Genomic DNA, 41,915 nt, shown 5'->3' on the forward strand with positions numbered 1-41,915 from the left:
GTTAACAGCTCTGGGTATACAACGTAACGGTAAGCTGATTAACGTGAGCCTGAGAGAGCCTCCAACCTGAGGGCTGTCGGGTTATTGCGCCTTATGTCCATTTTACAGAAAGGCTGTCAGGGGCCTGTCAGTAAAACCGCATCCATTATCTTGCACAGAGAATACCACATGATATGGTTCGCTGTCCTCTACAAAAGATCGTAACACTATTGTCTTATCTTTTCCATGACCGTCATCAAAAGATTCATAACTATTTTTTATAAGGTTTACGAAAATCTGTACAAGATGCGCTTCCTCAAATTGCACCAATGGAAGATCCTGAAAATGTATCTCCACGTTGATATCCCGCTGCCGCAGGGAATCCTGTAACATATTCAAGGCATCACGGGCCACCCGGTTTATATCAATATGCTGGTATTCCTTCACAGGAATACGGGCATACTGTCGTTGCAAGCGGATAATATCTTCTATATGGCTGTGTTTGTCACAGATCTGCTCCAGAATTGTTTCCACCTGTATATACTCTTCTGCAATGGATTCCGGGATGAGCTGGATAATCTGTTGCATTCTCCTGGCCTGCTCATCAGGAACAGCGGTTGCAGGGAGGGTTTCCAATATGTTACCGAGCGTTTGCAAAACCTTATTCAGATTATTGCGAAGCGGACTTGTCTTGAGCCGGGTAATTAAGGTGGCTGCACTGATCTTTGCCGGAGTAATGGCATTACCGATATTATGGAGCACCCCGACAGCCATTTCTGCCATTCCAGCTTCATGAGCCTGCTTGATCATGATATCCTGGGCTTCCTTGAGTTCCAGAGTCCGTTCGTCAACCTTTTGTTCAAGGGCTTTATTGTAATCTGCCAACTCTTTACGACTAGCTCTGAGCCCCATGGTCATCCTGTTAAATGAACCTGCCAGATCAGCAAACTCATTACAGACTAAGTTCTTGCTGATCTCATGCTTCAGATCTCCGTCACGAACCCGATGCACCCCTCGTCTCAAAATATCAAGGGCACGGAGCAAGGGCCTGGTAAACAGCACAGCAACAAAAACAGCAATTGAGAAAAAAACCGCCATGATCGTTATAAAATATACTTTCTTGGCCCGTAGTTGTTTATCCCAACGAAGATGTTCCTTAATTATTTTACTGTTCAGGTAATGCATGGTGTACCCACAGCGCAAAACGCCCCAGAGCTTATCGCCGTTATACACAGGAAGCACCGCCTCCAACAGAACTGTATTGCCAAGAACATCCTTTTCTTTCAAAAAAAAGACTTCCACCGCTTGGCCATGAGAGAATTTCTTAGGGAAAATCGGCCAGAGTTGTTTTGTGTTTCTCAGAGCCATTGCATCTTCCAGCCGGATTCCCAGCTTATTTTTATCTGGATGAGCCAAAACTCGTCGTTCTTGATCCATAACCAGGCAATAGACCATCTCAGGGTCACTTTTCACCACCTCAGCCATCAAATCAGAAAGAAAGGTGGCATCATAACCAGCAGCAGCCTGACCAACACTCAACCCTATACTTTTTACCAAAGCCGCACTCCGCTGTTCCATAGCCTCGTTCATGCTTTGAATATTATCCCGCAAATTCTCATCCCGAAAATCTGTGGTCTTATCAAGAAAAATAATAGTAAGTAAAGGATAGAGCAGAACAAGCAGAACTGAGTTCATAAGAACCAGATAGAGTCGAAGAGAGATTCTGGACAACTTCATGCTGGATATTGTGTCAATATACGTTCCAGACCTGACTCATTCATTGATCTCTCGATCCACCGGCCTGGGTGTTTTTGGAAATAAGAAATGCCCCAAGAGCTGCCATGACCACCCCTTGAAAGGGAATTAGCCAGAGGTAAGAAAGTTGTAAAAACTCCAGCTGGGAAAGAGGTACAAACGGACTGAAAAGGATGGTCAAACTGACCGTGCTTAAGTAGCTCATGGAAAGAAAATCAGAAAGACGAAAAAAAAAGCGATCAACTGTTATGACGGCATCAGCTTCTGCCGGAGAACTTGCCTCAGCAATTAAGGCTCCAAGAAGAAGAAAAAGGGTTGGTGTAAAGGTCAGCAAAATCAAAATCCAGGCCTGCCTTGCTTCACTGCCGTATTTACCCAAAATTGTCTGCAACACAAGCAGGGTAAAAAGAAAAACTGACCCGCTGAACCAGATGCTTGTCAGGCGTTTCTGAGTATCAGCAACAGGAATACGCATAATGCCCTCCCCAAGGCCTCAAAGAGTACTGCGCTCACAAGCAAAACTCTCCTTCCGGGAGCGCAAAAATACTTTCTATCAATCCGAGTTCTTTTGCCGTTTCTTCAGTTCTGCCTGCTGATCAAGCCGTTTAAAAAGAATAATCAGGCTTCGCTTCAACAGATTTGTTGCATGATAGAGATGATCAAGTTCATCGTTGGATTCAGACGGATTGGTGTAGACAAGCTCAGTTTCCAATTTTCCAGCAGCAATAGCCTCTGCACTTCTGGTTAAACGAACCAAACGAACCACCACCGATTGAATAAAAAGAAGATTTATAACAAAAATAACAAAGATAAAGAATACTGTCCAGGGGGTTATCAATGACTGAAGAACCTCCTGAATCCCCATAGCAGGCAGGGTGACACTGACAATGCCACGAACCTCCCCGACTTTATAGCCAAAAGCCTTTTGAGAACCGTATTTTTCAATCACAGCAGGTGGCGCATCCTCGGGATCACCATGACATTTCAGGCATTCCTTTTGCACTAAGATAGGGCGGGCGTATCGGTATGTTCCATTCTCATGCTGTTCAACAAATTCAAGCAGGTGATTTTCTTTAAAGGCTCTCACGGCAGAAAGCTCAAAATCATCAGGAATATTGTCCTCATGGCGGTAATCATCGCTGGTTACCCGAAAAAAAGCACGGGTTGCCTCCTTGTTCGCTATCATTGACAATTCTCTGGTGGCTAAGGCAGGATTTTTTCCATAAAATACTCCGCCATCAACAGCATTTTCCTGATCAAGAAAATCATGATAACCTGATACCAGCTTACGCACCCATACCATCCCAGTCTGGGCAACCCAGGTGCGGAAGGCAATAACCTGATCTGCCACAGCACCAGCCTCATGGCGGGCAGTATAGGTTTGCAGAGCTGATAAACTGGCAATAAAGGCCCCGGCAATCAACAACATTGTCAGAGTAAAAACAGCAAAAAACTTGAGCGGAATACTCCATTTTTTGTTCATACAGTGACCTCCGGTTTTTTTTACTCACCCTGATTAGGCTTCTTGTTCACTTACCCTGAAAACATTCTCTTATTATTCCAGAATTTTTTCCAATACAATAATTCCATCTGGGGTAAAAGTCTCTGACGCACTGAACGCAAGCGCAGTGCGCGGATGCATAAAACGCCCTTCTTCGACTTCTTCTGCCTGCAGAGTAAAAGGTCCTTCATGCACACAGGAAAAGATACGGCCCCAGACTCGATTTTTCTGATCCTCATAATACTGGTCAAAAAGAAAATTGAGAGGGATGGGTCCTATCCCTAACTCTTCCTGCAATTCCCGTTTTGCTGATTGCTCATAAGTCTCTCCGGCCTGGACAACCCCGCCAGCTGCAACGTCCCAATATCCAGGATAGACATCCTTTGTTCTTGTACGTTTCTGGATAAAAATTTCTCCCGCAGCATTAAAGACCAGGATGTAAGTCGCCCGATGAATAAGGCGCTGCTCCCGCATCAAACGGCGCGGCAATTCACCCAGCTCTTGGTTGTGCTCATCCACAATGGAGACAATTTCCTCTCCTGGAGTATACATCATTCTTCCTCGTATTCTTCCATGTATTCTTCCACACTATTCATCCCTGTTTTTCATCTCCGCTCTGGTGCTGTAATTGCCAGCAGCGATGCATACCTTTTCCCTGAAAATCATCAGGAAGAGTCTGATCTGTTATTTCCTTGATGACAAATTCCTTTTCCAACTCCATATCCAGCTGGAATTTTCTATAATTTGTGGAGAAAATCAGTACGCCGTCCCGTGTGAGCAGGTTCATGGCAAGCCGAAGCAGTGCTGAATGGTCCTGCTGCACATCAAAAACAATCTTTTTGTGGCGAGAATTGGAAAAGGTTGGTGGATCAACAAAAATTACTCCATAACGATGAGAGCGATCCTGACAGGATTTGAGCCATTGCAGACAGTCTGCCTCAGTGAACTGATGCAAGGCCCCACCAAATCCGTTTAAGGAGAGGTTGGCCTGTGCCCGAACAAGATATTTTTCCGAGAGATCCACTGTCTGTGTAGAGACAGCACCACCCTTGGCAGCATACACGGTTGCTGAACCTGTATAAGCAAAGAGATTAAGAAAGGTTTTATCTTCAGCAAGTTCTGCCAATTTAGCTCTGGTTTTGCGATGATCAAGAAACAAGCCAGTATCCAGGTAATCGGTAAAATTCACCAGAAAATGACAACCTCCTTCACATACCTCATAAAGCTTTCCAGCCTTGCCGGTTTTCCCGGTTGCTCCAGAACGTTTCTGATACTGTTCCTTGCCCTGCTGTTTTCGCCGTTTTTTGATAAAAAGCTGGGAATGGGGAACATTGAGCAGGTGACGAATTACCTGTAAGGCCTGGTTAAAACGTTCCTCTGCTTTTTCTGATCCTATTGTTGCTGGTGGTTCATACTCCTGCACATGCACCCATTGTTCGTACACATCAATGGCCAGGTTATAATCAGGAAGATCTGCATCATAGAGGCGGAAGCAGCTAATATTCTTTTCTCCTGCCCAGGGAAAAAGCCGCTGGCAATTCTTGCGCAAACGGTTGGCAAAATCTTCTGCGGGTAAAGCAGGGTCATTGTCCTGAAGAGTAAAGGGGAATCCTGTCGTTCTTTTCGCACTTTCCTCTGCAGGACCAGGAGCGGCTGCTGTCAACAAACGACATTTCAAAGGACCGTTATACAAACGATGACGCTCCTGCCAACGCACTCCAACCATATCAGCTAAATCAGGATTTGTTGTAAAAAAGCCCAGTTGCCAGCCAGGAAATTCCTGACGAAAAATCCGTCCCAAAGCACGGTACAGGTATTTTACAGCTTCTTTTTCTGACAAACGTTCACCGTACGGCGGGTTGGTCAGTAACAGGCCCTTGGCAGTTGGCGGCTGTACATGAGCAAGCTGCCGCTGCTTAATCGTGATCCTGTCGGCCAGTCCTGCATTCGTGATATTTTTTCGGGCAACCGCAACAACCTGTGGATCAGCATCATAGCCGATCAGCATGGGCCAGGGACTGTCAATATACTGATCTTCCCTTTGCACGGCATGATCAACCAAGGTCTCCCACATTTTTTCATTATGACCTAACCAGTGGTGAAAGCCAAAATTGTCCCGTAATAAGCCTGGTGCAGAATCACCAATGATCAAGGCTGCCTCAATAAGCAGGGTTCCAGAACCACAGAGAGGATCCATGATACAGATATCAGGGGACATACCAACCCGGATACCTGCTAGATGGGCAATAGCTGCTGCCAGGGTTTCTTTCAAAGGGGCCTGACCGGCACCCGTTCGATATCCCCGTCGATGGAGGCTATCCCCGGATAAATCCAGAGACAGGGTTGCTGCGGTCTCTTCCACATGCAGGTTAATCCGTACCTCTGGGGTACGGACATCCACATCAGGCCGCTCGCCGGTCCGTTTGCGGAACTGGTCCACAATAGCATCTTTAATTTTCAGAGATGCATAATGACTATGATTCAGTTCAGGTGTAGACCTGACCAAAGTGGAATGAAGAGCAAAACTTGTATCACCGTTAAAATGTTTACTCCAGTTGATTTTGCTCGCCTCGTCATAGAGTGCTTCCGGTGTCAAGGCCTCAAACTGGCTCAAACGGAGCAAAATCCGCGAACTGCATCGAGACCAGAGACAGGCAAGATAAGCAGTTTTCAGAGAGATGGCCTGCCAGGTTACTGCACCTGGGGCTGTTGTTACATTCTTTCCTCCTAATGCAACAATCTCCTTCTGAACGATGTTTTCAAGTCCTGCGGCGCAGGTGGCGACAAAATAATAGGGTTCCTTTGTATTCCGCCTTCTTTTTGATCGAACCGAGCGTTCGAAACTTTGATGAGCATGCATGAACTAATATAAAAACCTCATAAACAAATCTGGAAAAAAAGCACGTTACCATGCCCTTCAGGTATTTTAAAATATAATAATACGTTCCGTATGTTTCAGGTTTCATTTCCCCTGAAATCCAAGTGAAACGATCCTCACTCCCTCTCATTCTCGACCAAATCCCTTTCCGCAGGCAAGGTGATAACCATACTGGTTCCCTGGCCCACCTCTCCTTGAATATTCACTGTACAATTCATGGAAGTAAGCATCTTTTTTACGATCGTAAGCCCCAAGCCTGTTCCTTTGGCCTTGGTCGTGAAGAATGGTTTAAACAATTGCTGCTTGACCTGCTCTGGAACACCACAGCCATTATCCTGAAAAATTATCTGAATAACCTGAGCATCTTTTTTTAGGAGATAAAGAGAAATACATGGGTCTGGAGTATTTCGCAGAGCATTGACTGAATTCGTCAAGAGATTCAGGAAAACCTGATGCAAGACCCGTTCATCCACCATGCTCCAAACCCTGTCTTTTACATGCAGGCTCATCTTGACCCCATTACCTAATAAGTCTTTTTCATGAACTCGTTTAAAATTTTCCAGAAAAGCAGCAAGGTCTGTAAGAACTATCTCCTGCTCTTCCAACACGTTGAAATTTTTTAATGAATAGAGCAGGTATTCCATTCGTTTAATTTCTCCTATGGAACGATCAAGAAATTCTTTAATTTTCTCCGGGGAAAGTTCATCCAATTGCCTGATCAGAACACTGATGGCCATCTTTAACGAATTCAGTGGATTGCCCAATTCATGCCTGATACCCGAAAAAACAAACCCTACGTTATCCATAAGGTTTGCTGCTTCAGCAATGGATTCCAGACGTTTTTTCTCTGTCTGATCGCGCTTGATAACACAAAAACTATTCACCTTGTTTGCTTGTCCTTTGACTGGGATAATGGCAACAGACTCATCATACATTGTTCCATCTTTATGGCGATTTTTTATCTCTCCATGCCATTCTGCACCTGCTGCTGCTGCGTTTAATACAGCACGGCATTCAAACTGACCATGTTCATCAAACTGAACCTGCCCTAACTTCAGCCCAACCAGTTCTTCTGGTAAATAGCCGGTAACCTGGGTGCTTGCCGGATTAGCATAAAATATGGTCCCGGCTTTATCTGTCATCAAAACACAGTCTGCAAATTCATTGATTGCTGCTGCCAGCCGGGTCCGCTCTCTGGATTCAAAGGTACGCTGCACTGCTGTTCCTATGATCTCAGAAGAGGTTATCATCGCCTCCACCAAAGGTTTATCCCAGGACCTTTTGGAAAGGCTGCAATCAAATCCTATACAGCCCCACAACTGTTTATAGACATAAACAGGAAGAATCAGGTAGGTACGAATATTATTATTTTCAAATTCCCCCCAAAGAAAAGAAGGGATATTTTCATCAGGCCCGGTTATCGCACCTTCTGACAAGAGTTCAATAGGGGCCTTCCACATGGCCAGGAGATCAATACTTGAACACGTAATCGTGTTATTGGGTTTATACCAGGTATAATGATGTCGCTGGGCAATCTGGGGTTCAAAGGTTTTCAGGTATACATGCTCAATATCAATATTTTCAGCAAGATATTTGAGCACCTTTTTGATGATCTCGTCCCAGTTCTCTGTTTTCAGAAAAGACTTTGCCACATAATTCACTGAACTCAGAATATGGTCCCGCTGCAACAGATTACGGCTGGTTTTCTGTTGAACAGTAAGTGATTCTTTAAGCAGCGAATTCGTACGCTCCAGATCAAGGGCCTGCTGTTCCAGCTTCTGTCGGGCAGCTTGCATCTCCAGGGCATTATTCACTCTGGCACAAAGCTGGGCCTTATTCACTGGCTTGCGCAAAAAATCTACAGCCCCTTCTGCAAAGCCGCGATGTTCATCTGCCTCTACACCTGTAGCAGTAAGAAAAATAATAGGTATCCCTTTGGTTTTTTCCTGCTGCTTCAGCTGATTACAAACACTGAATCCACTGATATCAGGGAGATTAATATCAAGAAGAATCAAGTCAGGTTGTTCTTCTTGGGCAAGTTGCAAACCGCCTTGACCATTTTGCGCATTCAGGACTTTATAATGTTCATTTTCCAGAATATAATGTAAAATATTCAGGACTAGTGAATCATCATCAACCAGCAGGATACAAGCCTTTTCATTTTTCATGTTTTGTTCTCTCAGGCCGGATTGATAATATAGACATTTTTTGTTTACTTCAGACACTATTATTGCTAATTATTTCATACACTGTTATTGCTCTAACATGTAACGTTGTGAGAAACAAGATTTATTGTTACCACACCTCATACGTGAAGGCGTTTTGCAGTAATATGAAAGCGTTACAACCTTATCATACATATGCATGACATATTGTATATTATGCGCAAGTTACATACCAGACAAATAAACAAAGAATGGCGTTATGAAAAATGTATTAATTGTTGATGATGAACTCAATCTGCTCCTTACCATCCAGGCTGCGTTTGAAAAGAATGATCGTTTTCATTTGCTGACCGCCGGAAATGGCATAGAAGCCCTTGATATTCTTGAGGACAATACTATAGATCTCCTTGTGACTGATCTCAAAATGCCTAAAATGGATGGGATAGAACTCCTTGCTGCCGTGAGTCAATCCTTTCCAGAGATTCCCAGCCTTGTTATGACAGCCTTTGGGACATCCAGCTTAGAACAGCAGCTGCGAAAAGCCGGAGCACTGAATATCCTGGAAAAACCACTGGACATTGAAACCCTTGAGCAGTCTATTTACGATGCTTTGGATTTTTACCAGGATAGTGAAGGAGGCCCGGAACTGGACATTTTTCTTCAACTTATGGCACTGGAGAAAAAAACTGCTCATTTAAAAGTTTTTGCCTCTGATGGTCAGCAGGGCAGTTTCTTTTTTCGTAAAGGCTATTTGATTGATGCCGAGCAGGGAAGCCTGACCGGTGATCAGGCTGTTCTGGAAATGCTTGAATGGGAAAAGATCAAATTAAGCATGAAGGAATTCTGCCCCTCCACTATTATATCAGATGCATCTGATACACAATCTCAACTCATGCCTCTCCTTTTTGATATGCCCTATCACATAGAACAGGAGGGTGCTGTAGACCCTTTGGATAAGGCTCGCCAGGAATTTACCCGAATCCAAAAAAAGAAATGAGCAGGTGCGAGTCCAGAAACCTGGAACGAAGAGCAGCACGGAATAATCTATGAGAAACAACAGGTACTCATAGATTATTCAGATGCATGCCTCTTCCAGGTTCTTTAACAGAGTAATTCTAATTCTTGATCCTCACCCTCTTCAACGCCCACAACCACAATACCCGCTTTATTCGCAGCAGCAATCATAGCCTCACGATCAAAAAGTAGAGACTGAGCCGCTTCAACAGCCAAGACAGCACCCTTGACTGAGGAAAGAGTCTCAATGGTCCTGGTCCCGGTAGCTGGTAAATCAAAACGAAAATCCTGGCCAGGCTTCTTCACCTTCACAACCACAGCCCCAGAACCAGCCAGCTCCCCACCCCGCTGAATAGCAGCATCTGTTCCTTCTATGGCCTCAACTGCCAAGACAGCACCTTCGCGGACCACAACACATTGTCCGATATCCAGCCGCCCTATATCACGAGCAATTCTCCAGCCAAAACAAATATCAGCCCATTGTTCCTTACTGGGTTTTTTCTCTCCTAAAATGCCTTTTGGAAAAAAGAGGTGATCCAGGTAACAGGTTGAGGCCAGCACCTTAATCCCCTCGCCTTCCAGTGCTCCGGCAACGGCCCGCAGAATTGCATCGTCCAGACGCTTATCAATTTTATTCCACAGGCTTAATCCCTTTAAATCAGGAAGAACATCCCAAAACATACGAGTTTTGGTGATGGTACCACAAAATACAGTCTCACGGACTCCCTGTTCATGAAAAAAACGGATAATCCTGCCCAGCTGCCCCAGCTTTACCCAGCAGGAAACATCAGTCACCTGCTCAAGCTCAGCTGCGGTTTCATTCTGATGGCAAATTGCAACGACTTGGCGGCCTTGCTTTTGGGCTGCCTCAGTAAAAAGAAGAGGAAATTGTCCGCCTCCGGCAATAAGTCCGATAGGTGTTGATGGTATTGACATAGGCAAGAGGTTTAATTGTCTTCAGTACGCTTCACCACACCACGCTTACTTTCCCGGAAAAAATCCACCATAACCTGTACTTCTTTGGAATCCGCCAACTCATGGGTTGCCTGGACCAAGGCCTCTTTCAACAATACCTGGGGCGAGGAACGAAAAATTATTCGAAAAGCACGATCAATATCACTGATCGCCTCCCGTGGCATGCCATTGCGACGCATACCAATCTTATTCACCCCGGCAATACGCATTCTGTTCCTGGTTCCGGTGAGAATAACATAGGGAGGAACATCCATAGAAACCCCGGACATGCCACCAATATAGGTATAAGAGCCTATACGGCAAAACTGGTGGACAGCCACTAAACCGCCAAGATTGGCATAACTGCCCACCTCAACATGCCCCCCCAAGGTAGCCACATTGGACATAATAACATGGTCATAGAGCACACAATCATGGGCCACATGGCAATAGGCCATGAGCATATTATTATTTCCAATAACTGTTTTTCCTTTGCCAGCAGGGGTTCCCCGATGGATTGAAACATATTCTCGTATGGTATTCTTGTCACCGATAACCAGTTCGGTTGGCTCCCCCTGATAATGGGTATCCTGCGGCGGCGTACCCAGAGAAGAAAAAGAACCAATATGATTACCAGCCCCGATACGAGTATGGCCGGAAATCACAGCATGTGCGTCAATAACCGTGTCCGGGCCAATAGAAACGTTGGGCCCAATAACGCTGTATGCACCAACGGAAGCAGTTGCATGAACTTCCGCCTGTGGGTCAACCACGGCAGTAGCATGTATAGTCATGTACGTCATCCTTTGTCGACATGATCAGGCCGACAATCAATCTCAAAGCAGCAGACGCTGCATATTTGCTTTTTGCTTCGTAACAAAAAATCAGGAAAAGGCGGCCAGCTGCTCAGCCTCAGTTACCAGCACATCATCCACATACGCCCGACATTGCACCTTGATAAGTTTCCTTTTTTTGCGAACCATTTCCACCTTATAAATCAGCTGGTCTCCAGGGCGTACCACCTTCCGAAACCGAACCTTATCCATTCCGGCAAAATAGACCAGCTTTCCAGTAATATCTTCTGTGGAAAGATAGGCTAACACGGCTCCGGCCTGGGCCATTCCTTCAAGAATTAAAACTCCTGGCATAACTGGCTCACCAGGAAAATGTCCCTGAAAAAAGGGCTCACCCATAGAAACATTTTTTAAGGCGGTTATCATTGTATCCGGTTCAAACTCCAGAACCCGGTCCAACATAATAAAAGGATATCGGTGCGGCAAAAAATCAAGAATCTCCTTAATCCCCAGAGGCAACTGCACCTTTGTGTCCTCGCTCATTCAACTCTTCTCCTTTTTTCTTATCATTGCATTCTCTTCAAGGCTTTAGTGCTCCTTGAGCAGGCAAAAGTCTGCTTTTGCTTTTCCCAAAGCACACCTGAGCATAGCCCATTTATCCCTCAGGGTAAAGAAAAACAGAGCAGGTCAGCAGAGAACACAATAGAGATGTTTCTCATCTACAAAACCGACCACGGCTTAGGCATGAAAATATGGCGATACAGACCCAAGGCATAACGATCCGTCATGCCAGCGATAAAATCGCAGACCTGGCGATGCCGTTGTTTCTGCTCCTCTGTACTCTGAACCGGCGAACGCATGACAAAGGGAGGTTCTTGGTTATCAGAAAATTCATACTCCAGGAAAAAGCCGTAGAGCTGCTTGATAATATTCTGGGCCTTTTCAAATTCTGTATGCACCCGCTCATTGCGGTACACAGTATTATAAAGAAAACTACGCAGATCCGTAATCACCTCCTGCATCATCGGGCTGAGATGCAGGCGGCTGTCATTTTTTTGCAAGGTTTCACGAATCAGGTCGCGGACCATAGTATCAATCCGCATGGAAGGTCTGTTACCAACCACCTCACGTAAATGCTTGGGAAGATCAGCCTCCTGAATCATACCGGCCCGTAAGGCATCATCCATATCATGATTCAGATAGGCAATAATATCTGCCACCCTGACCGCTTGTCCTTCCAGGGTGGCAGGCAGATCCTTGCTATTGTCAGGCAGAATGTCCCGATACCCTTTTGAATGTTTAATAATTCCGTTCCGTACTTCCCAGCTCAGATTCAGTCCTTTCCCATCCGCCTCAAGGAAATCAACCACTCGCAGGCTCTGAATATAATGCCTGAATCCTCCGGGATGCAATTGATTAAGACTGTGCTCACCAGCATGACCAAAGGGTGTATGACCTAGATCATGGCCCAAAGCAATGGCTTCGGTTAAATACTCATTTAGACGAAGACAGGTTGCAATGGTTCGGGCGATTTGGGAGACCTCTAACACATGGGTAAGACGGGTACGGTAATGATCACCGGTCGGAGCAAGAAAAACCTGGGTTTTATGCTTGAGGCGACGAAAGGATTTGGAGTGAATAATACGGTCCCTGTCCCTTTGAAAGACCGTACGCAGGTCACAATCCGGCTCTGAACGGAAACGTCCCCGTGTTTGGTTACTCAAAAAAGCAGAGGGTGAGAGAATTTTTTTCTCGTGTTCTTCCTGTTGACAGCGGATATTCACAGCAGACCTTGAACCAGGGGATGACTTTTTCTCCAAAACGTGCCAAAGTTGTAACAACACCTTTGTACGAGGACAAGTGTTTTTTCTCATCAGAAAGTTCATTTTCCACCAACAGGTTGACGTTCCCCATTCCCTGTGGTAATGACTTTTATTTTATTTCTTGCTGTATTGATACACTGAGCGGTCATCGTCCCCTTATACAGGAGAAACTTGATCACCCAATACTTATTATTTGATTTTCCGGCTCAGCCGGTAAAAGGAGCCCTCAATGCGAACGGATATTCTGCATATTGGTGCAGGTGAACTAACCTATGAAATTCGCAATATAGTCAATGTAGGCAATCAGTTACAAGAACTTGGGCTGAATGTTAACTGGGAAAACATCGGCGATCCAGTGGCCAAGGGAGAACAGATTCCGGCCTGGATGAAGGATATTGTTGCGGCAGCAGTGCAGCAGGATGGGACCTACGGCTATTCACCGACCAAGGGGATGCTGGCAACCCGCCAATTTATCGCAAAAGAGACCAATGCACTGGGTGGTGTTCAGATAAGCCCGGAAGATATTATCTTTTTTAACGGGCTCGGAGATGCTATTTCAAAAATATTTGGTTTTCTTCGGCGAACCGCCAGAGTACTGGTGCCAACGCCCAGCTACACCACCCACTCCTCTGCTGAAGCCGCCCATGCCGGAGACCGGCCCCTGACCTACATGCTGGACCCAAATAATAATTGGTATCCTGACCTAATGGATATAGAAAACCATATTCGCTATAATCCGGCAGTGGCAGGCATCCTGATCATCAACCCGGACAATCCCACTGGAGCAGTCTATCCTGAAGTCATTCTGCGGGATATTGTTGCCTTGGCAGAAAAATACGACCTCTTTATTGTCTGCGACGAGGTCTATCAAAACATGGTCTATAACGGGACTGAGGCGGTGCCCTTAGCCACCCTGATCGGCGACAAGGTTCCTGCTGTCTGCATGCGTGGTGTGTCCAAGGAAATGCCTTGGCCTGGCGGGCGTTGCGGCTGGATTGAGGTTTATAATGGGCATCAAGACCCCATGTTTGAAAAATATATCAATTCCATCCTGAACGCAAAGATGATGGAAGTCTGCTCCACGACCCTGCCCCAAGTGGTGTTGCCCCAGGTAATGAAACACCCTGAATACCAAACCTATCTGGACGAACGGGTACAACGCTATGAAAAATACTCCAATATTGCCTATGAGATCCTGAAAGAGGTTGACGGCATTATGGTCAACAGAACCAATGGGGCTTTTTATATGAGTGTTGCCTTTGTAGAAGATGTACTCAATGATCAACAAGCTCTGCCTATAGAAAATGAGCAGGTTCGAAGCACAGTGGAGAAAATAGTCAGCGGGCCTGATGTTTCGCTGGATAAACGTTTTGTCTATTACCTGCTAGGCTCTTCAGGGGTTTGCGTGGTGCCGTTGTCTTCCTTTGCAACCAGTATGCAAGGTTTTCGGATCACCTTGCTGGAACGGGACGAAGAGGTGTTTACCCAGATTTTTCAAACCATTGCTGGGGCGATTAAGGAGTATCTGGCTTCTGCGTGATTCTTCTCGGGCCGTTACAGAGGTGAGAAAGATTTTCTTTTGATAATTTTTAACATAAACTACTTGACAGTTTTATGTCGGACGTTATATAAAAAAGTAGAGTCACATTGAAATATATCTTTATGGCATGTTCTTTGAGGTAATGCGCTTTCTGGATAAAATGAAACCAGAAAGTTGACAAGACCACAGCCGTTGTGAAGCGGTGTCGGAAAGCCACGGGTCTCTTGCAAAGAGATAGCCGGGTTACCTACTTTCAAACTCAATAATTCCAGGAGGAATGTTATGCAAAAATCAACTACTCTCAAGAGAAGTCTCTTCATAGCTGCATTATTACTTGCCGCAATACCTTTTTCTCTTCTTTCTGTATCCTCTGTTTCTGCTGCTGATAACGATTGTTTCAAAGCGTATGGAAATACTGCTGACAAGGCCTTCCATGCAGCTGTAACTCTTCTTAACAGTAAAGACAGAGAAATGGGAGAGGGATGGATGAAAGATAATATGCAGATCCGTCTCTTACCGAAAAAAATTAACGGTCAGTTTGTAGCTCTTATCTACTCTACTGTGCATCATGCGGATGCATGCGACCTGGATAAGGTACAAAGAATCGCAGATGAGCCCCGTCCAAACTGTGATAAAACAAGATGCACGATTTAAAGGGAAAATGATGTCAGCCGGGTACGTGCTTTGCACGCAACCCGGTTTTTTTTGCCCTTGTCTCAGCGGTGGAACCGACGTTATAAACAAAGCACCTCAGCTACCTGCGCAGCGATCTGCTCATAATCATCCCGAGCAAACCAATTCAGATCCTGATGCTTCCTGAACCAGGTCATCTGCCGCTTGGCATATCGCCTCGTATCCCGAACAAGGTATTCCAACATTTCAGCCTGATTCCAATCCCCTGCAAGCAGGTTATTCACATGCTTATAGCCAATAGATTGCATGGACGGCAGTTCTGACGAATACCCCAGAGCACGCAACCGTTCCACCTCTTCAATCAGCCCCTGTTCCAGCATGATATGACTGCGTTGTTCTATCCGTTCATAGAGCTTTACCCGCTCACAATCCAAGGCCACCTGGAAAACCCGGCTGAAACGATTTTTCTGCTCGTTCTTCTGTACCTGCTGTTCAGTAATCAGCTCAGTCCAGGTTCTACCCGAGCTGTGATAGATCTCCAACCCGCGTAATAAGCGCTGGGTATCATTGGCATGAATCCGTGCTCCAGTGGCCGGATCAATCTGACAGAGTTCTGCATGGAGTGCCTCTTTGCCTTCGTGCTCCAGCCGCTCACGGAGCTGTGCCCGGATTCCTTTATCCATGGGCAAAACATTAAATAATCCTTCAAACAGGCTCTTAAGATAGAGTCCGGTTCCCCCGGTCAACAGGACCGTACGGTTGCGGGAGGCGATCTCCGCAATGGCTGCCAGGGCATCATCGACAAAACGGGCCGCATCGTACTGTTCATCTGGATTAACAATATCAATAAGATGGTGAGGAACAACGGCCTGCTCTTCCTCGCTGGGCTTGGCTGTGCCAATATCCATATGACGATAGACCTGCATGGAATCCATACTGATGATCTCGCAGTCAAAACGCTGAACCAATTGGAGAGAGAGAGCGGTTTTGCCCACAGCAGTGGGACCGACCAGAACAATGATCGGGCAGGCAAGAGCTGTCTGAGGATAGAGAGAATCTTTCACGATATTTATTCAGATTTCAGCTTCAGTAAAGGCAAAACAGAGAAGCGGGGTCAGGCGAGCTGTTAACTTGGGACCAATCCCCTTGATACGGATAAAGTCTTCTGGTCCAGTGATCGGACCTTGAGCGTTCCGAAAGGCAATGATCCGCTCAGATAATTTTGTACCGATCCTTGGTAACAACATCAAACTCTCCTGATCAGCCTGATTGATAGGCAAAGGGAGGTTGAAAAGTGCGGTCAATTCTGGTGGTACTGTTCCACAAGGGAGATCCGGGGTTATGACAAGCGTACCAGTTGGCAGCTGACCTTGATCTGCCTGATCCTGGGATATACGAAGCAATTTTGCCTGACCCATCTGGAGATCGGAAGCTGCCGGGACGAGATGATACACAGAGGCTTGGCGCTTAAACTCAGGGGAGAACCAGCTGTATCCCAGGATTATCAATCCTATAATCAGGAGAACTGGAATCCGAGCATCCTGTTTTGCCTGTTCTTCTGCCATCAACGCCTCTGTGTAGGACAGATACGAGGATCTGCCCTTACACATTACTGATCAATATATCCCCTGAGCATATGGATGACCTCAGCAGAATCCCATTCTGCTGGCCCTTTCACGGTTTCCCGGATAATCCCCTCCTTATCCAGAATAAAGGTTTCCGGCACCCCTGTGAGCCCGTACTGCATGCCTACCCTGTTACCTTCATCCACCAAAACCGGCAGGCTGATATCAAGCTTCTCGACAAATTGTTCCGCATTACCAGCTTCATCACTGTACAGGAGAGCCAGCATTTTAAACTGATTCTTGGGCAGGGTATCGTACAGATTCTGCATAGAAGGCATTTCACTGATACAGGGAGGACACCAGGTTGCCCAGAAATTGATAAACACCACCTGGCCTTTGAGTTCAGACAGGGTCCAGGTTCTGCCTTCAAGGTCAGTCAGGGTAAAGTCCGGGGCATAATTCCCTTTCACTGGCGGACCATCGGGTTGCATCGGTATAGTCCGGGTTATCGGCGCCTGTGGTTTCTGACTTTCTTGAGCTTGCTGCTGTCCCTGGTTTTGTTGGCCCTGTTGGTCGCAGGCTGTGATAAGCAGGCTCAGGCAGAGCAAGGCAACTGCAAAAAATATTCTATTCATGTTCCTCCTCTTTCTGCGCATCTTTCATCAGCTTATAATTCACTGCATCCTCAAGGGCCTGCCAACTTGCCTCAATAATGTTAAAAGAAACACCCACTGTGCTCCACTGAGTTGTACCATCCTGGCTATCCACCAGTACCCGTACCTTAGCACCAGTTCCGTGCTCACCGGAAAGTACCCGTACCTTATAATCAACCAGCTCCATTTCCTCTAACCGAGGATAAAACCAAAGCAAAGCCTTGCGCATGGCCTTATCCAGAGCATTGACCGGGCCAGCACCCAAAGAGGCTGTATGGGCCTCCTGACCATTCACAGAAAGCCTGATAGTTGCTTCCGTGAGCGTGTCCGCATCCATCCGATACTTATTATTCATCACCCGAAAGCCCTCCAGGGTGAAAAATTGGGGTTTCAATTCCATAGCTCGCCGCATAAGCAGCTCAAAGCTGGCCTCAGCCCCCTCGTACTGAAAGCCCTGATTCTCCAGCTCTTTAAGTTCCTGGACAATCTTGGCCATTGCAGGGTCATCAGCAGTGAGATTCAGACCAAACTTAACCGCTTTATGGAGGACATTGGATTTGCCAGCCTGATCAGAGATCAGAATCCGGCGGGTATTTCCCACTTTTTCCGGCTCAATATGCTCATAGGTCAGAGGATTACGCTGGACTGCACTGACATGAATGCCACCTTTATGGGCAAAAGCTGATTCTCCCACATAGGGCTGATAGCGATTATGGGGCAAGTTAGCCAGCTCATTGATCAGTCGGGAGGTAGAATACAACTTATCAATATGTTTACCCACCTCAGCTCCAAGACCCATTTTGGTAATCACTGCCGGAATAATAGAGGTCAGGTTGCCATTGCCGCAACGCTCACCATAGCCGTTAATGGTACCCTGAACTTGGGTACAGCCCAAGGAAACCCCGAGCAAGGCATTGGCCACTGCGGTATCAGAGTCATTATGGGGATGGATCCCAATCCTGGCTGTGCTGCCCTGCTCTTCCAGGAACTGCTTGACCCGTTCAATGATGGGAGGGATTTCATGGGGCAAGGTACCACCGTTGGTATCGCAAAGGGCCAAGGTTTCAGCCCCGCCCTTGATGGCCCGACCCAAGGTGGCCAGGCAGTATTCCCGGTTATTCTTAAAGCCGTCAAAAAAATGCTCAGCATCATAGATCAAATGCTTGACATGGGGTCGGAGATAGGCCAGAGAATCTTCAATGATCAAAAGGTTATCGTCCAGCTCAATACGCAGAGCATCATGGACATGGATATCCCAGCTCTTGCCAAAGATGGTGATGGCTGGAGTTTTGGCATCCAGCAGAGCCTGAAGATTGGGGTCTTTATCAGCAGGATTCTGAAAATGGCGGGTCGCACCAAAAGCAGAAAGGCGGGCATGGTGCAATTCCACGCCCTTCATTTTTTTAAAATATTCCACAGACTGGGGATTGGAACCAGGCCAGCCGCCTTCGATAAAATCAATTCCCAGCTTGTCCAATTGCTTGGTAATTTTGATCTTATCATCCACTGACAGGTTAAAATTCTCAGCCTGGGTTCCATCCCGGAGGGTGGTGTCGTAAAATTCTATGGTCATATTGCGTATCCCTTATCGCCTGTTAATCGCCTGTTACATTCCGATGATTGCATGCATTCAAATAATTTTCACCTGATGTGCCTTATCAAACAACCAATTCAAGGTATCAAATAACTTCTGAAGATTACCTGGCTCATCATTATCATCCAACACAGACAGTTTACTCATCTGCTTTATAAACAAAGCAGCCTCTCTGTCAAACTGTCCGAACTGCCATTCAACACCGGTGGTAACAGCTGCGTAGCACATTGTTGCCCCTTGAACTGATGCGGCATACATCTCGGCCAGGGCCTGGGCCCAGCCTTGGTCCCAGTCAGCCTTTTTTGCTTCAACCACACAAAGGGGAGGAATCCCAAGCTCACCACGTATCTGCGTTGTTCGGGCGATCAGAAAATCCGGTGTTCCGGCAAGATCCTTCTCTGGATCCACACTGTAGTTTACATGAGACCAAACCCGGAAATCAGGATAACGCTTATCAAGTACCTTCAATATCGGCTTGATAATATCCTCACAGGTGGCTGCTTCTGAAAGAAAACTCAAAGGATCCTTGAAGTTTTCCTTTATTTCTTCAAGCTTGTATTGCGGTATATCTTTGAGAGGCAATGTTTGGACAAAGGGCTTGCTATCTGTTTTCAGGTTGAACCTTCTGGCCACCTCTATTTCACTCTTAAACTGACTGAACGCCATACTACATTCCCCCCAACTACGCTGTTATCCCCTGTATATGACCCTTGTATGCAACGTGAGACAATCTCCCCGATAATAAATATCTCTCACCCAAGATGCTCCAAAGCAATCCGCAACATCCGACGAAGCGGTTCTGCAGCACCCCAGAGCAGCTGGTCACCAACGCTGAAGGCGCTAAGATATTCATCCCCCAGATTCATTTTGCGCAAACGGCCCACCGGGATATCCAGGGTTCGGGTAACACGGGCCGGGGTAAGTTTGTTCACACTTTCTTCTTTGGTGTTTGCTACCAGGAACGCCCATTCATTATGGCTGGCAATGGCCTCTTCAATATCTGCTAAGGGGATATCCTTGTTCAATTTGATAGTGAAGGCCTGGCTATGACAGCGCATGGACCCCACCCGGACACAGCAACCATCAATGGGTATCTGATTATCAGCAGAGTAACCCAAAATCTTATTGGTTTCACTCACACCCTTCCATTCTTCACGGGTCTGACCGTTCTCCATGGCCTGATCAATCCAGGGAATCAGGCTGGCTGCCAAAGGCGCACCAAAATTTTTGGTCAAAAAACGAGGACTCTGGATAGTTTTGGTAACGTTTTTATCAATGACCAAAGCACCTTCTCTATCATCCAGCACGTTCTGGGCATTCTCGCCTATCAGCCGCATCTGCTCCACCAGCTCAATCATATTCTTAGCACCGGCACCGGAAGCAGCCTGATAGGTCTGGGAGGTAATCCATTCCACCCAACCTTTTTCAAACAGACCACCCAAGGCCATGAGCATCAGAGAGACTGTGCAGTTTCCACCCACATAATCCTTGATTCCATCAGTCAGGCCCTGATCAATAACCTTGCGGTTCACCGGATCCAACACAATAATGGCATTCTCATCCATACGCAGGGTGGAGGCTGCATCAATCCAGTAGCCTTGCCAGCCTTCAGCCCGCAGTTTGGGATGAACCTTTGAGGTGTAGCTGCCGCCTTGACAGGAAAGCAGGATATCAGTTTCCTTAAGCAGGTTCACATCATGGGCATCAAGCAGCTGATAGGTGGTATCGTTAATTTCCGGGCCATCCTGACCTGCCTGAGACGTAGAGAAGAATAAGGGTTCAATATCATCAAAATCTTTCTCCTCATGCATGCGCTCCATCAACACAGATCCAACCATGCCACGCCAACCAATTATACCTACTTTTTTCATTGCAATTTCCTGATGTCTGCGGTGGAATCATACCACCGAATTATTAATATACTCAACCTTGTTAAAAACCACCTCAGTCTGCTTCACCCCTCAGACAATCCGTAAATAATGAACCAGCTCTGAAGCAATAATTGGAGCCACAGAGTAGACTTCCAGTAAATCATCTTTTTTGATACCAGGAAAGGTGTCTGCCCCGATGATTCGGTTTATTCCCTTTTCTTTGAAGCGCTCGCGAGCCCCCCCTGAAAGGATCAGATGGGTGGCCATAACCATCACATCCACAGCCCCGGCCTCATAGCAACGATCTGCTGTCTGGGTCATGGAGCCACCAGTCCGGATCATATCATCGCAGATAATAGCAGTTTTCCCCTTAACAGCACTGGACAACTGGCTGACAATGGTTTTGTCCACATCATAACGATCCTTATTGGCGGCTGTATGAGGACATTTAAGGATACCAGCTAACAGGGCCACCCGTTTACTGAAACCGTAATCCGGGGATACCAGCACGTAATCCTTGAGGTCAATATCGCGAATTTTCTCTGCTGCCAGGGTCTCTGTCCAAAGATGGCGGGTACGCACCTCACCGGAATGGGCATGGAGTACAGCCTCAGAATGAAGATCAACAAAAGCCACGTAATTGGGACGGGTACGGAAAATCTGGCGGGTGCGGGTAATTCCCTTGGGAATCTCGCCGGACTCGGGCTTAGAGCGTTCCATAGTGGAATACCCGAGATAGGGGATCACCACATTCACGCTCCGGGCATTCCAGTAACGCCCGCCAGCAATCAGATCAATCAGCTCCTGATTAGCGGCGTCAGTATGGGTTGCAGCAATAATAATAATATCCCGGCCTGAGACATCGCAGGGAAAGGCATGATAGATCTCACCATCAGCAAACTGTTTGCGGATCATCGGAGTACGAACAACCTTTAATTCCGCAGCCACCTTATCTGCCAAAGGGATGGTATCCTGAGTCGCAATCAGAAAAATATTTTCTCGTCTGGTCATTGTTCTACTTGGTAAATATATTGAACATGATTTCAGCTTGCTATTTCATCGGCAAGGCAAAGGACATGCTGATACATTTTCTCACTTATCCAAAATGAATACTGCTCTCGCAAAGTATCCATTAACGGCTGCACAACTGGAAGAATACCTTCTTTTTTCGCCTTAAGCAAAAGACCTAACGTCCCTGTCATATTGATACGATGCAATGCTGCTACGGTTCTGGCATCTTTGTCATCCAACAGGCAAAGCTTTGCATTCCGCTCAAGGCAGAAACTCAGGGCTTCAGCTTCACCCTGATGTAAAAAATGAAACGAATCATTCAGCTTAAAAGAAGAGCTGATACGATGAACGCGAATAAAACGGTCGTCAAGACATTATATCCACTGTATGTTATCTTGAAAACATTCTTCAATTTCCTTTTTTACAGCAAAAGGTATGTGGATTTCTTTAAAGAACTGCTGAAGAATATCCATTCGTTCCAGATGGAGAAAATTGCTTAACGGAGTAGTGTTGCTGACGATCATACAATACGTTCCAACTGCATGATGTCTGCTGCAAGCTCTTCCGGCGCACTGTGAATAGCAATTTGATGAGAGGCCAGAAACTGCTCAAACGCTAAACGTTTCATGTTCAGCAACCCACTTCCCTGAGCAGCAGTGATTATTCCCTGCTCGTAAAGACGTACAACAAGTTCTTCCATAAGCATCCGCTTTGCCCGTTTCGGAGGAAGCTTTAACTGAGCAGCGATATTCTCTGGAATTTCAAGTACAATTGACTGCATAGCACACTCCTCTCAATCTTAACCACCATCATGCTAATGCCGCAATAACGGCGTCGCCCATTTCCTTGGTATTAACCGGGGTACACCCCTCTGTGGCAATATCAGCGGTCATGACACCCTTATCCAAAGCAGCAGATACTGCATTTTCTATAGCTGTGGCTGCTGCATCCTGGTCCAGGCTGTAACGGAGCATCATAGCTGCGGACAGGATTTGAGCTATGGGATTGGCAATTCCCTGACCAGCAATATCCGGGGCAGAGCCTCCTGCTGGTTCAAAAAGACCAAAATTATCTGCATTCAGGCTGGCAGAGGCCAACATCCCCATAGAGCCAGTGAGCATAGCTGCCTCATCCGAGATGATATCACCAAACATATTCCCGCAAAGCATAACATCAAACTGCTGAGGCCAGCGGACCAGCTGCATGGTGGCATTATCCACATAGATATGTTTGAGTTCCACATCCGGGTAATCGGCAGCCACTTCCATGACCACCTCACGCCACAGCACCATGGTGGTCAGGACATTGGCCTTATCCACAGAGGTCACTTTTTTACCCCGTACCCGTGCCGCCTCAAAGGCCATGCGGGCAATCCGCTCAATCTCGGAACGCTTATAAACCATAGTATCATAGGCCATCTCATCAGCGCCACTGCCTTCTCTCCCCTTAGGGGTACCAAAATAGATGCCCGAGGTCAATTCACGGACCACCAGAATATCAAATCCCCCACCTACGATATCCGGGCGCAGGGGACAGGCAGCTGCCAGAGAAGGAAACACCCGGGCCGGACGCAGGTTGCAAAACAGGTCAAAATGCTTGCGCAGGGGCAAGAGGGCAGCCCGTTCCGGTTGCTCTGCCGAGGACAGACTTTCCCATTTAGGTCCACCCACAGAACCAAAAAGAATGGCATCCGCAGCTTCACAGGTATCCAGGGTGGACTGGGGCAAGGCCTGTCCATGATTGTCAATGGCAAGACCGCCTACATCTGCGGCCTCATATTCCAACGAAAAGCCAAACCTGACCTGGGCTGCATCCAGAACCTTAATAGCCTCTGCCATTACCTCCGGGCCGATCCCATCTCCGGCCAGTACTGCTACTTTCTTGCTCATAATATCTCGTTATTGTCCAAGGATTTTCTTCTCATCCCCAGGCTTGCTCAATACTCTGCCCTTCCCTCAAAAAGAGAGGACAGCAAATTTAAATGATTATGCGTCAAATAGGGCGAAACCCTACCAGAATTTTTTTTTTTTTGCCATCTTTTGCCCAAGAAAAAGCACGAAATCGTTCTTGCACAACAGAATTATGCAAGCTTTTGTAACAAGGTCAAGACTCTTGGGTGTTGAGAAAAAGGAAGTTGAAATTCCGGCTCTTCCAGGGAGTGCCAGCCTGTAGTATGCAGATCTTTCTTTTCCTTAGACGAGATCTCCTCCACACCCATCATAATAACCACGGTCTTTTCAGCAGCAATCACCTCTATCATGGGAAGAAAAATATCTGCTGCTGCCACGGCCCGACTGGTAATAAAGCTGGGTACTGGCCCTTCCCACCCCTGGCCTGGCTCAATTCGTTGGTCCTTAACCTGCACATTGGCCAGCCCCAGAGTTCTGATAATGTGGCGGAGAAAAGAAACCCGTTTCTGACGAGGTTCAACCAAGGTTACAGACAGCTCTGGCAGAGCTATTGCAAGTACCAGGCCTGGAAATCCAGCACCTGTACCGACATCCAGCAGAGTAGTTTCTGTGGTATGATCTGTATGTTCTGCATGATCCTTCTGCTCCAAACCGTACTGCTGAATCACCGGCATCAGGGTCAGGGAATCAAGAAAATGCTTTTCCACGATATCAATGGAACTGGTGTTACGGGCAATCAGGTTGACCCGCCTGTTCCATTTTTGGAGTTCCTGGCAATAGAGGAGGATGTTCTCCAGCTGTTGTTGAGACAGGGGAAGGCCGAGCTTATTCAAGCCACTAATAAATTGTTTTTGATCGCACATAGTTGTCAACGCACAGAACAGGTCTGAACGATTGGATTGTACTACGTCATAGAACCCAACCTTCTCTGGGGGTGGATTCTTTATTATTTCTACATATGATATTGTCTGTTCACTGAGACTGATATATTAGCCTTAGAGACAGGCTGCTGTCATCATATTTTGTTGCCCTTCCCCCGAAGTTATTCTCATCAGGCTACGGATTGATTTTAGTGAACGAAATATTGCGCAGTATGAAGCAAAGCCCTCCAACGCCTGAAGCAGTTCGAGTTGGGTGGAATGGTCAATATGATAAACGAAACAATATATTGTACTAATGGTTACCTTTAATCCTTACAAGTCATCTGAACTCAGTTCAACCTGCGTCACCTCACATTCCAGCCATCCCTGATGAAGCAAGACCTCAATAGCCTCCCCAATCTGAACCTGCGCAGGGCTGGTAATGACCTTGCGACGACCAGTCCCTTTCCGGGCCACAGCATAGCCACGGGCCAGGGTAGATAAAGGGCTGACCGCTTCCAAAATCCCTGCGGCCTGGATAAGTTCTTGCTCCTTATCGTTAATGAGCCGGGTACCGATCCGATGGAGCCGCCGTTGCATCTCCTTAATCCGCTGCTGATAGAGATTGAGCACCAGCAAAGGATTATTACGTTTAAGTCGATTCTCTGCCCGATCCAGCCGGGCCTGGCAAGCAGCCAACTTGGCCTGCATAGCATGCTCCATATTTTCCGTCATATGATCCATGCGAAGCAGCAGGGTATCCACAGGCTGGGCCGCTCCACTGAGCTTTTGCCGGTACAGCCGTATCCGCTCTTGATGGCGATTCAATCTTTCCTGCATAGTTCGTTGCATCCTGTGCGATAAATCTGCAACATGTTCCCGCAGGGCCTGACCATCAGGCAAGAGCATCTCAGCCGCCCCAGAGGGCGTAGGAGCACGAAGATCGGCCACCAGGTCAGCAATGGTGAAATCAATTTCATGGCCTACAGCACTGACCACCGGGATGGTTGACCTGTAGATCTCCCAGGCCAACTCCTCATTATTAAAGGCCTGCAAATCCTCAGCAGAGCCACCGCCCCGGCACAGAATAATCGCATCTGCTGCCAATCGGCCAGCTTTCTGCTCAAGATTAATCTCCGACACAGCCAGACACAGCTCTTTTGCTGCCTGCTCGCCCTGCACCGCTGCCGGATAGACTGAAATCCGCACCTGGGGGTATCTCTTTTGAGCAATGCGAATGAAATCATGGACTGCAGCCCCGGAAGGTGAGGTCACCAGAACCAGATGCTCGGGCAAAGGCGGGATCGGTTTTTTCAGTTCCTGATCAAAGAGACCTTCTGCATCCAGCCGTTTTTTCAGCTGCTCAAAGGCCAGCTGCAAGGCCCCTTCCCCGTGGTAATCCAGGCTATCAATGATGAGCTGGTAATCACCCCTGGGTTCATATACCGAAACCCTGCCCAGGCAAACCACCATATCGCCGTCCTTGGGCTGCTGAGAAAGATAGCGCTGCTGCATCTTAAAGAGCACAGCCTTGATCTGAGCCTGGTCGTCCTTGAGGGTAAAGTACATATGACCAGAGGCTGGTCGCCGGAGGCCGGAGATCTCACCAGCAACACTGATAAAGGAAAAACGGCCCTCCAGCATGGATTTGATGGAACGGGTCAGTTCAGAGACGCTGAAGATTTTTTGTTGATTCAACACCAAATCACCTCCACAGAACGCCCAGTGGAGGTCGTGCAGGTCTCTTGACCAATCCGTTCCTCCCAGCTTTTATCGCGCTGCTCAGGGCGACGGTCAAAGATGACCAAGTGGCAGGTATGGGGCGAGGTCTGATCAGCATAGCGCTCAACCTGGACCAGCCCCTGATCACGGGTGGCCTCTTTGCCCATGCGGGGATGAACCAGCTTGACCTCTATCAGGTTAATACCACCGTTAAAGCGGATCAGCAGATCCATCCGGCCCCGGCCGGCCGCGTATTCCCGATCCACTGAGCCGCCGCCGTTGATAATACGCTGGAAAAAGGCCATGAGCAGGAGATGGGGAAAGGCCTCGGTATAATCCGCCTTTTCCTCCCAGATTTCGGAGTTCCAGGCCCAAAAGCGCTGAAACTCCTCCATGAGCGCATCCATATCCAGGGTGCCGTCATCCCGCTGCCAGGCAAATTCCGGGGCCGGGATATTGTCCTGATAGTTCTGGCTGAGGTAACGGGCAATAACCTCACGATAGATGGCATTGGCAATAACCAGGGAGCCTTGCCAGGCAATCAGCCCCAGGTCCAGACAGAACTCCACGTCGCGGTCAGAACGTCCCAGAGTCGGATCAGCATGGCCGGTGATCATGGGCTGGATTACCCGACGTACCCGCTCTTCTTTAAGACGTTCAGCCAGGGAATCAATATGGGTAGCCCGCGAGGCGATAAGCCGCTCCCGTGCCTGATCCACATGTTCCGACTGCACAGCTGTCTGTGCGTCGGAAATAATCCGATAGACGATCTGCTCACAGAGGGCATTGACCAGCCAAGGCTGACCAGAAGAACAGGCCCAGATCCGGTCCAGGGCCTCCGGGGTGAACTCCTGTCCGGTTGCCTGCGTATGCTGGGATGTCAGGACGGCAAGATCGTCCAGGCTGAAATTACCCAAGGTAGCAGAATCATGTTTTATGTTAAACGGACTCCCCGGATTAAGAACCTGACCGTCCTTGCTGGTGACCAGATAATCCCGCAGGTCGCGCATACCCACAAGGGCTATTGAGACAGGAAATTCACCGACTCCGCGCTGGGCAAAGCCGCCGCGCAGCTGACGGAGGAAACTGACCATAGCTGACCCGGAAACCACATCAACCTCGTCGAACAGGACAACTAATTTTCTGGGAGCGACCTGTTCTGCCCAGCGGCTCAAGATAACAGACAGATAACTGCCTGGGGAGGCCTGCTGGGGGTACTCAGGAACAGGCAGACCAAAGGTTTTGGCTGATTTCTGGATAGCATCCACCATCAGCGGCATAGCCTGATCTCTTTCCGTAATCTCCTGGCAGCGCTCCAGACTGACATAGCAGGCCACGGCCTCGGTTCCGGCGTTGATCTCGTGCATCCAGGATTGGAGAAAGGTGGTCTTGCCGGTCTGGCGGGGCGCATGCAGAACCCAGTAGAGTTCATCCCGGATATAGCGGTCCAGACTGGCACCGATCAGGCGGTCCTTGGGTGGCAGCATGTAATGCAGGCGAGGGAAGCAGGGGCCGGTGGTGTTGAAGTATTTTGGCATAATAGGTGTTAGGAATGAATTCATTACATACCCAGGGTGATACCCTGGGCTGGGTATAGTAGCCCCGTTGGGGCATGGTATTGCCGAATTACGGTAGAGTTCATCCCCTTGTCTCTCCGTTTCAATGATTCAGCAAAAGGGCAAACCAAGGGAGCAGGCCTGCGATGCGGCTGCGCAGGGTGGGAAAACAACAAAGGAGTGCTCCTTGATGATCTTTCCATGCTTCTGAACGGTTTTTCTCTGCTCCTCGGTCATTTTTCCGCGCTCCTGAACGATTTTTCACCGCTCCTTTGTCATTTTTCCGTGCTTCTGTATGATTTTGCCGGACTGATTTGCCGTTTTGCACCGCTCCTTTGTGGTTTTGTTCCCCTGTTCCATCTTTTTTCCAGTCTGTTTCATAGGAAGAACAAAGGCCGCATTGTCTTTGCTGTGCTGAAGGTATCGCTTGCCTGCTTGATATACAGCTTTGTTGGGGGCTTTTCTGCTCAGCGATAAATCACTGGGCTATGATCGGATGTCCTGCTGGGACAAGAATCCCGGAGGGACGGCAGAAAGGATCCCGCTGTTTTAACGGCGGGCACTCAATACTCAATACCCGCTTGTTTCAATAGTTTTTCAAGCCTGGCTTTTTCCGCTTCTGCCTTTTCTTTTCCCTCTTCTGCTTTCCTTTTTTCCACTTTCGCTTTCTCTTTTTCCGCCCTTTCGTACGCTATGAGCCGCTCCTGGGTCGCTAATTCTTCCAAGATTTCATCCTCCATATTCATATCTTCACAAAGCTCTTTGCTGGCGGAAGCCTTGTGCAGTCGTCTGATAATAACCTTGAATTCATCTGGAAACGAGGATTCCAGGACATCAAGAAAATGTTTACTCTCTTTACTGGCATTGCTCTGATCAAAGATACTCAACAGTGTTTCCAGTTTATTGCGATGTTTTCTCCGCAACCTCGGCACCTGGATAATATAACTGTCATGGGTGAGACTTTCTATGAATTCCTCTTTTCGGATCAGTTTCTCCTTGGTGGCATGGTCATAATAATCTCTTTTCACATGGATAACCGGGCTGTCATTATACTCCAGGTTGTGTCCGAGAATATAAATGCTTATAATGGGCAGTGCCTTCTTCTTTCCGGTTTTTTCATCCAGGTGGATATTGGACTCTTCCAGATACTGTTTCCCCAGATACTTCCGAAAACGGGTTATATCCGTGGGGAATTTGGCCTTTTGCAACTCAATGAGAACCAGCCTGCTGCCCGTCCGGTTCCCGTATCTTTGCTGCGAAATCAATCCGCAATACTGTCAGGCCGCCGTCAGGAAGTTTTCTGTTCAACTCTGTAAAGGCGAAATCAAGGGATTCTATTTCCTGTTCAATAATGTTGGATATGACCAGCTTGGCAACCCGCATATCCTGCATCAGGTATTTGAACACGACATCGTAGAGGGGATTTGCGACTTTCATTGTTTTATTGCTCAGAATTGCCTGAAAAGGTTATATGTTAAGTTAAAAGGTGGAGGATTACTCAGGGCGTTCCCCTGCGCTGATATATACAGTCCTGTCAGGACAGGGGTGTTGATTCTTCACCAAAAAGAAAACGTTGCAGCTCTGTATCAATTTCCTGCATAAGATTTTTGTTAAGCGTACCGATATATTTAACAAATCGTCGTTTGTCAAAGGAGCTGACCTGACTCGTTTTCAGCAATGAATCTTTCATGAGGCGATTTTTTGCATCTTTCGGAACCAGAATATCAAGGACTTTGAGCTTGCCTAACTGAGAGGAGAGAGGAATGACAGTCAACAGGCTTGTTTTGTGAATATAGCGGTTCTGTTGAATAATAAGACCGGGGCGAATTTTTTTGTACTCATGTCCAAAACTCGGCTCGAAGTTGACCAACCAGAGTTGTCCGCGCTGAAATGCTTTCATACGTCCTCATCCAATGATAAATAGTAATCAAGCTCGTTCTGCGATAAAAATTCGTCACCGGTATCCTGAATTGCGGCCTGTTCAAGCTCTTGGTCCGAGGCTTGGCGTTCCGTTTCCTCGAAAACCACAAGCACTTTAAACTGCACATTTTTCTTGCGGGCGAATTCTTTCGGGCAGGACAGGTGACCGTCAGGCAGGAGGTGACTGTCAAAAACAAGTGTTTTCATAGGTTCTTCCATTATTTTTTTCGAATATAACGGTTTGATACTAAATAATATACTACTCAGTAGGATGCGCCCCCGCATCAAAAAAACCGGCTTGCCTTGGTAACCTTAAAACTCAATACCTGCTTGTTTCAATAGTTTTTCAAGCCTGACTTTTTCCGCTTCAACTCTCTCTTTTTCCGCTTCTGCTTTTTCTTTTCCCTCTTCTGCTTCCCTTTTTTCCACTTTCGCTTTCTCTTTTTCCGCCCTTTCGTACGCTATGAGCCGCTCCTGAGTTGCTAATTCTTCCAAGATCTCATCCTCCATATTCATATCTTCACAAAGCTCTTTGCTGGCGGAAGCCTTGTGCAGTCGTCTGATAATAACCTTGAATTCATCTGGAAACGAGGATTCCAGGACATCAAGAAAATGTTTACTCTCTTTACTGGCATTGCTCTGATCAAAGATACTCAACAGTGTTTCCAGTTTATTGCGATGTTTTCTCCGCAACCTCGGCACCTGGATAATATAACTGTCATGGGTGAGACTTTCTATGAATTCCTCTTTTCGGATCAGTTTCTCCTTGGTGGCATGGTCATAATAATCTCTTTTCACATGGATAACCGGGCTGTCATTATACTCCAGGTTGTGTCCGAGAATATAAATGCTTATAATGGGCAGTGCCTTCTTCTTTCCGGTTTTTTCATCCAGGTGGATATTGGACTCTTCCAGATACTGTTTCCCCAGATACTTCCGAAAACGGGTTATATCCGTGGGGAATTTGGCCTTTTGCAACTCAATGAGAACCAGCCTGCTGCCCGTCCGGTTCCCGTATCTTTGCTGCGAAATCAATCCGCAATACTGTCAGGCCGCCGTCAGGAAGTTTTCTGTTCAACTCTGTAAAGGCGAAATCAAGGGATTCTATTTCCTGTTCAATAATGTTGGATATGACCAGCTTGGCAACCCGCATATCCTGCATCAGGTATTTGAACACGACATCGTAGAGGGGATTTGCGACTTTCATTGTTTTTTTTTTATTCCTCGGCTCTAAAGGAGATAAAGATCCTTCTCAATCATTAACAATTTCTATCAATAACTGTACAAAAAAGGACAACATTCCGCAAGCTCGTTACCAAAAGCCTTCCCCCCTCCCCTTTTTCCAATTTTCACTTTGTCCAAAGCGTCCCAGGCGATAATATAGAGAACATGATCCTAACTTCAAGGTTCTTTCATTAGCATAATCAATACAGTCTTGACTTTTCACAATCAATCATTACGATATATTACTTGAATAAATACCTGACCAAGGGCAGCACAAAATATGCAGGGGCAGCCCTGCGTGTCTGCCCGGCACAACAGGGCGAACACAGAGATTCGGCCCCTTACAGCAACCATGCACAACCATCCCGGAAAGGAGATACAATATGAACCCATCCATTGAAACACCGCCGGTTCCTCCGGCCACAGCAGAACCAACCAACACTCCTGATCCTGCACCGGAACAATCTGTCCAGGAAATCAACAAGGCTGTTCAGAACAGTTCTGCCTGGGTGGGCCTGATCCAACGGGAGGTTGGGAAGAATATTATTGGTCAGGAACGGCTGGTGGAACGCCTGCTCATCGGCCTGCTCTCTGGTGGTCATATCCTGCTGGAAGGTCTGCCAGGGCTGGCCAAAACCCTGGCGGTCAAAACCCTGGCTGCGGCAGTATCCACAGATTTTCGCCGGATTCAATTCACCCCGGATATGCTGCCTGCGGACATCATGGGCACTGAGATCTATAACCCGCAAAACACCTCCTTTGAGGTCAAGCAGGGGCCGATCTTTTCTTCCATTATTCTGGCGGATGAGATCAACCGTGCTCCATCCAAGGTCCAGTCAGCCATGCTGGAGGCCATGCAGGAGCAGCAGATCACCATTGGTGAAACCACCTTTGCCCTGCCTGAGCTTTTTCTGGTTTTAGCAACCCAGAACCCCATTGAACAGGAAGGCACCTATCCCCTGCCCGAGGCCCAGGTGGATCGTTTCATGCTCAAGGTGGTGGTGGACTACCCTACCCGTGAGCAGGAACGCCAGATCCTGGACATGGTGGAGCATACCGATTCCAAGCTCTCTGTCCAGCCCCTCATCTCCCCGAAAGATATCCTGGGAGCCCGCAAGGTGGTGGATACTATTTATCTTGATGATCGCATCAAGGAGTATATTGTGGATCTGGTCTTTGCCACTCGTGATGCAGGAAGCATCAGCCCGGAACTGAAAGACTATATTGAGACCGGGGCCTCGCCCAGGGCCACCATCAATCTCAAGGCTGCCGCCCGTGCTCTGGCCTATCTCAACGGACGCGGTTATGTAATCCCGGATGATATCAAGAACTGCGCTCCGGATGTGATGCGCCATCGCCTGCGCATCAGCTATGAGGCTGAGGCTGAAGGGGTGACCAGCGAGGAGATTATTCAACGCCTGCTGGATACCGTCCCTGTTCCGTAATCCCAAGCTGGCAAGTCACTAAAAAAGTGGCTATCCATCCCTAGAGGGGTGTTTTTCTAGAGCGGGATACCATTGTATTAAAGAGGATCAGTAATTGAGCACCAAAGACACATCCAGCCTTGGCCCTGACGGCATGCCGCTTTTGGATGAATCAGAAATCCGTCAAGGCAAAATATTCGGGTGGCGAAATTTTCTGGGAGGTTTCTTTACCCCTTTAGCACTAGGATTACCTATAGCTTTTCTGATTTTCTCGCTGGGAGATACGGCATACTACCGCCAAAACATTTCAGCTATGTTTCCAGTCAGTGGACAATGGGTACTGCTCACAGCTTTTGTGTTCTCCCGCTTATCTGCCTTTCTCAATCTGTTTCCCCTATTAGAAAAGGAAAAGGTTATGCATCCTGATTCTGGCAATCTGCGTGCGAATATGAAAATATTTAAAGTGCTGGGCAATGGGACTTCCGGTGCTGTTGTCATGAATATGGAAGGACAAACTGGACGATATAACAGAGCAAACCGCAGCATGGAAAACTTTGTGGAAAATGCTGCGCCGATAGGTGTTAATGCTGTACTGGTGTCTTTATGTTTTCCTCTCCCTGCATTCATTCTTATCTGTATCTACGCACTCGCCCGTGTTGCTCACCAGGTGCTGTATATCAATGTCGGATACGGTTCGTTAGGGTATGGAACCGCCTTTTTACTGGGAACTACTATTACCGGTGTGTTTGAAGGCCTGCTGTTATTTGCCGCCTTCTCTACCTGATAACCTGCTACTGTCTTGATACAATAAAACCGCCCTTTGCAGTGGTGAAAAACTGAACAGCTTTATATGTTACAACAGGATAGTTTGTATTATTTCGCCTACGGTTCAAACATGAGCACCGAGGTTTTTATCGGCAGAAGAAAAATGAACCCGATTCAGAAATACAACGTTATACTGAGAGATTACGAACTTGTCTTTGACCAGCAAGGGATCCAATATATAGAACCTTGTTTTGCCTCATTAAGGAAAAAAACTGGTGCCCGGGTTTATGGGGTACTGTACGAACTGACACCGCAGGATGCAGAACAGCTGCACAAAACAGAAAATGCTGGATATGATATTGAAGAATTTGAGGTGCCTGTTGACGGACTCGGAATGAAAACCTGTTTCACCTATATCAGTCGTCACTCATGTCCAGGAAGAAACCCCTCACAGCGGTATATGAATAAGCTTATCAAGGGAGCCACAGAACATTCGCTGCCAGAAACCTACATAGCAGAACTCCGGGCTGTTAAAACATTTCACCTTCCTGTGGTTTCAAATTTTATCGACATTATAGTTCGGCTATTGATGCTGTACCTCTCAAAAGGTTATGATCTGAAGATTCCTTTTCTGAAAAGCGGTGCTGGAAAGACAGCCAAGAGTCCAAATAAGATGACTAATCCATAATCAATGTTCTTCCAGGGCATCTATAACCCAATCATCTTGCTCGACAGCAAAAAAATACTCAAGTAGCAGCCAAGATACATGGAAAAAGCAATAACCAAAGAGATCCTGAAAAAAGTCCGCCGGGTTGAAGTGCGGACCCGCCGCATGGTGGACGACACCCTGGCCGGGAGCTACCACTCGGTCTTTAAAGGCCAGGGCATGAACTTTGATGAGGTCCGTGAATACGTGCCTGGTGATGAAATCCGCACCATTGACTGGAACGTGACCGCCCGCACCGGAGTGCCCCATGTAAAGAAATTCACTGAGGAACGGGAGCTGACTATCATGCTGATGATTGATATCAGCGGCTCTGGTGGATTCGGCTCAAACGAGCAATCCAAGCGGGAGATGATGGCTGAACTAGGCTCGGTCCTGGCCTTTTCTGCGGTGCGCAATAACGACAAAGTAGGCCTGATCCTGTTCTCCGATTTTGTTGAACTTTTTATACCGCCGGATAAAGGACGCAAGCATATCCTCCGGGTCATCCGGGAAATCCTCTTTTTTCAGCCCAAAAATAAAGGTACGAACATCCCCGAAGCCTTGAACTTTGTTAATCGGGTGGCTAAACGAAAATGCGTGACCTTTCTCCTCTCCGACTTTTGCCTGCCTGGCGATTATGATGATTCCCTGGCTGCACTGCGGCCCAAGCTGGTTGTTACCGGACGTCGCCATGACCTGATCACGGTCTCAGTCACTGATCCACGGGAACAGGAGCTGCCTGATGTGGGTCATATCACCCTGGAAGATGCAGAAACCGGAGAGCAGCTGGTACTCAATACCACAGACCCTCAAGTTCGACAGGCCTATGCAGCTATGGCTGCTGATCGGAACGAACGCTTTGCCCATACCGTGCGCAGTGCAGGCCTTGACTTGCTCCAGCTTGCCACGGATCAGCCTTATATTGGCCCGCTGATGGGATTTTTCAAGGTACGGGAAAGGAGGAAGGGGCGATGAAAAATTCGCGTTCAAATTTCTATCCACATACCGTAGGGGCAGGCCCCTGTGCCTGCCCTCTTATATCCTTCAATTCCGGGCGAACACGGGGATTCGCCCCTACAGCATTGCTGCTCATTCTTCTCGTTATAGTAATGCTCCCTGCTGCTGTTTCTGCGGACCAGGTCACGGCTCCTCTTGCCGACCCTGCTCAGAAATCTGTACAGGGCAACACGGCAACTCCACAGAATACTGTCCCGGAACCAGCTCTTACTAAAAATCAGCTCTACGACATTAGGGAACCCATCCCGATCCCGGACAGCAACCGTTTTCTCTGGTGGATTGCTGCTGTCCTGATCGGACTCCTGTTGCTTGGGCTGCTTTTTTATTTTCTCAAAAAACGAACCCGAAAACAGCGAGCTGTTCTGGCCCACGAAACCGCCCTGAGCGAACTGGACCGGGCTGGCCCCTTGATTGAAGCGCAAGATATCAACGCCTTTATCACCCTGATTGACCAGACCTTACGCCGCTATATAGAAGAACGTTTTCATATCTTTGCCCGCAGACAGACTACCAGGGAATTTATCCATGGACTCACTGAAGACCAGGGAAATATGCCGAAAAATTTGATGGAAAATACTCCGAACCTGACTACCTGGCTCCGGCATTGTGATCTGGTAAAATTTGCCAAGGCTGGCCTGAACCAGGAAACCATGAACGAAATGGTAACCAACCTGCGTACCTTTATTGAATCAACCAAGATGGAGGCTAAGAAAAAATAATGGACAGCCTGCGTTTTGTACACCCTGAGCTGCTCTGGCTCTTGCTCATCCTCCCGGTTCTGGCCTTTTTACGTGGTCGGCGGGGATCTGCTCCGGCCCTGGTTTTCTCCTCTATCTCTGTGGCCAAGGAAATTGCTGGTAACCGCAAGGTTAATCCGGGCAGGATACTTGCATGGCTTCGCCTGGCTGCCCTTGGCTTGCTGATAGTGGCTATGGCCCGACCTCAATGGGGCAATACCAAGACCGAAGTAGAAGCCTCTGGTATCGATATCCTGCTGGCCGTGGATGTGTCTGGCTCTATGCAGGCCATGGATTTCAAACTCAAAGGCAGGAATGTGGACCGCCTGACCGTGGTCAAGGCAGTGGTGAAAAAATTCATTGAAGAGCGGCCCAATGATCGTATCGGCTTAGTTGCCTTTGCAGGTCGCCCCTACATGGTCTGCCCCCTGACCCTGGACCATGACTGGCTCCAGCTCCGCCTGGATTCTCTGCAAACAGGGATGATCGAAGACGGCACAGCCATTGGTTCTGCCATTGTGGCCGGTGTGAACCGGCTCCGGGATCAGGAGGCAAAGTCCCGGATCGTCATCCTGCTCACTGATGGGGTCAATAATTCCGGCAAGGCTGCGCCGCTGACTGCTGCTGAGGCTGCTGAGACCATGAAGATTAAGGTCTACACCATTGGAGCGGGCAAACGCGGAGTAGCTCCCATGCCAGTGAAAGATCAGTTTGGGCGCAAGCGGATGATCCGGGCCCAGGTAGATATTGATGAAAAAACACTGGGTGAAATTGCTGAGATGACCGGGGCGCGATATTTTCGGGCAACGGATACAGAGTCACTGGAAAAGATCTACGAGGAGATCAATGCGATGGAGGCCACCACCCGGAAGATCAAGCATTTTGATCGCTACCGGGAGCTGTTTTCCTGGTTAGTCTTTGCTGCCTTGATCCTGCTGGGCGTGGAGTTGTTTGTTTCTCGGAGACGGTTGCCGTAGTACCGAATAATACAACACTATGAGTCCGAGATTTTCTCAAACACCCTTTATCCGGGAAATCATTCAAGAAATGAAAATAAAAATAGCTGTCTACAACATTGACAAGGAGGAGATTGAAGAATGGATAAACTAGCTTTCTCTGTGGGATGTATGATAATCAGCGTATTCATGGTTGCACCCTGCATATTGATATTAAGCAAGGAAAGGTCTGGATTCAACATAACAGCACTGAAGATGATATTGCTGCGGAATTGGTCAGTTTAGGAATTCCAAAACATGATATTGTCCTTGCCTTCCATGCTCCATCAAGGCGACGCTATACTGAGTATGCTATAAATTAAGCAGGGAGGCGGCTCACTTGACGTCGTTTCCCCCAAACAACCTCCCCCGCCAAGCCTTTTTACCCGCAGGGTAGGAAAACTCCAACCGATCCCGAAAAACCCCGACCCGCAAACCACGACCAAGATGGAGTTCACTGTTGGTTCTGCCGCTCTCCGCAGCTTTGATCACCAAGAGGATATGGTCATACCCGGCCCTGCCTCCTATCCTCCAAAGCAGCCGCTCAACCACCCGGCGCTGCAAGGCAGGATGCAGGGTGCAAAACGGAGCCCGGAGAAGCTGCATTTTCGGAGAGTTCGGAGACTGACTTGGCTTTTCCGGTGGGGATAACTCGTTGATTGTCTCCTGCTCCGCCTCTGCGGTTAAGGCCGCCAGTAGGTCTTCATCTACCGCCAAACTATCTGCTGTCTTGCGCAGGGATTTCTTAACCCCCTGCTCAAAATGCTCTTCCAAAAAAGGCAGGAGTTGATGACGAATCCGATTTCTCAGAAAACGCACATCGTCGTTGGAAGAGTCAAAACAAAAAGCGATGTTTTGCTCAGTCAACCAAGCCAGTAACTCCTTTTTCTCAATATTGAGTAAAGGCCGGATCAGATCCCTGCTCCGCATCCGCATCCCGGAGACTCCTTCCCGACCGCTTCCCCGCAGAAGGCGCAACAGCACCTCCTCTGCCTGATCATCTGCTGTATGGGCCACAGCAATAGAGTCTGCCCCAAGCTCACGAGCAGTGCCTCGTAACGCAGCATAACGGAGGTCACGGGCCGCATGTTCAAGAGATATCCCCTGCTCGCTCGCGTAAGACGCAGCATCCACCCGGTGCCTGACGCAGTTGATCCGCATTTTTTCCGTCGCTGCAAGAACCGTCTGTTCTTCTGTCGGAGTCTCTTGCGGGCGCAGGCCGTGATCCACCCAAACCGCTATAGGATCAAGGGCGAGCTGGACACGAACTTCTGCCAAAAGATGGAGCAAGGCCATGGAGTCTGGTCCGCCGGAAACAGCTACAACAATCCTGCTTTTCTGAGTAACATGGCAGGATTGAGTTAATTCCCGAAAAAAAATACACGGCAGAGTTTTTTTTTTACGCATAAAAAGAGGTAGGGATAGGGATACGTTCAGAAAATGGTATCCCTCCTCAGAAGAGGAGGGCGTGTGTGATGGGGAAAAACAAACAGTTCTCAGACGATTTCCTTGTTCATCCCGTATGACTTGTCGTAATTTTCGCTTTTATAAAAATCGCATTTCATGCAGGAAAGAAGCTTCATAACAAACTCCCCCTGCACCTTTCCCCCGCATAAGGTACCTGCAACCCGGGCACATCTTTTACCATTATCAGGATATGCAGGACAAATGCCCTTTTTCTCTGCATGGACTCCACCTTTTTCTCGCCCACATAGCTTATACTCCCAACAGTTCATAATCATCCTTATCCTTCTCACCTTAAACTGTGGCGATGTGCTGTTTTTCTTCTGAACCTCACGTCATCTTATTTCTCTTTCTTGTATCCTGCGCAAGAGAAGAAAAATAATCATACCGAAAAATACAATTTTTTCCATGCTAAATTTATGCCATTCAACAAATAAGCACATATACATCATCCTAGCAGCTATAAATAATACTTTTTCCTACAAGCACTCAATTCACATTGTTCTGACAAGCTGAGTATTTTCTGCTTTCATCAAGGTGGACCACGATCATTTTTTACTCACCAGTTTTTCTTACTGTCCCCCTTTTATTGATCTTGCCTTGCCTGCTTTCATACAGTACATTTCTTTCATGGACCCACTACTTTTCATCGAAAATCTTTCGCTGACCTTCTGTTCTGACCAGGAAATCGGCGGTAACAGCCAAATCCTCTTTGACATTAATCTGACCATAGAGCAAGGAAAAACCCATGCCTTGGTTGGAGAATCCGGCTCTGGGAAATCTGTCACTGCCATGTCGATTTTGCGCTTACTGGAAGACGTGTCCACGGTGCAGACCAAGGGAAGAATCCTGTTTAAGGATCAAGACCTACTACAATTGAGCAGAAAGGAGATCCGAGCGGTGCGAGGCAATGATATTGCCATGATCTTTCAGGAACCCATGACCTCGCTCAACCCGGTCTATCCCATTGGCAAACAGCTCACCGAGCCTCTGATCCGGCACCGCAAGCTCTCCAAAGAAGAAGCAGAGCATGAGGCTATAAGCCTTCTGGAACGAACCGGCATCCCGGATCCGGCGCATCGGTTGCGCTCCTATCCCCATCAACTCTCTGGGGGCCAACGCCAGCGGGTCATGATTGCCATGGCCTTGGCCTGCCGCCCTGCCCTGCTCATTGCAGACGAGCCCACCACAGCCTTGGATGTAACCATTCAGGCCCAGATCATTGACCTGATCAAAGCTCTCCAACAAGAATTTAACATGGCAGTGCTCCTGATCACCCATGATCTGCCCTTGGTCCGTAAGGCAGCAGATACGGTTTCCATCATGAATAAGGGGCGAATCGTGGAGCAAAACCGTACAGAGATCTTGTTCAAAAATCCCCAGCAGGACTACACCAAAAAACTACTCAATGCCATCCCCCGATTCCATCACCAGCCAGCTGCTCAGGGAAGGCCGCTCGTCCAACTCCAGGATATTAATTGTGAGTTCGTGGTCAAGAGATCCTGGGAAGGCTTTTTTTCGGAAAAACGGTTCAAAAGAAAAAAGACCGTGGTCAGGGCAGTGGATAAGGTCGATTTGACAGTTCGGCAGGGAACAACCTTGGGAATTATCGGGGAATCAGGCTCTGGCAAGAGCACCTTGGCCTTTTGCCTGCTCAAGCTCCAGGCATTTAAAGGATCGGTCCAGTATTTTACAGAAGGTGAAGAAGAGCAAGGTGTGATACTCTCTGACCTCAACAGTCGTCAGATGCGCCCGCTACGCAAGCAGATGCAGATCGTTTTTCAGGATCCTTTTTCCTCACTTTCGCCCCGAATGACCATTGAACAGATCATTGCTGAAGGACTCAAGGTACATGAACCAGGGTACAACAAGGAGAAGCGTAGCCTGTTAGTGCGTCAGGCCCTTAAAGAGGTGGAACTTGATCCAGACATGATCAATCGCTTTCCCCATGAATTTTCCGGTGGTCAACGCCAGCGTATCGCTATTGCCCGGGCCATTATCCTCAAACCAGAGCTACTCATCCTTGATGAACCCACCTCGGCTCTGGACACCACCATTCAGGCCCAGATTATCGCCTTGCTGAAACGCCTCCAGAAAAGCCACGGCATGACCTATATCTTCATCACCCATGATCTGCGAGTGCTCCGCTCATTGGCAGATGAATTGGTGGTGATGCGCAACGGAAAAATCATTGAGAAGGGCATGGCCGATCATATTTTCAATCAGCCAAAGCAACCTTACACCAAGGAATTGCTCAAGGCAGCATTTTATGTGGAGCAGTAACGTACTGTCGGGCGTATCTACACGTTAGGGGGGAACCAATTTTCTGTGCCCGGTATTGAAACACCGGGCTATTTTCGGCAGTCCCTCCGGGACGCTGTTTCCCAGTAATACGCCCCCAAGCTTTTCCTGGCGCACCAGAAGCATTCCATACCATTTTTCTCCTCAACGCTACTTTCCACTCCATCCTTCTCCTTCAAGGTGCTCATTTTAAAGGGCACGCTTAAATAGAACCTTGATTTTTTAAAGGCCACGTATATAATAATATAAACTTTGAGTTTCAACCCGTACTTTCTTTTGGAGAATGCCCTGAAAAGACTAATAGAAAATAAACTGCTGGACTGGAAAAATTCGACAAGAAGAAAACCACTCATCCTGAGAGGTGCGAGACAGATAGGTAAGACCTGGTCAATTAAAGAATTCGGCGACCGATATTATAAAAATACCGTAACTGTTGACTTTGAGAAAGAGAGAGATCTACATTCTTTTTTTGAAAAATCTCTTGATCCCTTGATGATAACACAGTCAATCGAAATCATAAAGAGAACAACGATAGAACCAGGAAGGACCCTTCTCTTTTTCGATGAAATTCAAAGCTGTCCAAGGGCAATAACCGCATTGAGATATTTTTATGAAGAAATGAAGGAAATCCATGTCATCGCTGCCGGGTCGCTTCTGGAATTCGCCCTTTCGGAAATCTCTTTTCCGGTGGGGCGGGTCCAATTCCTTAATATGTATCCGATGACCTTTACGGAATACCTCATGGCGACTGAAAATGAAACAGCTCTGGAAATTGTTGAATCAGAGCCCAAGGAGTTGCCCGAACAGATACATGATGCCTTGCTGAACGAACTCCGAACATATTTTCTTGTCGGCGGAATGCCGGAAAGTATCAAAGTTTTTCTTGAAAGCAGCAGCATGACGAACTCCTTTGATGTACATAAGGAACTTATCTCCACCTTTCAGGATGATTTTTCCAAATATGCCCCCTATGCGGACAAACACTGCCTGAACGATGTATTTAAAAACGTGGCTCGGACCATCGGCAGTCAGATAAAATATACGCATCTTTCTGATTCATTTTCTTCTCCGACAATCAAAAAGGCCTTTGAAACCCTGCTCAATGCCAAAATCATCAGGAAAATACCTTCGGTGAGCAACATCGACCCTCCCTTTCAATTAAACATTTCACTGAAAAAATTCAAAGCCTTGCTCCTGGATATCGGATTATGGCAGCAATTGACCGGAATGTCGAATTATCTGGAACTGGTTCAGGCTGATCTCTCCAATATATACAGAGGCGCGTTGGCAGAACAGTTTGTCGGACAAGAGCTGGTCTGCGCAAATGATGGGGAGGTTTGCTACTGGGCACGAGACAAAAGAGGCAGCAACGCGGAAGTGGACTATCTTGTCACTGTCGATGGGGAACCGTATCCCATAGAAATAAAAAGCGGAAAGGCTGGTTCGTTAAAAAGTATCTGATAATTTCCTATCTGACATATCCCTCTGGTACCACTTAAATAGCTGGAACACCTGGATGAAAATGCTCTTCTATTAACTCCCTTAAGTCCTTTTCTCTCCTTATTTTACGCATAATCTGAACAA

General features: G+C 47.5%; 45 protein-coding genes and 1 riboswitch. Of the genes, 13 read left to right on the forward strand and 32 right to left on the reverse strand.

The features are described 5' to 3' along the window. Nucleotides 1-102 precede the first annotated feature (102 nt). The 6 genes from L2082_RS04810 to L2082_RS04835 form a co-directional block, all read right to left on the reverse strand. Entirely contained in the window at nt 103-1,716 is a 1,614-nt protein-coding gene (locus L2082_RS04810) for a HAMP domain-containing protein (protein ID WP_446011289.1), read from the reverse strand. A 40-nt stretch (nt 1,717-1,756) separates the two neighbouring features. Further along, complete coding sequence (locus L2082_RS04815) at nt 1,757-2,209, reverse strand: hypothetical protein (protein WP_446011290.1); 453 nt, start codon at nt 2,207-2,209, stop codon at nt 1,757-1,759. Between the two features lie 78 nt (nt 2,210-2,287). Beyond that, a complete protein-coding gene (locus L2082_RS04820) occupies nt 2,288-3,217 on the reverse strand; it encodes a c-type heme family protein (protein WP_446011294.1) in 930 nt (309 codons plus the stop codon). A 72-nt stretch (nt 3,218-3,289) separates the two neighbouring features. Next, nucleotides 3,290-3,790 (reverse strand): NUDIX hydrolase YfcD, encoded by a 501-nt coding sequence (gene yfcD, locus L2082_RS04825; RefSeq protein WP_446011295.1) that lies wholly within the window; start codon nt 3,788-3,790, stop codon nt 3,290-3,292. Between the two features lie 37 nt (nt 3,791-3,827). Next, nucleotides 3,828-6,095 (reverse strand): bifunctional 23S rRNA (guanine(2069)-N(7))-methyltransferase RlmK/23S rRNA (guanine(2445)-N(2))-methyltransferase RlmL, encoded by a 2,268-nt coding sequence (gene rlmKL / locus L2082_RS04830; RefSeq protein WP_446011490.1) that lies wholly within the window; start codon nt 6,093-6,095, stop codon nt 3,828-3,830. Between the two features lie 134 nt (nt 6,096-6,229). After that, nucleotides 6,230-8,281, reverse strand: a complete 2,052-nt coding sequence (locus L2082_RS04835) for an ATP-binding response regulator (protein WP_446009701.1) — start codon at nt 8,279-8,281, stop codon at nt 6,230-6,232. 256 nt (nt 8,282-8,537) lie between these two features. On the opposite strand from L2082_RS04835, the gene L2082_RS04840 reads away from it, so the two are divergent. After that, nucleotides 8,538-9,275 (forward strand): response regulator, encoded by a 738-nt coding sequence (locus tag L2082_RS04840; protein WP_446009700.1) that lies wholly within the window; start codon nt 8,538-8,540, stop codon nt 9,273-9,275. Nucleotides 9,276-9,379: 104 nt separating this feature from the next. Here L2082_RS04840 and L2082_RS04845 read toward each other — a convergent pair whose 3' ends face one another. From L2082_RS04845 to L2082_RS04860, 4 genes are all read right to left on the reverse strand, one after another. After that, nucleotides 9,380-10,228: an LpxI family protein gene (locus L2082_RS04845; RefSeq protein ID WP_446009699.1), complete on the reverse strand. Its 849-nt coding sequence runs from the start codon at nt 10,226-10,228 to the stop codon at nt 9,380-9,382. Between the two features lie 11 nt (nt 10,229-10,239). Then, nucleotides 10,240-11,040 (reverse strand): acyl-ACP--UDP-N-acetylglucosamine O-acyltransferase, encoded by an 801-nt coding sequence (gene lpxA, locus L2082_RS04850; protein ID WP_446009698.1) that lies wholly within the window; start codon nt 11,038-11,040, stop codon nt 10,240-10,242. Nucleotides 11,041-11,130: 90 nt separating this feature from the next. Next, entirely contained in the window at nt 11,131-11,583 is a 453-nt protein-coding gene (fabZ, locus tag L2082_RS04855; protein ID WP_446009697.1) for a 3-hydroxyacyl-ACP dehydratase FabZ, read from the reverse strand. Nucleotides 11,584-11,759: 176 nt separating this feature from the next. Further along, entirely contained in the window at nt 11,760-12,824 is a 1,065-nt protein-coding gene (locus L2082_RS04860; protein ID WP_446009696.1) for a deoxyguanosinetriphosphate triphosphohydrolase, read from the reverse strand. Between the two features lie 268 nt (nt 12,825-13,092). Between L2082_RS04860 and L2082_RS04865 the strand changes: the two genes are divergently transcribed. Together L2082_RS04865 and L2082_RS04870 are read left to right on the forward strand one after the other, a co-directional pair. Then, a complete protein-coding gene (locus L2082_RS04865; protein WP_446011491.1) occupies nt 13,093-14,403 on the forward strand; it encodes a pyridoxal phosphate-dependent aminotransferase in 1,311 nt (436 codons plus the stop codon). 172 nt (nt 14,404-14,575) lie between these two features. After that, nucleotides 14,576-14,654: riboswitch (cyclic di-GMP riboswitch) on the forward strand. Between the two features lie 31 nt (nt 14,655-14,685). Next, nucleotides 14,686-15,057 (forward strand): hypothetical protein, encoded by a 372-nt coding sequence (locus L2082_RS04870; RefSeq protein ID WP_446011054.1) that lies wholly within the window; start codon nt 14,686-14,688, stop codon nt 15,055-15,057. An 80-nt stretch (nt 15,058-15,137) separates the two neighbouring features. Here the strand turns inward: L2082_RS04870 and miaA are convergent, their stop codons facing one another. The 14 genes from miaA to L2082_RS04940 form a co-directional block, all read right to left on the reverse strand. After that, nucleotides 15,138-16,100, reverse strand: a complete 963-nt coding sequence (miaA, locus tag L2082_RS04875) for a tRNA (adenosine(37)-N6)-dimethylallyltransferase MiaA (protein WP_446011053.1) — start codon at nt 16,098-16,100, stop codon at nt 15,138-15,140. A 9-nt stretch (nt 16,101-16,109) separates the two neighbouring features. Beyond that, nucleotides 16,110-16,601: a ComEA family DNA-binding protein gene (locus L2082_RS04880; protein WP_446011052.1), complete on the reverse strand. Its 492-nt coding sequence runs from the start codon at nt 16,599-16,601 to the stop codon at nt 16,110-16,112. 44 nt (nt 16,602-16,645) lie between these two features. Further along, nucleotides 16,646-17,236, reverse strand: coding sequence for a TlpA family protein disulfide reductase (locus tag L2082_RS04885; protein WP_446011051.1), 591 nt, complete (start codon nt 17,234-17,236; stop codon nt 16,646-16,648). Beyond that, nucleotides 17,229-18,827: a citramalate synthase gene (gene cimA, locus L2082_RS04890; RefSeq protein WP_446011492.1), complete on the reverse strand. Its 1,599-nt coding sequence runs from the start codon at nt 18,825-18,827 to the stop codon at nt 17,229-17,231. The genes L2082_RS04885 and cimA overlap by 8 nt, the downstream gene beginning before the upstream one ends. A gap of 57 nt (nt 18,828-18,884) precedes the next feature. Further along, a complete protein-coding gene (locus tag L2082_RS04895; RefSeq protein WP_446009547.1) occupies nt 18,885-19,514 on the reverse strand; it encodes a hypothetical protein in 630 nt (209 codons plus the stop codon). 86 nt (nt 19,515-19,600) lie between these two features. Next, nucleotides 19,601-20,719 carry an aspartate-semialdehyde dehydrogenase gene (asd, locus tag L2082_RS04900; protein ID WP_446009546.1) on the reverse strand — a complete coding sequence of 373 codons (1,119 nt, stop codon included), beginning with the start codon at nt 20,717-20,719 and terminating at the stop codon, nt 19,601-19,603. Between the two features lie 90 nt (nt 20,720-20,809). Next, on the reverse strand, nt 20,810-21,730 hold the full coding sequence (gene prs / locus L2082_RS04905) for a ribose-phosphate diphosphokinase (protein WP_446011493.1): 921 nt from the start codon (nt 21,728-21,730) through the stop codon (nt 20,810-20,812). Between the two features lie 32 nt (nt 21,731-21,762). Further along, complete coding sequence (locus tag L2082_RS04910; RefSeq protein WP_446009544.1) at nt 21,763-21,969, reverse strand: DUF3368 domain-containing protein; 207 nt, start codon at nt 21,967-21,969, stop codon at nt 21,763-21,765. Between the two features lie 135 nt (nt 21,970-22,104). Beyond that, a complete protein-coding gene (locus L2082_RS04915) occupies nt 22,105-22,254 on the reverse strand; it encodes a hypothetical protein (RefSeq protein ID WP_446011494.1) in 150 nt (49 codons plus the stop codon). Then, nucleotides 22,251-22,511: a UPF0175 family protein gene (locus L2082_RS04920; protein WP_446009543.1), complete on the reverse strand. Its 261-nt coding sequence runs from the start codon at nt 22,509-22,511 to the stop codon at nt 22,251-22,253. The genes L2082_RS04915 and L2082_RS04920 overlap by 4 nt, the downstream gene beginning before the upstream one ends. A gap of 28 nt (nt 22,512-22,539) precedes the next feature. Next, nucleotides 22,540-23,619, reverse strand: a complete 1,080-nt coding sequence (leuB, locus tag L2082_RS04925) for a 3-isopropylmalate dehydrogenase (protein WP_446009542.1) — start codon at nt 23,617-23,619, stop codon at nt 22,540-22,542. 191 nt (nt 23,620-23,810) lie between these two features. Beyond that, on the reverse strand, nt 23,811-24,503 hold the full coding sequence (gene rsmG, locus L2082_RS04930; protein WP_446009541.1) for a 16S rRNA (guanine(527)-N(7))-methyltransferase RsmG: 693 nt from the start codon (nt 24,501-24,503) through the stop codon (nt 23,811-23,813). Nucleotides 24,504-24,833: 330 nt separating this feature from the next. Continuing rightward, nucleotides 24,834-26,198 carry an exodeoxyribonuclease VII large subunit gene (gene xseA / locus L2082_RS04935; protein WP_446009540.1) on the reverse strand — a complete coding sequence of 455 codons (1,365 nt, stop codon included), beginning with the start codon at nt 26,196-26,198 and terminating at the stop codon, nt 24,834-24,836. Further along, on the reverse strand, nt 26,195-27,760 hold the full coding sequence (locus tag L2082_RS04940; protein ID WP_446011495.1) for an ATP-binding protein: 1,566 nt from the start codon (nt 27,758-27,760) through the stop codon (nt 26,195-26,197). Before L2082_RS04940 ends, xseA begins: the two co-directional genes overlap by 4 nt. Before the next feature lie 108 nt (nt 27,761-27,868). On the opposite strand from L2082_RS04940, the gene L2082_RS04945 reads away from it, so the two are divergent. Next, complete coding sequence (locus L2082_RS04945) at nt 27,869-28,255, forward strand: hypothetical protein (RefSeq protein ID WP_446009538.1); 387 nt, start codon at nt 27,869-27,871, stop codon at nt 28,253-28,255. 86 nt (nt 28,256-28,341) lie between these two features. Here the strand turns inward: L2082_RS04945 and L2082_RS04950 are convergent, their stop codons facing one another. The 6 genes from L2082_RS04950 to L2082_RS04975 form a co-directional block, all read right to left on the reverse strand. Further along, nucleotides 28,342-28,986 carry a hypothetical protein gene (locus tag L2082_RS04950; RefSeq protein ID WP_446011496.1) on the reverse strand — a complete coding sequence of 215 codons (645 nt, stop codon included), beginning with the start codon at nt 28,984-28,986 and terminating at the stop codon, nt 28,342-28,344. A gap of 1 nt (nt 28,987) precedes the next feature. Further along, the gene (locus tag L2082_RS04955; RefSeq protein ID WP_446009365.1) at nt 28,988-29,215 is read right to left on the reverse strand and encodes a hypothetical protein; all 228 of its coding nucleotides are present in this window, start codon (nt 29,213-29,215) and stop codon (nt 28,988-28,990) included. 97 nt (nt 29,216-29,312) lie between these two features. Beyond that, on the reverse strand, nt 29,313-29,678 hold the full coding sequence (locus tag L2082_RS04960; protein WP_446009368.1) for a type II toxin-antitoxin system PemK/MazF family toxin: 366 nt from the start codon (nt 29,676-29,678) through the stop codon (nt 29,313-29,315). Beyond that, the gene (locus L2082_RS04965; protein ID WP_446009367.1) at nt 29,675-29,905 is read right to left on the reverse strand and encodes a hypothetical protein; all 231 of its coding nucleotides are present in this window, start codon (nt 29,903-29,905) and stop codon (nt 29,675-29,677) included. The genes L2082_RS04960 and L2082_RS04965 overlap by 4 nt, the downstream gene beginning before the upstream one ends. A gap of 105 nt (nt 29,906-30,010) precedes the next feature. Then, nucleotides 30,011-30,676 carry a hypothetical protein gene (locus L2082_RS04970; protein WP_446009366.1) on the reverse strand — a complete coding sequence of 222 codons (666 nt, stop codon included), beginning with the start codon at nt 30,674-30,676 and terminating at the stop codon, nt 30,011-30,013. A gap of 1 nt (nt 30,677) precedes the next feature. Further along, entirely contained in the window at nt 30,678-30,905 is a 228-nt protein-coding gene (locus L2082_RS04975; RefSeq protein WP_446009365.1) for a hypothetical protein, read from the reverse strand. A 400-nt stretch (nt 30,906-31,305) separates the two neighbouring features. Between L2082_RS04975 and L2082_RS04980 the strand changes: the two genes are divergently transcribed. The 7 genes from L2082_RS04980 to L2082_RS05010 all read left to right on the forward strand — a co-directional run bounded on the left by L2082_RS04980 (nt 31,306) and on the right by L2082_RS05010 (nt 36,889). After that, nucleotides 31,306-32,367, forward strand: coding sequence for an AAA family ATPase (locus L2082_RS04980; protein WP_446009364.1), 1,062 nt, complete (start codon nt 31,306-31,308; stop codon nt 32,365-32,367). A gap of 94 nt (nt 32,368-32,461) precedes the next feature. Then, nucleotides 32,462-33,130, forward strand: a complete 669-nt coding sequence (locus L2082_RS04985) for an MAPEG family protein (RefSeq protein ID WP_446009363.1) — start codon at nt 32,462-32,464, stop codon at nt 33,128-33,130. Nucleotides 33,131-33,196: 66 nt separating this feature from the next. After that, nucleotides 33,197-33,799 carry a gamma-glutamylcyclotransferase family protein gene (locus L2082_RS04990; protein ID WP_446009362.1) on the forward strand — a complete coding sequence of 201 codons (603 nt, stop codon included), beginning with the start codon at nt 33,197-33,199 and terminating at the stop codon, nt 33,797-33,799. Nucleotides 33,800-33,877: 78 nt separating this feature from the next. Next, nucleotides 33,878-34,792: a DUF58 domain-containing protein gene (locus L2082_RS04995; protein WP_446009361.1), complete on the forward strand. Its 915-nt coding sequence runs from the start codon at nt 33,878-33,880 to the stop codon at nt 34,790-34,792. After that, nucleotides 34,789-35,553, forward strand: coding sequence for a DUF4381 family protein (locus L2082_RS05000; protein WP_446009360.1), 765 nt, complete (start codon nt 34,789-34,791; stop codon nt 35,551-35,553). The genes L2082_RS04995 and L2082_RS05000 overlap by 4 nt, the downstream gene beginning before the upstream one ends. Continuing rightward, the gene (locus L2082_RS05005; protein WP_446009359.1) at nt 35,553-36,548 is read left to right on the forward strand and encodes a VWA domain-containing protein; all 996 of its coding nucleotides are present in this window, start codon (nt 35,553-35,555) and stop codon (nt 36,546-36,548) included. Before L2082_RS05000 ends, L2082_RS05005 begins: the two co-directional genes overlap by 1 nt. A 146-nt stretch (nt 36,549-36,694) precedes the next feature. Further along, nucleotides 36,695-36,889 carry an element excision factor XisI family protein gene (locus tag L2082_RS05010; RefSeq protein ID WP_446009358.1) on the forward strand — a complete coding sequence of 65 codons (195 nt, stop codon included), beginning with the start codon at nt 36,695-36,697 and terminating at the stop codon, nt 36,887-36,889. A gap of 13 nt (nt 36,890-36,902) precedes the next feature. Here L2082_RS05010 and tilS read toward each other — a convergent pair whose 3' ends face one another. Both tilS and L2082_RS05020 read right to left on the reverse strand, forming a co-directional pair. After that, entirely contained in the window at nt 36,903-37,973 is a 1,071-nt protein-coding gene (gene tilS, locus L2082_RS05015) for a tRNA lysidine(34) synthetase TilS (protein WP_446009357.1), read from the reverse strand. An 89-nt stretch (nt 37,974-38,062) separates the two neighbouring features. Continuing rightward, on the reverse strand, nt 38,063-38,308 hold the full coding sequence (locus L2082_RS05020; RefSeq protein ID WP_446011497.1) for a two-CW domain-containing protein: 246 nt from the start codon (nt 38,306-38,308) through the stop codon (nt 38,063-38,065). Nucleotides 38,309-38,660: 352 nt separating this feature from the next. Here L2082_RS05020 and L2082_RS05025 point away from each other — a divergent pair, with 352 nt between their 5' ends. Continuing rightward, nucleotides 38,661-40,313, forward strand: a complete 1,653-nt coding sequence (locus L2082_RS05025) for an ABC transporter ATP-binding protein (protein WP_446009355.1) — start codon at nt 38,661-38,663, stop codon at nt 40,311-40,313. Between the two features lie 294 nt (nt 40,314-40,607). Next, nucleotides 40,608-41,792 (forward strand): ATP-binding protein, encoded by a 1,185-nt coding sequence (locus L2082_RS05030; RefSeq protein ID WP_446011498.1) that lies wholly within the window; start codon nt 40,608-40,610, stop codon nt 41,790-41,792. The last annotated feature ends 123 nt before the right edge of the window (nt 41,793-41,915 follow it).

This window comes from Candidatus Electrothrix sp., assembly GCF_052785085.1.

Excerpts from the sequence above, each read along its gene's own strand:
- L2082_RS04810 (WP_446011289.1), bottom strand. The coding sequence starts at position 1,716 with ATGAAGTTGTCCAGAATCTCTCTTCGACTCTATCTGGTTCTTATGAAC.
- L2082_RS04815 (WP_446011290.1), bottom strand. The coding sequence starts at position 2,209 with ATGCGTATTCCTGTTGCTGATACTCAGAAACGCCTGACAAGCATCTGG.
- L2082_RS04820 (WP_446011294.1), bottom strand. The coding sequence starts at position 3,217 with ATGAACAAAAAATGGAGTATTCCGCTCAAGTTTTTTGCTGTTTTTACT.
- yfcD (WP_446011295.1), bottom strand. The coding sequence starts at position 3,790 with ATGATGTATACTCCAGGAGAGGAAATTGTCTCCATTGTGGATGAGCAC.
- rlmKL (WP_446011490.1), bottom strand. The coding sequence starts at position 6,095 with ATGCATGCTCATCAAAGTTTCGAACGCTCGGTTCGATCAAAAAGAAGG.
- L2082_RS04835 (WP_446009701.1), bottom strand. The coding sequence starts at position 8,281 with ATGAAAAATGAAAAGGCTTGTATCCTGCTGGTTGATGATGATTCACTA.
- L2082_RS04840 (WP_446009700.1), top strand. The coding sequence starts at position 8,538 with ATGAAAAATGTATTAATTGTTGATGATGAACTCAATCTGCTCCTTACC.
- L2082_RS04845 (WP_446009699.1), bottom strand. The coding sequence starts at position 10,228 with ATGTCAATACCATCAACACCTATCGGACTTATTGCCGGAGGCGGACAA.
- lpxA (WP_446009698.1), bottom strand. The coding sequence starts at position 11,040 with ATGACTATACATGCTACTGCCGTGGTTGACCCACAGGCGGAAGTTCAT.
- fabZ (WP_446009697.1), bottom strand. The coding sequence starts at position 11,583 with ATGAGCGAGGACACAAAGGTGCAGTTGCCTCTGGGGATTAAGGAGATT.
- L2082_RS04865 (WP_446011491.1), top strand. The coding sequence starts at position 13,093 with ATGCGAACGGATATTCTGCATATTGGTGCAGGTGAACTAACCTATGAA.
- L2082_RS04870 (WP_446011054.1), top strand. The coding sequence starts at position 14,686 with ATGCAAAAATCAACTACTCTCAAGAGAAGTCTCTTCATAGCTGCATTA.
- L2082_RS04880 (WP_446011052.1), bottom strand. The coding sequence starts at position 16,601 with ATGGCAGAAGAACAGGCAAAACAGGATGCTCGGATTCCAGTTCTCCTG.
- L2082_RS04885 (WP_446011051.1), bottom strand. The coding sequence starts at position 17,236 with ATGAATAGAATATTTTTTGCAGTTGCCTTGCTCTGCCTGAGCCTGCTT.
- cimA (WP_446011492.1), bottom strand. The coding sequence starts at position 18,827 with ATGACCATAGAATTTTACGACACCACCCTCCGGGATGGAACCCAGGCT.
- L2082_RS04895 (WP_446009547.1), bottom strand. The coding sequence starts at position 19,514 with ATGGCGTTCAGTCAGTTTAAGAGTGAAATAGAGGTGGCCAGAAGGTTC.
- asd (WP_446009546.1), bottom strand. The coding sequence starts at position 20,719 with ATGAAAAAAGTAGGTATAATTGGTTGGCGTGGCATGGTTGGATCTGTG.
- prs (WP_446011493.1), bottom strand. The coding sequence starts at position 21,730 with ATGACCAGACGAGAAAATATTTTTCTGATTGCGACTCAGGATACCATC.
- L2082_RS04915 (WP_446011494.1), bottom strand. The coding sequence starts at position 22,254 with ATGATCGTCAGCAACACTACTCCGTTAAGCAATTTTCTCCATCTGGAA.
- L2082_RS04920 (WP_446009543.1), bottom strand. The coding sequence starts at position 22,511 with ATGCAGTCAATTGTACTTGAAATTCCAGAGAATATCGCTGCTCAGTTA.
- leuB (WP_446009542.1), bottom strand. The coding sequence starts at position 23,619 with ATGAGCAAGAAAGTAGCAGTACTGGCCGGAGATGGGATCGGCCCGGAG.
- rsmG (WP_446009541.1), bottom strand. The coding sequence starts at position 24,503 with ATGTGCGATCAAAAACAATTTATTAGTGGCTTGAATAAGCTCGGCCTT.
- L2082_RS04940 (WP_446011495.1), bottom strand. The coding sequence starts at position 27,760 with ATGCCAAAATACTTCAACACCACCGGCCCCTGCTTCCCTCGCCTGCAT.
- L2082_RS04955 (WP_446009365.1), bottom strand. The coding sequence starts at position 29,215 with ATGAAAGTCGCAAATCCCCTCTACGATGTCGTGTTCAAATACCTGATG.
- L2082_RS04960 (WP_446009368.1), bottom strand. The coding sequence starts at position 29,678 with ATGAAAGCATTTCAGCGCGGACAACTCTGGTTGGTCAACTTCGAGCCG.
- L2082_RS04965 (WP_446009367.1), bottom strand. The coding sequence starts at position 29,905 with ATGAAAACACTTGTTTTTGACAGTCACCTCCTGCCTGACGGTCACCTG.
- L2082_RS04975 (WP_446009365.1), bottom strand. The coding sequence starts at position 30,905 with ATGAAAGTCGCAAATCCCCTCTACGATGTCGTGTTCAAATACCTGATG.
- L2082_RS04980 (WP_446009364.1), top strand. The coding sequence starts at position 31,306 with ATGAACCCATCCATTGAAACACCGCCGGTTCCTCCGGCCACAGCAGAA.
- L2082_RS04990 (WP_446009362.1), top strand. The coding sequence starts at position 33,197 with ATGTTACAACAGGATAGTTTGTATTATTTCGCCTACGGTTCAAACATG.
- L2082_RS04995 (WP_446009361.1), top strand. The coding sequence starts at position 33,878 with ATGGAAAAAGCAATAACCAAAGAGATCCTGAAAAAAGTCCGCCGGGTT.
- L2082_RS05000 (WP_446009360.1), top strand. The coding sequence starts at position 34,789 with ATGAAAAATTCGCGTTCAAATTTCTATCCACATACCGTAGGGGCAGGC.
- L2082_RS05005 (WP_446009359.1), top strand. The coding sequence starts at position 35,553 with ATGGACAGCCTGCGTTTTGTACACCCTGAGCTGCTCTGGCTCTTGCTC.
- L2082_RS05010 (WP_446009358.1), top strand. The coding sequence starts at position 36,695 with ATGTATGATAATCAGCGTATTCATGGTTGCACCCTGCATATTGATATT.
- tilS (WP_446009357.1), bottom strand. The coding sequence starts at position 37,973 with ATGCGTAAAAAAAAAACTCTGCCGTGTATTTTTTTTCGGGAATTAACT.
- L2082_RS05020 (WP_446011497.1), bottom strand. The coding sequence starts at position 38,308 with ATGATTATGAACTGTTGGGAGTATAAGCTATGTGGGCGAGAAAAAGGT.
- L2082_RS05025 (WP_446009355.1), top strand. The coding sequence starts at position 38,661 with ATGGACCCACTACTTTTCATCGAAAATCTTTCGCTGACCTTCTGTTCT.